This window comes from Bacillus sp. FSL R7-0672, from assembly GCF_038601465.1.
Lineage (GTDB): Bacteria > Bacillota > Bacilli > Bacillales > Bacillaceae > Bacillus > Bacillus pumilus.
In genome coordinates this window covers 576,384-634,054 of record NZ_CP152010.1, presented here as the reverse complement: position 1 = coordinate 634,054, position 57,671 = coordinate 576,384, and the positions used below count along the sequence as shown (strand labels likewise).

55 protein-coding genes, 4 tRNA genes, 3 rRNA genes, 1 pseudogene and 1 other annotated feature (1 of these 64 only partly in view) are annotated in these 57,671 nt (G+C 40.2%); of the genes and pseudogenes, 20 read left to right on the top strand and 43 right to left on the bottom strand.

Going from position 1 to position 57,671, the window contains the following annotated elements; all coding sequences use genetic code 11:
- Positions 1-3: 3 nt before the first annotated feature.
- Genes MKY18_RS03155 through MKY18_RS03145 form a run of 3 tightly spaced genes read left to right on the top strand, consistent with a single transcriptional unit; the run spans position 4 to position 998 of the window.
- On the top strand, positions 4-189 hold the full coding sequence (locus MKY18_RS03155) for a Fe3+ hydroxamate ABC transporter substrate-binding protein (RefSeq protein ID WP_342497722.1): 186 nt from the start codon (positions 4-6) through the stop codon (positions 187-189).
- 3 nt (positions 190-192) lie between these two features.
- Positions 193-753 (top strand): GNAT family N-acetyltransferase, encoded by a 561-nt coding sequence (locus MKY18_RS03150; RefSeq protein WP_340909228.1) that lies wholly within the window; start codon positions 193-195, stop codon positions 751-753.
- Between the two features lie 26 nt (positions 754-779).
- On the top strand, positions 780-998 hold the full coding sequence (locus MKY18_RS03145; RefSeq protein ID WP_260335835.1) for a hypothetical protein: 219 nt from the start codon (positions 780-782) through the stop codon (positions 996-998).
- 299 nt (positions 999-1,297) lie between these two features.
- Here MKY18_RS03145 and MKY18_RS03140 read toward each other — a convergent pair whose 3' ends face one another.
- From MKY18_RS03140 to MKY18_RS03130, 3 genes are read right to left on the bottom strand one after another with little or no spacing between them, the layout of a single operon-like run.
- Complete coding sequence (locus tag MKY18_RS03140; RefSeq protein ID WP_283924194.1) at positions 1,298-3,211, bottom strand: DUF3732 domain-containing protein; 1,914 nt, start codon at positions 3,209-3,211, stop codon at positions 1,298-1,300.
- On the bottom strand, positions 3,211-3,699 hold the full coding sequence (locus MKY18_RS03135) for a three component ABC system middle component (protein WP_228280397.1): 489 nt from the start codon (positions 3,697-3,699) through the stop codon (positions 3,211-3,213). The genes MKY18_RS03140 and MKY18_RS03135 overlap by 1 nt, the downstream gene beginning before the upstream one ends.
- Complete coding sequence (locus MKY18_RS03130; protein ID WP_260335832.1) at positions 3,696-4,895, bottom strand: ABC-three component system protein; 1,200 nt, start codon at positions 4,893-4,895, stop codon at positions 3,696-3,698. Before MKY18_RS03130 ends, MKY18_RS03135 begins: the two co-directional genes overlap by 4 nt.
- Before the next feature lie 374 nt (positions 4,896-5,269).
- Here MKY18_RS03130 and MKY18_RS03125 point away from each other — a divergent pair, with 374 nt between their 5' ends.
- The 4 genes from MKY18_RS03125 (at position 5,270) to MKY18_RS03110 (ending at position 9,966) form a co-directional block, all read left to right on the top strand.
- Positions 5,270-6,157, top strand: coding sequence for an AraC family transcriptional regulator (locus MKY18_RS03125; RefSeq protein ID WP_340909214.1), 888 nt, complete (start codon positions 5,270-5,272; stop codon positions 6,155-6,157).
- Positions 6,158-6,399: 242 nt separating this feature from the next.
- Positions 6,400-6,664, top strand: a binding site (T-box leader).
- A gap of 56 nt (positions 6,665-6,720) precedes the next feature.
- The gene (locus tag MKY18_RS03120; protein ID WP_342497721.1) at positions 6,721-8,382 is read left to right on the top strand and encodes a 2-isopropylmalate synthase; all 1,662 of its coding nucleotides are present in this window, start codon (positions 6,721-6,723) and stop codon (positions 8,380-8,382) included.
- On the top strand, positions 8,383-9,462 hold the full coding sequence (locus tag MKY18_RS03115; RefSeq protein ID WP_340909212.1) for an AraC family transcriptional regulator: 1,080 nt from the start codon (positions 8,383-8,385) through the stop codon (positions 9,460-9,462).
- 18 nt (positions 9,463-9,480) lie between these two features.
- A complete protein-coding gene (locus MKY18_RS03110) occupies positions 9,481-9,966 on the top strand; it encodes a YbaK/EbsC family protein (protein WP_065099129.1) in 486 nt (161 codons plus the stop codon).
- A 486-nt stretch (positions 9,967-10,452) separates the two neighbouring features.
- Here MKY18_RS03110 and MKY18_RS03105 read toward each other — a convergent pair whose 3' ends face one another.
- The 10 genes and pseudogenes from MKY18_RS03105 to MKY18_RS03060 form a co-directional block, all read right to left on the bottom strand.
- Entirely contained in the window at positions 10,453-11,910 is a 1,458-nt protein-coding gene (locus MKY18_RS03105; RefSeq protein ID WP_342497720.1) for a hypothetical protein, read from the bottom strand.
- Complete coding sequence (locus MKY18_RS03100) at positions 11,910-12,218, bottom strand: nucleotidyltransferase domain-containing protein (protein WP_342497719.1); 309 nt, start codon at positions 12,216-12,218, stop codon at positions 11,910-11,912. The genes MKY18_RS03105 and MKY18_RS03100 overlap by 1 nt, the downstream gene beginning before the upstream one ends.
- Positions 12,219-12,279: 61 nt before the next feature.
- A pseudogene (locus MKY18_RS03095) lies at positions 12,280-12,392 on the bottom strand (recombinase family protein); the annotation flags it as partial.
- A gap of 450 nt (positions 12,393-12,842) precedes the next feature.
- Complete coding sequence (locus MKY18_RS03090) at positions 12,843-13,310, bottom strand: hypothetical protein (RefSeq protein WP_342497718.1); 468 nt, start codon at positions 13,308-13,310, stop codon at positions 12,843-12,845.
- 556 nt (positions 13,311-13,866) lie between these two features.
- The gene (locus tag MKY18_RS03085) at positions 13,867-14,358 is read right to left on the bottom strand and encodes a hypothetical protein (RefSeq protein ID WP_340960406.1); all 492 of its coding nucleotides are present in this window, start codon (positions 14,356-14,358) and stop codon (positions 13,867-13,869) included.
- Between the two features lie 507 nt (positions 14,359-14,865).
- Positions 14,866-16,407 (bottom strand): glutamine-hydrolyzing GMP synthase, encoded by a 1,542-nt coding sequence (guaA, locus tag MKY18_RS03080; protein ID WP_012009093.1) that lies wholly within the window; start codon positions 16,405-16,407, stop codon positions 14,866-14,868.
- 185 nt (positions 16,408-16,592) lie between these two features.
- Positions 16,593-18,797 (bottom strand): transglutaminaseTgpA domain-containing protein, encoded by a 2,205-nt coding sequence (locus tag MKY18_RS03075; RefSeq protein ID WP_342497717.1) that lies wholly within the window; start codon positions 18,795-18,797, stop codon positions 16,593-16,595.
- A 9-nt stretch (positions 18,798-18,806) separates the two neighbouring features.
- Positions 18,807-19,997 carry a DUF58 domain-containing protein gene (locus tag MKY18_RS03070; protein WP_342497716.1) on the bottom strand — a complete coding sequence of 397 codons (1,191 nt, stop codon included), beginning with the start codon at positions 19,995-19,997 and terminating at the stop codon, positions 18,807-18,809.
- Positions 19,994-20,956, bottom strand: a complete 963-nt coding sequence (locus tag MKY18_RS03065) for a MoxR family ATPase (RefSeq protein WP_106029983.1) — start codon at positions 20,954-20,956, stop codon at positions 19,994-19,996. Before MKY18_RS03065 ends, MKY18_RS03070 begins: the two co-directional genes overlap by 4 nt.
- A gap of 103 nt (positions 20,957-21,059) precedes the next feature.
- Positions 21,060-21,959, bottom strand: coding sequence for a cation diffusion facilitator family transporter (locus MKY18_RS03060; protein WP_044141457.1), 900 nt, complete (start codon positions 21,957-21,959; stop codon positions 21,060-21,062).
- A gap of 481 nt (positions 21,960-22,440) precedes the next feature.
- Here MKY18_RS03060 and gabP point away from each other — a divergent pair, with 481 nt between their 5' ends.
- The 3 genes from gabP (at position 22,441) to MKY18_RS03045 (ending at position 26,119) form a co-directional block, all read left to right on the top strand.
- The gene (gene gabP / locus MKY18_RS03055; RefSeq protein ID WP_065099126.1) at positions 22,441-23,829 is read left to right on the top strand and encodes a GABA permease; all 1,389 of its coding nucleotides are present in this window, start codon (positions 22,441-22,443) and stop codon (positions 23,827-23,829) included.
- A gap of 97 nt (positions 23,830-23,926) precedes the next feature.
- The gene (locus tag MKY18_RS03050) at positions 23,927-25,456 is read left to right on the top strand and encodes a multicopper oxidase family protein (protein WP_065099125.1); all 1,530 of its coding nucleotides are present in this window, start codon (positions 23,927-23,929) and stop codon (positions 25,454-25,456) included.
- A 288-nt stretch (positions 25,457-25,744) separates the two neighbouring features.
- The gene (locus tag MKY18_RS03045) at positions 25,745-26,119 is read left to right on the top strand and encodes a carboxymuconolactone decarboxylase family protein (protein ID WP_065099124.1); all 375 of its coding nucleotides are present in this window, start codon (positions 25,745-25,747) and stop codon (positions 26,117-26,119) included.
- A gap of 216 nt (positions 26,120-26,335) precedes the next feature.
- Here MKY18_RS03045 and MKY18_RS03040 read toward each other — a convergent pair whose 3' ends face one another.
- Both MKY18_RS03040 and MKY18_RS03035 read right to left on the bottom strand, forming a co-directional pair.
- Entirely contained in the window at positions 26,336-27,385 is a 1,050-nt protein-coding gene (locus MKY18_RS03040) for a hypothetical protein (protein WP_065099123.1), read from the bottom strand.
- A gap of 73 nt (positions 27,386-27,458) precedes the next feature.
- Positions 27,459-27,827 (bottom strand): septal ring lytic transglycosylase RlpA family protein, encoded by a 369-nt coding sequence (locus MKY18_RS03035; protein WP_044141453.1) that lies wholly within the window; start codon positions 27,825-27,827, stop codon positions 27,459-27,461.
- A 212-nt stretch (positions 27,828-28,039) separates the two neighbouring features.
- Here MKY18_RS03035 and MKY18_RS03030 point away from each other — a divergent pair, with 212 nt between their 5' ends.
- Entirely contained in the window at positions 28,040-28,714 is a 675-nt protein-coding gene (locus tag MKY18_RS03030; RefSeq protein WP_065099122.1) for a hypothetical protein, read from the top strand.
- A 319-nt stretch (positions 28,715-29,033) separates the two neighbouring features.
- Positions 29,034-29,501, top strand: coding sequence for a hypothetical protein (locus MKY18_RS03025; RefSeq protein ID WP_065099121.1), 468 nt, complete (start codon positions 29,034-29,036; stop codon positions 29,499-29,501).
- Positions 29,502-29,565: 64 nt separating this feature from the next.
- Here the strand turns inward: MKY18_RS03025 and MKY18_RS03020 are convergent, their stop codons facing one another.
- From MKY18_RS03020 to groES, 7 genes are all read right to left on the bottom strand, one after another.
- Positions 29,566-29,982 (bottom strand): hypothetical protein, encoded by a 417-nt coding sequence (locus MKY18_RS03020; RefSeq protein ID WP_065099120.1) that lies wholly within the window; start codon positions 29,980-29,982, stop codon positions 29,566-29,568.
- 169 nt (positions 29,983-30,151) lie between these two features.
- Entirely contained in the window at positions 30,152-30,763 is a 612-nt protein-coding gene (locus MKY18_RS03015; protein ID WP_342497715.1) for an FMN-binding negative transcriptional regulator, read from the bottom strand.
- A 20-nt stretch (positions 30,764-30,783) separates the two neighbouring features.
- On the bottom strand, positions 30,784-31,305 hold the full coding sequence (locus MKY18_RS03010; RefSeq protein WP_268508303.1) for a GNAT family N-acetyltransferase: 522 nt from the start codon (positions 31,303-31,305) through the stop codon (positions 30,784-30,786).
- A 22-nt stretch (positions 31,306-31,327) separates the two neighbouring features.
- Positions 31,328-31,780 carry a MarR family transcriptional regulator gene (locus MKY18_RS03005; RefSeq protein WP_342497714.1) on the bottom strand — a complete coding sequence of 151 codons (453 nt, stop codon included), beginning with the start codon at positions 31,778-31,780 and terminating at the stop codon, positions 31,328-31,330.
- A gap of 118 nt (positions 31,781-31,898) precedes the next feature.
- Complete coding sequence (locus MKY18_RS03000; protein ID WP_258395145.1) at positions 31,899-32,030, bottom strand: hypothetical protein; 132 nt, start codon at positions 32,028-32,030, stop codon at positions 31,899-31,901.
- Positions 32,031-32,152: 122 nt separating this feature from the next.
- A complete protein-coding gene (gene groL, locus MKY18_RS02995) occupies positions 32,153-33,787 on the bottom strand; it encodes a chaperonin GroEL (RefSeq protein ID WP_065099117.1) in 1,635 nt (544 codons plus the stop codon).
- A gap of 55 nt (positions 33,788-33,842) precedes the next feature.
- Positions 33,843-34,127, bottom strand: a complete 285-nt coding sequence (gene groES, locus MKY18_RS02990) for a co-chaperone GroES (protein WP_003214120.1) — start codon at positions 34,125-34,127, stop codon at positions 33,843-33,845.
- 230 nt (positions 34,128-34,357) lie between these two features.
- On the opposite strand from groES, the gene MKY18_RS02985 reads away from it, so the two are divergent.
- The 3 genes from MKY18_RS02985 to MKY18_RS02975 are packed head-to-tail and all read left to right on the top strand — an operon-like array spanning position 34,358 to position 35,966.
- A complete protein-coding gene (locus MKY18_RS02985; RefSeq protein WP_065099116.1) occupies positions 34,358-35,092 on the top strand; it encodes a CPBP family intramembrane glutamic endopeptidase in 735 nt (244 codons plus the stop codon).
- Positions 35,089-35,283, top strand: coding sequence for a YdiK family protein (locus MKY18_RS02980; RefSeq protein WP_003213897.1), 195 nt, complete (start codon positions 35,089-35,091; stop codon positions 35,281-35,283). Before MKY18_RS02985 ends, MKY18_RS02980 begins: the two co-directional genes overlap by 4 nt.
- A 56-nt stretch (positions 35,284-35,339) precedes the next feature.
- Positions 35,340-35,966 carry an NUDIX domain-containing protein gene (locus tag MKY18_RS02975; RefSeq protein WP_065099115.1) on the top strand — a complete coding sequence of 209 codons (627 nt, stop codon included), beginning with the start codon at positions 35,340-35,342 and terminating at the stop codon, positions 35,964-35,966.
- Between the two features lie 41 nt (positions 35,967-36,007).
- Here the strand turns inward: MKY18_RS02975 and tatC are convergent, their stop codons facing one another.
- The 4 genes from tatC to moaC are packed head-to-tail and all read right to left on the bottom strand — an operon-like array spanning position 36,008 to position 38,140.
- Positions 36,008-36,766 (bottom strand): twin-arginine translocase subunit TatC, encoded by a 759-nt coding sequence (gene tatC, locus MKY18_RS02970; RefSeq protein WP_095117754.1) that lies wholly within the window; start codon positions 36,764-36,766, stop codon positions 36,008-36,010.
- A gap of 6 nt (positions 36,767-36,772) precedes the next feature.
- Positions 36,773-36,952 (bottom strand): twin-arginine translocase TatA/TatE family subunit, encoded by a 180-nt coding sequence (locus MKY18_RS02965; protein WP_003214302.1) that lies wholly within the window; start codon positions 36,950-36,952, stop codon positions 36,773-36,775.
- A gap of 27 nt (positions 36,953-36,979) precedes the next feature.
- Positions 36,980-37,633, bottom strand: coding sequence for a redox-sensing transcriptional repressor Rex (locus MKY18_RS02960; RefSeq protein ID WP_342497713.1), 654 nt, complete (start codon positions 37,631-37,633; stop codon positions 36,980-36,982).
- A 15-nt stretch (positions 37,634-37,648) separates the two neighbouring features.
- The gene (gene moaC, locus MKY18_RS02955; protein WP_003214058.1) at positions 37,649-38,140 is read right to left on the bottom strand and encodes a cyclic pyranopterin monophosphate synthase MoaC; all 492 of its coding nucleotides are present in this window, start codon (positions 38,138-38,140) and stop codon (positions 37,649-37,651) included.
- Between the two features lie 139 nt (positions 38,141-38,279).
- Here moaC and MKY18_RS02950 point away from each other — a divergent pair, with 139 nt between their 5' ends.
- The gene (locus MKY18_RS02950) at positions 38,280-40,202 is read left to right on the top strand and encodes an ABC-F family ATP-binding cassette domain-containing protein (RefSeq protein WP_342497712.1); all 1,923 of its coding nucleotides are present in this window, start codon (positions 38,280-38,282) and stop codon (positions 40,200-40,202) included.
- A 272-nt stretch (positions 40,203-40,474) separates the two neighbouring features.
- Here MKY18_RS02950 and tsaD read toward each other — a convergent pair whose 3' ends face one another.
- The 12 genes from tsaD to MKY18_RS02890 all read right to left on the bottom strand — a co-directional run bounded on the left by tsaD (position 40,475) and on the right by MKY18_RS02890 (position 49,722).
- Positions 40,475-41,503, bottom strand: a complete 1,029-nt coding sequence (gene tsaD / locus MKY18_RS02945) for a tRNA (adenosine(37)-N6)-threonylcarbamoyltransferase complex transferase subunit TsaD (protein ID WP_065099113.1) — start codon at positions 41,501-41,503, stop codon at positions 40,475-40,477.
- Positions 41,496-41,924 carry a ribosomal protein S18-alanine N-acetyltransferase gene (rimI, locus tag MKY18_RS02940; protein ID WP_003214231.1) on the bottom strand — a complete coding sequence of 143 codons (429 nt, stop codon included), beginning with the start codon at positions 41,922-41,924 and terminating at the stop codon, positions 41,496-41,498. Before rimI ends, tsaD begins: the two co-directional genes overlap by 8 nt.
- Before the next feature lie 25 nt (positions 41,925-41,949).
- Positions 41,950-42,639 (bottom strand): tRNA (adenosine(37)-N6)-threonylcarbamoyltransferase complex dimerization subunit type 1 TsaB, encoded by a 690-nt coding sequence (tsaB, locus tag MKY18_RS02935; RefSeq protein ID WP_065099112.1) that lies wholly within the window; start codon positions 42,637-42,639, stop codon positions 41,950-41,952.
- On the bottom strand, positions 42,620-43,096 hold the full coding sequence (gene tsaE / locus MKY18_RS02930) for a tRNA (adenosine(37)-N6)-threonylcarbamoyltransferase complex ATPase subunit type 1 TsaE (protein WP_081277219.1): 477 nt from the start codon (positions 43,094-43,096) through the stop codon (positions 42,620-42,622). The genes tsaB and tsaE overlap by 20 nt, the downstream gene beginning before the upstream one ends.
- A 13-nt stretch (positions 43,097-43,109) precedes the next feature.
- Complete coding sequence (thiL, locus tag MKY18_RS02925) at positions 43,110-44,087, bottom strand: thiamine-phosphate kinase (RefSeq protein WP_065099110.1); 978 nt, start codon at positions 44,085-44,087, stop codon at positions 43,110-43,112.
- Between the two features lie 278 nt (positions 44,088-44,365).
- A tRNA-Asp gene (locus MKY18_RS02920) sits at positions 44,366-44,442 on the bottom strand.
- Positions 44,443-44,490: 48 nt separating this feature from the next.
- Positions 44,491-44,567, bottom strand: a tRNA-Met gene (locus MKY18_RS02915).
- Positions 44,568-44,585: 18 nt separating this feature from the next.
- Positions 44,586-44,701: ribosomal RNA gene (gene rrf / locus MKY18_RS02910) — 5S ribosomal RNA — on the bottom strand.
- A gap of 61 nt (positions 44,702-44,762) precedes the next feature.
- Positions 44,763-47,693 (bottom strand): 23S ribosomal RNA (locus tag MKY18_RS02905).
- 182 nt (positions 47,694-47,875) lie between these two features.
- A 16S ribosomal RNA gene (locus MKY18_RS02900) occupies positions 47,876-49,424 on the bottom strand.
- Together the 16S, 23S and 5S rRNA genes with 4 tRNA genes alongside form the textbook arrangement of a ribosomal RNA operon.
- Positions 49,425-49,560: 136 nt before the next feature.
- A tRNA-Gly gene (locus tag MKY18_RS02895) sits at positions 49,561-49,634 on the bottom strand.
- Positions 49,635-49,645: 11 nt separating this feature from the next.
- Positions 49,646-49,722, bottom strand: a tRNA-Arg gene (locus MKY18_RS02890).
- Positions 49,723-50,091: 369 nt separating this feature from the next.
- Here MKY18_RS02890 and gltP point away from each other — a divergent pair.
- Positions 50,092-51,342, top strand: a complete 1,251-nt coding sequence (gene gltP / locus MKY18_RS02885; protein WP_268454478.1) for a glutamate-aspartate/proton symporter GltP — start codon at positions 50,092-50,094, stop codon at positions 51,340-51,342.
- A 192-nt stretch (positions 51,343-51,534) separates the two neighbouring features.
- Here the strand turns inward: gltP and MKY18_RS02880 are convergent, their stop codons facing one another.
- A complete protein-coding gene (locus tag MKY18_RS02880; protein ID WP_268454480.1) occupies positions 51,535-52,554 on the bottom strand; it encodes a S66 peptidase family protein in 1,020 nt (339 codons plus the stop codon).
- A gap of 74 nt (positions 52,555-52,628) precedes the next feature.
- The gene (locus tag MKY18_RS02875) at positions 52,629-53,504 is read right to left on the bottom strand and encodes a DMT family transporter (RefSeq protein ID WP_126742013.1); all 876 of its coding nucleotides are present in this window, start codon (positions 53,502-53,504) and stop codon (positions 52,629-52,631) included.
- 296 nt (positions 53,505-53,800) lie between these two features.
- On the opposite strand from MKY18_RS02875, the gene MKY18_RS02870 reads away from it, so the two are divergent.
- Both MKY18_RS02870 and MKY18_RS02865 read left to right on the top strand, forming a co-directional pair.
- Entirely contained in the window at positions 53,801-54,526 is a 726-nt protein-coding gene (locus MKY18_RS02870) for an AzlC family ABC transporter permease (RefSeq protein ID WP_268454482.1), read from the top strand.
- Complete coding sequence (locus tag MKY18_RS02865; protein ID WP_106030211.1) at positions 54,523-54,843, top strand: AzlD domain-containing protein; 321 nt, start codon at positions 54,523-54,525, stop codon at positions 54,841-54,843. Before MKY18_RS02870 ends, MKY18_RS02865 begins: the two co-directional genes overlap by 4 nt.
- 36 nt (positions 54,844-54,879) lie before the next feature.
- Here MKY18_RS02865 and MKY18_RS02860 read toward each other — a convergent pair whose 3' ends face one another.
- From MKY18_RS02860 to MKY18_RS02850, 3 genes are all read right to left on the bottom strand, one after another.
- Positions 54,880-55,542, bottom strand: coding sequence for an O-methyltransferase (locus tag MKY18_RS02860; RefSeq protein ID WP_106066398.1), 663 nt, complete (start codon positions 55,540-55,542; stop codon positions 54,880-54,882).
- Positions 55,543-55,690: 148 nt separating this feature from the next.
- Positions 55,691-55,876 carry a CsbD family protein gene (locus MKY18_RS02855; RefSeq protein WP_003213978.1) on the bottom strand — a complete coding sequence of 62 codons (186 nt, stop codon included), beginning with the start codon at positions 55,874-55,876 and terminating at the stop codon, positions 55,691-55,693.
- A 154-nt stretch (positions 55,877-56,030) separates the two neighbouring features.
- A complete protein-coding gene (locus MKY18_RS02850) occupies positions 56,031-57,020 on the bottom strand; it encodes an aldo/keto reductase family protein (protein ID WP_268454486.1) in 990 nt (329 codons plus the stop codon).
- 162 nt (positions 57,021-57,182) lie between these two features.
- Here MKY18_RS02850 and MKY18_RS02845 point away from each other — a divergent pair, with 162 nt between their 5' ends.
- Positions 57,183-57,671: the 5' portion of a LysR substrate-binding domain-containing protein gene (locus tag MKY18_RS02845; protein WP_034620209.1), read on the top strand. The gene runs 405 nt beyond the window's last position; 489 of the gene's 894 nt are visible here — the first part of the coding sequence; its start codon is at positions 57,183-57,185; the stop codon falls past the right edge of the window.

The following is a 57,671-nucleotide window of genomic DNA, read 5'->3' as shown; positions in this document are numbered from 1 at the left end:
CGATTGTTTCTATTTGAAGAACCTACGTGTGCTAGCTGTCAGAAAAAGATAGAAGGAAATGAAGAAGTGTACGTCAAGCTGGTCTATCCAAAGAGAAGAGGTATGACAGAAGTGAAGGCTTGGCTGAGGAATGAAGGGGTTTTTTATTGTAAGACATGTACAGAACAAAAGACATCACATGGAGGATAAAAAATGAACAAAATCACCTATCCAAAATCATTTCCAACAATACATACCGAAAGACTAATCTTAAAACAAGCAACAATCGCAGATGCTAAGGATATGCACATCTATTTATCCAATGAAACCGTGTGCCGATACATGGGAATCGATGCTCATGAAACCATCGAAGACACAAAAGAAGAAATCAAGTGGTATGACGATATCTTCAAAGAACAAACAGGCATCCGGTGGGGCATTTCTTTAAAAGATGATCCTGCGATCATCGGCAGCTGTGGATTTTTTCATTTGAAAAAACAGCACTGCCGCACGGAAATTGGCTATGAATTGCATCACGATCATTGGAGAAAAGGCATTATGAGCGAGGCGATTGCTGCGGTGTTACGATATGGGTTTCAGGAGATGAATCTGAACCGGATTGAAGCCATCATTGATCCAACAAACACGTCTTCTGTTCAATTATTGAAGAACTTTGATTTTTTACGTGAGGGTTTATTGAGAGAGTATGATCTTGGTCAGAATGGGTTTGATGATGTGTATATGTATTCGATTTTGAAGAGGGATTACGAATAAAATTCTATTAGACAGAGAAGAAACAAATGAAAACGGATATTCATTTCATCCAAAAATCGCAATCAGAGTATGTTTCTTTTCTTTATGAACTCAATCCGGCTATTGAAAAGCTTGCCAGCAAGTGGGACAGTCAGCACCCCTATTACTTAGCACAAGAACCCAATAAAGATGGGGTGTTTCTCATAAAAGAAAAGTTATTTAAACTTGAAAAAAGCTTGAAGCACATGATTATGTCAGGATTTTGAAATCAATGATTCTTAATATTGGTAATATTACCTCTATTTCTCCTAAAATGAGCGGCCTTCTCGATGCAATCCTGACAATGAGGTAAAAGTGATGATTCACGTTTTTATATTCAAGCATTGAAAGTTACAGAGAAAGTGAACAGGCTGAGAAGTTATATCATCAATCTTTTCATCACATTTTGTATGAACTTTACGGCGTTAGTGATGATTACTGTTTCACATTTGGATCAATGCCTAATAATTAGAAAAGACACCTCATTATAAAGTGTCTATTTAGAGATTCATAATTTTGTGAAAATTTATTTATACCAATATGTAGGAATTAGTTTTTCACCATGATGCCAATTTTCAATAATACACGATTCAAAGTTTTCATTCTCAACTAGATTGGCATGGTCAACAACAATTATCTGTAAATTCTTATTTAAAGTTTTAACTCGTTCATTAATAAAATCATATATTTTCCCCACCATATTCCAGTCAGTATCTTTTTCTTGTACTTTTGACGGGAAATAGACTTGAGATGGTTGATCTAAAAATAAAAAATGCGGTACTGGCCTTTTATTTTCAATAAAGAAACTTTGTAAAGCGAAGTAGGCAATTAAATGTACTCCCACCCAATTTGAACCACTACCCAATTGTTGTAATGGAACAACTCTATCTGGTTTATCAACTACAACAGTCACTTTATTCATATCCAATCTATATGGATTAGCTGAATGTTCCAAATCCAACTGCGTAGCCCATTCAGTCATTTTAGTAGATATTCTTGACAGAGAATATTGCTTTCTTTCTTCAAGAGTATCTCGATCTAATTGCTTATCAATTTTTTTAATTTGATCATTTAATGACATTATTCTTTCTTCGATATTGCTTAAATCTGATCTATCTTTAACACTCTCCAGCCAAAGACTTATTCTTCCTAAAATTTTAGCTTTTCGAGTATACAAGTCTCTTAGTGCAATAGCATCTTGATTTTGATTGTAAATTCCATCAATTTGAGCTTTAATATTCTGTATTTCTTCTACTAATTTTTGTCTAGTACTTTCTAAGTTATCAATATATTTTCTAATTTTCGGCTTTTCTCTGCTTACATTTTTTATATTATTATCTAAACTTGTGATAGCAGTTCGTATACTTTCTATTCCAGGTAGCGGATTATTAAGTATATTACTACAAAGGGGACAATGATTTGGTCGGAAGTCAATCTTTTCAAATAAGCCTATGGAACTTAATCTTAACTTTTGATGTTCCACTTCCTCAGAAAAGAATGAGGTCTCTCCATTGAAGGTTTTTGCAAACTGAACATCTTCATTTAATTCAAATAAACTCTGCTGTTTTTTATCTAACTCGGTTTGCAAGTAACTAATTTTATCCATACCAATTGTTTGAATATTATCTGGAGTCCAATCTTCTACAGATTTTAATAAATTATGAATCTCAGTGAAGTTCCCATAGTCAACTTTGTGCTCATCTTGAATTAGACCTACAGCTTTTGCTTCAGAAATTAGAGTAATGGCTTTCTGTAATCCTCCACCTTGTAACATTTCCAATTCCTCTAATTTTCGTTTTTCTATTGAAACTTTACGTTTAAGAAGAGAGCGCTCTCTTTCTAAAATGAGGAATTTTTCATTTACTATACCCATAAAATAAGGTAAAGTATCCTTGATTGATTGAGTAATAAAAGGTTCAGACTGCCTATGAAATAAAAAAGATTTTGCAGCAATCTCGTCTTGATTTTGAAAACAATAATATAGTGCATGTCGTATATTAGCCGATAAAGGTCTTCTTGTTTGAGTTTCATGCGGAATATTTAAATTTTCAGATATACCAATTCTATTCGATAAAAGTGTTTCAATACCTGATACAGTTTCATTTTGTTCAAAATTAAGCTCATTGGGAGAATTAATGTTTTCACCAATTTCAATGTAACAAACATTTGTTGTTTGTTGCCCTATTTCGGGATTTTTTCTAGCAACGAAAACCCTTTCTGTATCAAATTGTAATAATAAACCATACCATAGCGAATTTTCCCTTACAACACCATCAGCTATATTACAAGAATCTCCCCCTAAACAATAATCAATAATATCACCAATAGCTGATTTTCCAGTTTTCGACTTACCTGTGATAATATTAACTTTACCAAGTTCAAAAGAAACTTTTCTTACTTTTCCGTTTTCTCCATAAATAATAAGCTCTCGTATTTGCACTATGGACGCACCCCTAAACCAATAAAAATAGTCTCAACTTTTCCTGCATTTGCAAACCATCTACCTATATGCTCACTTTTTGTCAGACACTGTTTTATTTCTTCATCTACAAATTTTGTTTTACTCAAACCTTTTTGGGTACTATTTACTTCTAATTCAGCATTTTCATTTATGAGTAATATATTTGTTTGCAAAAGAAATTCAACAGATTCATTAGCTATCTCTACAAGCTCTTTTACACGTTCACTATATCCAATTAATAATTCTGGATGTTTTTGTGTCCAAATTAAAAACTTAGTTTTACTTGATATAGTGTCTCTAGTATTCTTGTGTAATACAAGAGGCAAGATAAGATATATCAATGGAAAAGGAAAAGCTCTATTAGATACTTTATTAAATTGTTTTATAACTGTATAAATTAATCTACCACAAAAAGCAGGGTTTAAAAGATATGCAACTTCTTTGGATCGTTCATTCCAGCTATTCACTTGATAACCACTTCTCTTCCAATCAAATAATCTAACCTTTCTTTAAAGTCATTATGCCACCCCACTTTTAAATCATCTGCAAGAATATGATAACTTCCACGCATGATAAATGGTTCAGAGCATCGTTCTCTTATTCTAATGTCTTTGTTTTCAATTTCTTTAAAAAGCGACTTCCCATGTTTCTTGCTAATATCGTCTGTGAGTTCACCATAATCCTGTAATTCATCTTCCATATCTGCAAAACAATGCTCCCATTCATCTATCAATCTGGATTCATATCTATCTAATTCATTTAAGTATAATAAATCGTTTCTTACCCAATTTGCTCTTTGCCTGAATGCTCTCTGATAATCTCGTAAAGCAACTTTCAATTTATTTTTATTTATTCCTATCAATTTTAATTGTTCATAGAAGAGCTGACCATCAAAAGAGGAACTATCAACATCATTGTAGAGATTGTCTATATCTATTGGTAAATTATCAGTAGAGTATTCTTGGCTTATATCAACAATATAAGAAGCTACTTGCCTAGCATTAACATATACTGGTTTTGTTGAACGAAGTGCATCAATTGCTTTGTTAGTCCACCAACCCTCTAAACGTTCAAATACAGAAGATATGTATTGAGGTTTACAACTATACCTCAATATTTTTTTAATATGTGAAGCGGTATCTACTATATTAGAAGACTTATCAACAACATAAACATTATATAGTAACTCCTTGGAAATTAATGAAATATTTTCTATGAAATTATCATAATAACTTTTATGAGCTTTATTATTCGATTTTTCAGCAATACTTTTTAAAATTGTAAATGCTTTTTCTGGGTTTCTTATATTCATTTCAGTAGTTAGAAAAAAACTTGCTGAGTTCTCTGGTGATTTTGCAGTAGTAATTATCAAAAATTTGGTTTTTTTTAGTAAATCACAATCCTTTTTCAGTTCATTTATCCACACATTCAATGTTCGCCAAATATCTGTACTTGAATCCGTTAAGTCCCCATACTTTTTGGTATGGTGTTTCAATTGGATAAATACATTTTCTGACCCATCTGGTTTGGTAAATGCGATATCATCAAATTTTTCTATACTTATATTGGATTCTTCGTCATCATTTTCAAGCAAGAGATATAAAGCATATCTTATTTGATAAATATAGCCTATCATTTGTTCCGAAGCTTGATGATTTGACATATAATACCTCCTTAAACAATATATGAATTTATTATACGTTCCTCACAACTAAACATCAATTGGGATAAAAATTGTTATTGGTTTTTTTAGTGAAAATTTTACTCATTTTTCAATTATCACTAATATTATTGTTAATCTAGATTATGTTAGTGTAGAGAATCGCATCAAATTCACAGACGATTTCTAGTTTCACCTAAATACACGGATACCTAGTCCTGAACCTGAGAATGACTGTCTCCACACGATGTCGGAATACTTAGCTTTGGAACCTATTACAGAAAGGTCCATTCTATAATTGCAACACAGCACAAAAAGTCAAGTTTCCTAAAGAGCATTTCCGCTATACTAAACTCGTAAAGCAAGGAGGTGCACGGTTGTCCTATCAAGAACATGAAAAAACGATTCAAGAAACATTAAATTATATTGAACAGCATCTGAAAGATGATTTACCGCTTCAAACTCTAGCGAAACACGCTGGTTATTCTAGGTTTCACTTTCACCGTATGTTCAAAAAAGTGATTAAGAAATCAGTGGTTGATTATATACGGGAACGACGGATGACCCAAGCGGCAAAGGATTTAATTCATACGGATCAACGGGCGATTGACATCGCATTGCAGTATCGATTTAGTTCACAGGAATCCTTCACTAGAGCCTTTAAGAAGATATATGACATGTCACCCGCACGTTATCGGAAATTATTAAGAAATGTGATTAATGAGGAGGAAACAAATATGGCTGATCATCAGAACACACCTACTGGCTGGATTATGACGGGGGATACCCCAACTGACTATGAAACAGGTTTGGATAACAGAATTGTACACAGTGGGACTAACTCCGCTTATTTAAAATCAAAAAATGAAAAAGCTGGAGGTTTCGCAACATTGATGCAACAAATTAAGTCTGATCGTTATCGAGGGGAACGTCTTCAATTTTCTGCTTTTGTCAAAAGCGAAGATGTGAAAGGCTCAGCTGGTTTATGGATGAGGATTGACCATTCTTCAGGTGAAGTTCTTGCGTTTGACAACATGATGAACCGTCCCATTACAGGAACAAATGGATGGAATCATTTTAGTGTAGTACTAGATGTTCCAGTAAAAAGTGAAGTCATTGCGTTTGGCATATTACTACAAGGTCCAGGTCAAATTTGGATGGACGAACTTAGTTTTAAAATTGTAGATGAAAGTGTGCCAGTGACAGAACAAAATACTGTGGATCATTTAGAGGATGAACCAGTGAATTTAAATTTTGAGGGCTAGCAGACTGAATTTAAGAGGAGGTTAATTGTCATGAAAAAAATTGGTGCAATTTTATTGTTCGCTTTGAATTCACTCACCTTTATTTGTGGCCTTGGATTTTTATTTGGTGACGAGGATAACACATTAAAACAGAAGTGAAATGAAGATAAGCACCCATAGGACAAAAAAAATCAATTGAAAAAGATATCCCTACCACTATCTCTTTTTTGTCATCTTGGTATAATAGAAAAAATCAGAAAAATTAGAATGCGATGATAAGGAATAGTACTTGCCGAAATGTTTTCAGAAAGTTGCTGGTTGATGAGAAGCAATAACAAAAAGGCAGGGAACTCACCTTAGAGTAGCCTTAGTGAAATGAAAAGGATTGATGTAGTTAAGGACGGCACCCCACCGTTATATGGGAAGGATATAAGATATAACAATCTGTATCCGAATAAGGGCATGATAATGTATGGTTATCATGAAACAGGGGTGGTACCGCGTAAGAAGAAGTCTTTCGTCTCCAAGTTAAATCTTGGAGATGATAGGCTTTTTTTATATTCCAATTACAGGAGGAATCGATAATGTTTAACCACAAAAAATACGAAAAGAAATACTTTTTGCCACCGAACCTTACTTATGATTGGGTGAAGAACGAAACATTAGAAAGTGCTCCGATATGGTGCAGCGTGGACTTACGGGATGGAAATCAAGCATTACCTATTCCTATGAACTTAGAAGAAAAATTGGAAATGTTTCAGTTACTAGTAGAGATAGGTTTTAAAGAAATTGAAATCGCATTTCCAGCTGCTTCCGATACGGAGTTTAGGCTATTACGGACACTGATTGATCATCATATGATTCCAGACGATGTAACGATTATGGTGATCACGCAAGCGAGAGAGCATATTATACGCCGAACCTTCGAAGCCATTAAGGGGGTACCGAAAGCGATTGTTCATTTATATAATTCGACTTCAGAAGCGCAGCGCAGACAAGTATTTAAGAAAACAAAAGATGAAATTAAACAAATGGCAATTGATGGAGCTATTTTAGTAAAAGAACTGGCCGAAAAAACAGAAAGCGATATTTATTTTCAATATAGTCCTGAAAGCTTTCCAGGAACAGAAGTGGATTATGCGTTAGATATTTGTAAGAGTGTTTTAGATATTTGGAAACCGACACCAAATCATAAAGCGATCATCAATATTCCGACAACAGTTGAATATTCAATGCCTCATATCTTTGCAAGTCAGATTGAGTATATACACAAAAATCTGTCTTACCGAGACAGTGTGACATTATCTGTTCATCCTCATAATGACCGTGGCTCTGGGGTGAGTGATGCAGAATTTGGTGTGCTAGCTGGCGCAGAAAGAGTCGAAGGTACATTATTTGGTATCGGTGAACGTACAGGGAACGTAGACTTGATTACCTTGGCGATGAATATGTATTCACAAGGTTATAATCCAAAATTGAATTTCAATAACCTAGAAGCTATTCGTAAAAAATATGAAAAACTAACCAAAATTACTGTTCATGAAAGACAGCCATATTCTGGCGAGATGGTTTTCACCGCATTCTCTGGGTCACATCAAGATGCTATATCTAAAGGTATGAAATATAGAAAGGAAAATCATGTTGATAAATGGGACGTTCCGTATATCCCAGTAGATCCAGTTGACTTGGGGAGGAATTATCAAACGGATGTGATTCGAATCAATAGCCAGTCTGGAAAAGGCGGCATAGGCTATATACTAGAAACAAATTATGGCATTCAACTTCCTTATCAAATGAATGAAGCCATGGGATATGAAGCGAAGAAAGTATCTGATCAGACAAATAGGGAATTGTCTGTCGAAGAAATATATCATGTATTTGAAAAGCAGTATGTTGATTTTCACCCTCATTTCCAGGTGCTTGATTATCAATTTCATAAAGGAGAGAAGCAGGAAGTCACCTTAACTTTGCTGAGAGATCATCAACAAATTGAAATACAAGGAACTGGCACTGGAAGTTTAGATGCAATCAGTCATGCGTTAAAAGCTTACTTTAATCTCGAGTATGTTTTGGAAGTCTATGAACAGAATTCTTTGGGCAAGGATTCTCAAGCAAAAGCCTGTGCACAGATTGGTATTTCATATCAAGGAAAAATGCATTGGGGTGCTGGAATAGATAAAGATATTATAGAAGCAACAGTGAAGGCCCTTGTGGTTGCAGTAAATAAGCTAGAGGTTTGGATGTAGATGGAAAAAGATAAACTTGAAAAACATGAAGCGATGCAATATTTAAGAGAATATAACGAGCAAGAAATCTTTTATCAACAATACCAACAGAAAAGGCATGACAATCAATCATTGCAATTATTTTTGAAGGATTATGATCAAAACAATTTAATGCATAAGCAAATATATATAGAAGAATTTTTGCTTAAAGGGCAGAACGAATTTGAAAAAGAGGATACCATGTGGTTAGGTCAGGAGAAAGATATCGAAGTGAGAAAGTATAGCCGTTTTATGCCTCCATTGTCGGCTATCCATGATTTCTTTGAGATGATCTATGTTCTGGAAAATGAGATGTATTTAGAAGTGGAAGATAAAAAAATGACTTTAAAATCAGGAGATATTGCCTTTATTCCACCTGATACAATACACAAGCCAATTGTCATGGAGAATACAATCGCAATCCAAATCATGATCCGTAAAAGTACTTTTCAAAAAGTGTTTTTTAAAATGTTAAAAGGCAATCATGTCATTTCAGAGTTCTTTTTGAATGCATTGTATATAAAAGAAAATAAAAATATTCTTATTTTCCATAGTCGCTTGGATAAAAATTTGCTAGACTGCTCTCTTCAACTATTTACAGAAAATCACAATCGGTTTCCTAGTTACCAATTGATTATGAATAATTTGTTTGAGATATTATTATGTCTCTTATTAAGATTCAAACCAAGTCATATGAACGTAAATCAGGTCAAACAATATAGTGATATACGTATGATTCAAATGCTCCAATATATTCAGCAATGTTGTGAGCATATCACAATCCAGGAGATGGCAGAGGAATTTAACCTTTCACAATCTTATCTGTCAAAATATATAGCTCGTAAACTTGGCAAATCATTTAGTGAGATTCGACAAGAAATAAGATTGGAAAAAGCCTGCAAAATGCTCACAGGTAGCAATTTACAAGTAGATGATATTGCGGCAGCCGTTGGTTATCAAAATGTAGAGCATTTCATTCGTTTATTTAAGAGAAAGAATCACCTAACACCACAACAATATCGTTTAAATAATAAAGTCGAGCAAACTTCAAATCAATACTAATAAAAAGGAGAAATCATCATGTCAATCAAAAAAGTAAAAGATTATTTTAAACAATATGATATGGATACTCGAATTCAAGAATTTTCAGTATCTAGTGCAACCGTAGACTTGGCTGCTTCTGCATTGGGCTGCGAACCTGAAAGAATCGCAAAAACACTCTCCTTTCTAGTAAATGGGCAAGCTATTTTAGTTGTGACCTCTGGCGATGCAAAAGTTGACAACAAAAAATTCAAGGAATATTTTAAAACAAAAGCTAAAATGCTTTCTCCTCATGAGGTCGTTGACTTGGTCGGTCATGAAATTGGCGGAGTATGTCCTTTTGCTATAAAGAATGGCATTTCTGTTTATTTAGATATTTCACTAAAACGTTTTGAGACAGTCTATCCAGCCTGCGGGAGCAGAAACAGTGCTATTGAACTAACAATCAAACAATTAGAAAAATACTCCGGTTATTCACAATGGATTGATGTGGGTAAGGGATGGAATGATTCATTAACGCATTAAAACGGAAGGAAAAATAAAGTGGGATTCAAAGATTTAATAATAAGCATAACGATAATCCAAGAGCTAGACGCAAATAACACAGAGCCAATCATTTGAGTTTGATATATCACTCATCTTATCAGCTCTTTTTTTAAATAAAGTTTATTCATTTTTTATAGTTTTCGCTTCTTTGATACCATTAGCTAAAGCTTCATAAGCAGTAGTAGCTCTGGATCATCTCCTTTAAGGAGACAAAGCAAAACTATGATACCTCCCACAAAAATCAATTTACCTGTGGACTATTTAGGAAAGCAGAAACAAAAAGTGCAATTAAAAATAAAAAAGAGCTAAAAACCTTGATACATAAAGGTTTCTAGCTCTATTACAACTATTCCCATTCAATCGCAGCAGATGAAAGGGTGTTTTTCAGCATTATTCACCTTTATTAATGAGTGCCTTTTTAATCTCTTTTTAAATTCTATTTTATTCATTCTTACTAAATCTATTTTAAATTTGGTTATTATACTTTAACAACTTAATCAAATTATCACCAATTAAAGTATGTGCTTCCCAATTTAAATTAGTCTTAGCTCTTTTTATTGCATTATAAAATGGCTCCGTTGCTTCTTTAACAGATACAAATACTACAATTGCCTTTTCACCAAAATAAGTAAACGGTCTAAAAACTTGATACGTAATGTCTTCTTTTACCTTACCCTTTATCTCTCTTCCTGACTTAAAAGGCATACATAAATAATAAGTGTCAAAACTTTCTTTTACCCTTATCGGTAATTCCATATCTGAAATTTCAAAAACACCATGTGGTTTAACACTTTCCTTATCAATTATAGACCTGTCAATGTTAATTATTGTATTGCCTATCTTGCTTCTAAGCTCATTATCATCCCAATTTTCAACTTTTATTCTATCATCTTCATTGATAATAACATTACTAATCTCTTTGTAACCATTGAAATAATTGGCCAATTCAAACCAGTGCTTTTCATTAAATTTCTCAAACACTGGGATACTTATGTCAGTTATGTAAGTGTCTTGTTCTAAAAATAGCCACTTTACACAGTTTCTTAATAATATAATTTGTTCTATTGGCCTCAATTTATCAAAATTGAATTCATACATTCTACTAAAATCATTTTTAAATTGTGCTTTAAAGTTTTTACTATCAATATTAGAAAAACTTAAAAATGCCCAATTTTTTTTACTAACATTATTATATTCTTTAAAATCTTCAATATTTATTCGATTATAATCATATTCTTTATTTTTCCAAATTTTATATCTCTTGACTTCATTTTCAAGAAATAACCCTAATTGATAATCGGATTCTAATCTGTCTTTTATTGATTGTTTTTTAAAAAATTTATTTATAATTTCATTAGCTTCTTCAATAATTTTCTCCGCTTCACTAAAGTATGTCTTATTATCACTTTCCAAATATTCCATTATTGCTTGATGATAATTTAGTAAAGTATAAAATGCAGGAATAAATAGTTCAGTTTCATCAATATCTTTTTGCACTAATTTCTGCATTGCTCTTAATAAACCACTTTTTCCCCTACTAAAAAAATATTCATCTTCAGAACTCCCCGTAACTTCATCATTTAAAATTTGTAATCTCATAATATTTATATCTAAATTCACCTTAAAAGTAGCTTTTGATATTTCTTCCGCATCTGATTTTTCAAATTTTTTCGGTAAATAATAAAAACTCGAATAGTAAAATATTCTCTCTCCTGTATACAGGATATTATTAAATTTGATAAAAAGTCTTTTTATTAATGCTTTTTCATAAGCTTTAAATTCAAAACTATTAATTATATCCAGTAATAAAAAGGAATATTCACTTAATATTTTGAGGTCATATGAGGATAAATTACTTTTATTTAACATTGATACATATTTGGTTAAAGTCTTTTGAAATGATTGTATAAAAAAACTTTTCATTATAACACCTCTATCATCATTTCTTTTAATAAAATCTCTCTCTTTTCATTTATTGCTTTATTATACTCTTCTTCCGTTAAACAAATACAGTCAATGACATTATCTATTTTATCTTGAAAAATTTTTTTAGCTATTTCTTTTCTTTTAATTATTGAAACACTAATAAAATCACTAGAAATAATCAAGAGGTCAATATCAGATTCTATCTGGTATTCCCCTCTTGCATAAGAACCTCTTAGGTATGCTTTTTGACATTGTATGTAATTATTATCCATTAAGATGCATTTTAAATTATATATTAATTCCAACCATTAGCCCTCTATCCTCTTTAATGTATAAGTCATCATTTTCTTTGTATGTATGGTTTTATACAATTATATCACGTTCAAACTCTCTGAACGCTAACGTAACACACAATATTTTAATCTTCCAGTTAGTGTATCTTCTACAATGCCCGTATTTAATACATGTACCTTTACACCTTATACTTGAAGAACAGTTGAAAACCTTGCGTACCCGTATTTCATTGTTATATCCTCGCTTTTCACTACTGATTAATTGCTCAATGTTTTTACGCCATATAAAACCTTATATCAAGATCATAAAATAGTACAATAACTAAAGAATTTGCACTTTAAGTCGTATTGTAACAATATCATTGAATTAGGGATATAATTTTTTAAGGCAGTTCTTATTAGGATATATTTATTATGTTAAGAAATTCACTTCGACAACGTGTCTCGAACAAAATCAGGGTTTCACTAACTCATTTAAATACAGCGATTAATTGAGGTTTCGGACATTTTGACTTGTATTGGACCTTCTCTAATATTTTCGTTACCACAACACAATAAAAAGCGTTCCTGCTTATTACAGAAACGCACCCGTCACTTTATGTATTTCTGTTAAATATGCAAGACGCATTATTTTACTTAACTTCGGTAAATCTTTATTTGCCCATTAACCAATCCACCAGCAATTAATACATCGATATTCCTTACTGGTGCATTACCAAGTAAATAACCGTGGGTTTCGTAACCAACGATATCTCCATTTGCTGCTGCAAATACACACAGTCCACTTCCAGTTATTCTTTGAGCGCCGGAATAATATCCGATTGTGTAATCTAAAGAAAATGTTCCATCGAGACCCCAAGCGCTACGACCCACGAAAAGCCCCTCATTTCCTCCCCAGTCCCCATCATTGCCATATCTAACAAAGCTTTTATAGCCACTATTAATCCCATTTATACGCAATAGTAATCTTCTGTCAGCTCCGTTAGACGCTATTTCACCAGTTACTAGAACTTTAATAAATCCACTTTGATCTTCATTGGCAAGGTCACAAACACAATTCACTACATCAGTTCTCGAGAATTGATTGTCAAATACAAGTTTCATTTATAACATATCCCTCCATATATTTTTTATGGTGCAGGATTTATTGTTTACATTAATTCTTTTTTTATGCTTGTATCAGTCTAAAACTGTCCTAGGCCAGAGAAAATGACAAGCTAAAAATCTTAAATCATTCTGAAAAAATTTGTATCAATCTATTCTCATATTCTAATAAAAAAGAAAAAGTAGTTATCTCTAGCAAAGGAGACGTTTGTGAAGCTTGTTTTCAAAGTAATTAGTGAAACTAAAAAAGAATAGCTGTTCAAAATCAAGAAATAGATTTAGCCCATCAAAGCTAACCAAAATTTTAGAAAGAGTTAATCAACTAAACAGCCCAAGTACCTTCTAACACAAACGAGAACTTTCCATAGGGGATTTAAGGAATATCACCATTGGTTATAAAATCACTTTGCATTTTATCAAATAAGTTACCTACCCTTGAAATTACTCAGAAGATGAGGTTTTTATCTTTAGTATTTATGACTGTCATGCGACTGCTCCCTTCAAGTATCAACTATTTCCATTCGAATAACTGATTTGATTTAAAAATGCTATTTATTTATAATTTATATCTGACACCAAATCTTTCATATGTTTCTATTTTGATTTTTTCTTTTATTTTAGATAGGACTGGTAGAATACATTGTTCTGAGCAATATTTATGGTTAGATTCATAATCTGGACCATAAATTCTCCACCAACTTTTATCACTTTTACTCGACATTTTTTTTCCACACTTAATACAAGTAAACCCCCAATCCTTTTTTAAATTCTTTCTAAAAAGTGTCTCTAATACTCTAGGTCCATATGACTGAGAATAATTCCACAGGTCATTTTCAGCATTATATTTTCTAATGTTATTAATTTCAACATCACTTAAATTTATATATGCCTTGGTCATGCCTTCGATTATCACTGTTGCAGATTCTGAACTAATTTCGTAACCATGGTTATCTAGGACTCGAATTTTCCCACTATCTTCTTCATACTCAAAAGAAAACGAAATATATTTTGTATCCTCTATAAATTTTTTTATTATATTTTTATCCATAATTCTCCTTCTCGTCATATTCAACAATTATACATATAGGTCAACGATTATTACAATAGATTATCACCTCTCAATAAGTTTGTCTTGCCTTTATAACTTCCTACGACTTACTTTATGCAAATAATTATGTTTGAATATTCGTTCAATTCAGGAGACTGTACAATCGCCCAATCTCCAATATGCTATCTTCTTAAAGTTTTAGTTGCATTTGAGTATCATGTGCCCTAACAATCTGCTTAAGCTGTACACATCAATTCCAATCCTAACTGTTGCTTAGAACCTTTCCCATGAATCAGAATTTTTTTCACTGATTCAGTTTAAAATCTTCAAGTAGTTCTACAATTTTTGTCATAGAAAAAGACCCTCTTTTTTTCACAAACAATGTAATAAAAGAGAGTCTCATTTTGAAATTTTGCGGGTGAACGGCTATCCTAACTAAATACAAGCTGTTCAACCCATTGATACAACTGGTTTTAAAGCATTTTTTATCATTCGTTTTTTGGAAGTCTATTCCCACTCAATCGTAGCAGGCGGCTTACTCGTAATATCATACACCACGCGGTTCACATGCTTCACTTCATTCACGATACGAGTTGAGATCTTTTCAAGTACATCCCAAGGGATTCTTGCCCAGTCACTCGTCATCCCATCAATCGAAGTAACAGCACGGATGCCGATTGTGTAGTCGTATGTTCTTGCGTCACCCATAACACCTACGCTGCGGATGTCTGGGAGAACCGTGAAGTATTGCCAGATGTCGCGCTCAAGGCCGAAGTTGGCAATTTCTTCGCGTAGAATCGCATCCGATTCACGGACGATTTCTAGTTTTTCTTCAGAAATTTCACCTAGTACACGGATACCTAGTCCTGGACCTGGGAAAGGCTGTCTCCAGACGATGTCGTCAGGAATGCCTAGCTCTGAACCTAGGGCACGGACTTCATCTTTGAATAGCGTATTCAAAGGCTCAATCAATTCGAACTGCATGTCTTCTGGAAGACCGCCTACGTTGTGGTGAGATTTGATTGTTTGTGCCGTTGCTGTTCCGCTCTCAATGATATCTGTGTAAAGTGTTCCTTGTGCTAAGTAGTCGATTCCTTTTAGCTTGTCCGATTCATCATCGAATACATAGATGAATTCGTTACCGATGATTTTACGTTTTTGCTCAGGATCAGACACACCTTTTAGCTTGTTTAAGAAACGATCTTTCGCATCTACTTTAATCACGTTCATGTTGAAACCTTCGCTAAATGTCTTCATAACCCCTTCTGCTTCGCCTTTGCGAAGAAGACCGTGGTCAACGAAAATACATGTCAGCTGATCGCCGATGGCTTTGTGGATCAATACCGCCACAACAGATGAATCTACACCGCCGCTTAGTGCGCACAATACTTGTTTGTCGCCTACTGTTTCACGGATTTTCTGCATTTCGATTTCAATGAAGTTCTCCATTGACCATTTGCCATCGCAGTCACACACGCCGAAGACAAAGTTTTTCAATAGGTCATTTCCGTACTCAGAGTGACGAACCTCTGGGTGGAACTGAACACCATAGAAATTCTTCTCAGCTAAGCTCATCGCTGAGTTTGGACAATGTGCACTTGTTGCATCAACTGTAAAGCCTTCTGGTACTTCAACAACAAGGTCACCATGGCTCATCCATACGACTTGATCAGTCGGAAGGTCTTTAAATAAAGCAGGCGTTCCATTAATGTGGATATCTGCTTTTCCGTATTCACGCTGGCTTGCCGCTTCTACTTTCCCGCCTAAATAATGAGTCATAAGCTGCATGCCATAGCAAATGCCTAGAACCGGAATATCTAGATCAAAAATCTTTTCATCACAGCGGAAAGATCCTTCATCATAAACACTGTTTGGTCCGCCAGAAAGGATGATTCCTTTAGGCGCCATTTCTTTAATTTCTTCAGCAGTTAAAGTGTGCGGATGAAGCTCACTGTACACACCAAATTCACGAATACGGCGTGTGATCAGCTGATTGTACTGACTGCCGAAATCTAGAACCAAAATCATTTCATTTACTAAATTTGTCATGGTGTCACCTCTATGTCCAATATAGTTTTTATAAACGCACAGAAAAAATGAGAGGAGAAAACCTGCTCTCAGTGTGAATCACGCTTTTGAAGCGCCCAGACTCACATCCGAACGCTTCAATTTCATGTATTTTAGAAGGTTTTAATATTCACCTATTCTAACAACAGGAAGGTACGCGGTCAAGACTATCTCCTGTTTATTAAATTTTCCCATAACTTTGCCGATTGCCGCCAAAGCACCGACGCATCCTCTCGTCGATAGAATGCCCGCTCATAGAGCTGCGTCAGATCTGACATGCGATGATCTCCTTCGTTGTCATCGATCAAAGAAGCAAATTCTCTTAGCGTCATGCCAGGTTTTTTCTCAATTCCCCTGCGCTTCAGCTGCTTTAATAGAGCAGCATACGCATAGAAGAATGCTTCCTCCTCTGGCAGACGTTTCACCTTTCTCACAATAAAGAATGGTAGCCATCTTTCTCTGAATCGATAAAGAAGCAAGCTTATCAATCCTAGAAGGACCATAGCTCCTATCGCGAAACCCAAGATTGAACCAACATGTACCATATTAGGCTTCGCTTGCGCTGTTTGTTTCTTTGGTTCAGCCGGCTGCGCTGTCTCCTGCTGCTGTGGCTGTTCTGCCTGCTGATCTTCGCTTGCATCGGAGCTAGACTGATCTTCTTCCTTTTGATCATCATCTGTCTGATCGCTAGAAACAGCTTCATTCGTAAATGTCTCTGGGTTCGTAAATCCTTTTGTCGGTTCGAAGGTCACCCAGCCTCTGTTTGGAAAATACACCTCTACCCATGAATGCGCATTGTTATTGGTCACTTCATACACATTGTTTCCATCCATCTGTGTTTCATATAATTGACCTGACGTGTACCCTTTCACCCATCTCGCCGGAATCCCGATCGAACGGAGCATCACAATCATAGAGGATGAAAAATTATCACAGTAGCCGATCATCGTATCAAACAAAAATTGATCCACATAATCTTCATTACGACTAGGCACAGCGACATTTTGCGTTTCATATGAAAACTTCGCTGACCCTAAGTAGTCCTCAATCGCTTTAGCCTTATCGTACATATTATCCTTCGTTTCCGTTAAGCTGTTTGCCAATGTTTTCACTCGCTCTGGCAATGAGGAAGGAAGCTGCAAGTATTCACGGCCAACCTCCTGATTGACCTTTTGCTTTGTCGGTACTTTAATGCTCTGCAAATCCTCAAGAATAAATGTAGGCGATAAGAAGCTGACTTGGTAGTTCCCTAAATTTTTCGGCGAATTTTGAATGGATGGGACAATTTTCTCCGTTTTCCCCATCATTTGCAGCGGAATGTTTTCCATTGGCATCAGCATGATCGTCCCAATCGGATAGACGGCATGATTAAATCGATAGTTTGATTCCATATCGACTCTCGTTTCGTGCACCTCTGTTTTTACACGCTCGGTAAACCAACGATTCCGCACACTGTTCTCTTTTAGCCGCGTAGGCTTCGTATCATTTGAGGCATCCTCCCAGCCCTTTCCGGTATAGATACTTTTTGTTTCAACACGAAAGTAAGACGGCTCCTTTCCGCTCCATTTAAAGACCGGTGTGCGGTCCTCACTAAACGGTCCGCCAAGCGACGAATCATCTGTACTATATCCCACCTTATTCTGTCCGGCAGAGCCATCTTGATTCGTCACCGCCTTAAAAAATGGGACAGGATCAGGCCATTTCGGATCAGACTTTGGTAAAGAAGCGCCAAGTGTCGCTGACAGAAGAACGAGCGCCAGCATGGGCAAAAACCACTTTAGGCGCGCCTTCTGCGTCACCCGAATGCCTTCAGCCGAACGCAGTCGATCGAAATACAGCAACCCAAGCAAACAAAAACCAAACACCATAATACGAACGATCGCAAAGGTCGCATCATATGGCGTAAACGTATCCAGAATGGTGACATACACAATCGTCATGAGTAAAAAGAAAAAGATACGCTGCTGATAGACCACCCAATAATGAAGCAAGTAGACAAGCAGCCATAACAAAATATAAAACAATAATGTGCGGAAGGAGGGGTACATGTCACTCCACATGCCTGTGCTCATCAAGGTGATATTATCTTTAATATCACCTAATAATGCAGCCGGATAGCTTGGCTCTGCTTGATAAAAGATCAAATATAAAGCGAGCAAAATCAAGCCAGTACAAATAGGAAACGTCACATACCATTTCAAACGAAAGAATGTAAACAAACAGGTAAGCCCTATAAAAATGATGAAATAAGACGTATGACTCGTCTCTGTAAAATCTTGAAGCGGTCGAAGCCACTCCCAAAGCAGCAGAAATGCTACAGCATAATAGATGAACAACTCAAAACGGCTTTGCCGCTGATGCGTATGCAGCATAAATGTTTGTCACCTCACAGTTCTGTCGTGCAGCCGGTCTTCAAATAAAACGGTCGTGCGTATTCCAGATGCCTTGAGCCGGTCTACAAGCTGTTTTTCTTTTGTCGTCAATCGATACACGGCTCTCTTCACTAAAAGAACAGTGATGTTCTTTCTGTTTCGATTTCCAAAGAGACTCGCAGCAAGCTCTTCCTGCAGCTGACCCGTGACGACATATTTTCCAGAATGCTGATACTCACTTGCTGCTAACGCCTTATACTCTTGTACGCGAGAAGGTTGATGCTGCACTCTTGTTAAATAATAAAGCATGTCCTGTAAATGAAGTTCTCCTTGATCCACTCGAAAGGTATGCTGATCTCCTAGAGGTACAAGACCTGAAGGCAACCCTTTTTTCACTGCCGATTGTAGAACAGACGCTGCAATAGACACGACGGTCTCAAAAACCGCTTCGTCGGTAAAATCAGCAAACACGACAAGATCCTTTGTTTGATTCTGTTCAAATTCCTTCGTCATCAGCTGACCCCTTCTAGCCGTCGTCTTCCAGTCCACCCAAGCAAAACGGTCGCCTTGCTGATATTCCCTTACGCCTGTTGTCACATGGGTCGGTTCATTTAACCACGAGTGAACCGCTTTGCCTCCATTTTCATTCAATGACTCAGCAGACTCCACCTGAAGATCGAGCATTTTCGGATAAACAAGCAGCTTTTTTTCTAACGGAATGATGACTTCTTTCTCCACAAAACCAAACATATCACCCGTTTTGATTCGAACTGCTGACAAATGATGTTCCCCGCGCATGACATCATTCAATTGATAGGAAAAACGCCACGTTTTCCGAAACCAAGGAAACAGCATTTGCTTCATCTCAATTTGTTCCTTTAAATGAAAGGTGTCTGGTGGATCATCCTCAATCAAGACGTAAACGTATGGAAATAGATTTGTCCGCTTAATTTCAAGGTCAACAGGCAGCACGTCTCTCGCCTTCAAGCGGGTTTGTTGTAAAGTCCTTTTCGCTGTCACTCTCAGCGGAACGAGCGCAAACAGCAAAGCATACAAAGCATATGGTAAAAATGCATAAAAAAGGAACCAGCTCACAAACCCTCCCTGAAACATGGCATAACAAAAGACTGCCGCAGTGAGGATGATGAGCATCATCACCCGTAACCATAATGAAAAAGCGAAACGATGACCTAATTTCATTGAGTCATCGACTTTTGAACTGGCACGCCAATTTGCTCAAGCATTTGTCGCAGCAGTGTCTCCGCCTTCTTCCCTTCATACGTCGCTTCTGAAGTCAAAATCATACGATGTGGTAATGTATATGGCGCTAAATACTGTACATCATCAGGAATCACATAATCTCGCCTGTTCAATAGTGCATACGCCTGAGCCGCTTTCATGAGGGCGATCGATCCCCTTGGACTCACACCTAAATAAACAGATGGATGCTGCCGCGTCGCTTGTGCAATTTCAACAATATATTCTTTAATGGATACATCCACATGAATGGTCTGAACCGCTTGCTGCAACGCATGGATATGATCCTTTGTCATGACTGCTTGGAGCGTATCAATCGGGGACTGCTTTTCCTGCAAGTTGAGTACCTCCAGCTCCTCCAGCATGGTCGGATACCCCATTTGCAGCTTGAATAAAAACCGGTCCATTTGTGCTTCTGGCAGTGGATAGGTCCCTTCATATTCAACTGGATTCTGCGTAGCCATGACGAAAAAAGGATCAGCAAGCAGCATTGTTTCTCCGTCCACTGTAACACTGCCTTCCTCCATCGCTTCAAGCAATGCCGACTGTGTTTTGGGAGAGGTCCGGTTGATCTCATCAGCCAAAATAATCTGCCCCATAATCGGTCCTTGTCTAAATTCAAATTCATTTGTCTTTTTATTATAAATCGACACGCCTGTTACATCTGAAGGCAAAAGGTCAGGAGTAAATTGGATTCGCTTAAACTCACAGCCAATGGATTTTGCCAAAGCACGAACCATCATCGTCTTCCCAACACCAGGCACATCCTCTAGCAGCACATGCCCCTTCGCCAAAATCGCAACAAGGCTTAATATCGCAATGTCTTTTTTCCCAACCATGACTTTATTGATGTTATCTACGATTTTTTGTAAATCTGAATGCATCGGTTCATCAAATGCCATCCTGATCCTCCTATCACGTTTCCGTTAAATTTCATATAGTCTAACTTTACCATACAACGTGCAATAGCATAAAACATCAACACGTAGAAAAAAAGAAGCCTTCTCACGATGGAAAAGACTTCTTCTCTTCTTTTGGCTCACCTGCTGGCTCCATATGAACATGAGAGTGTAAAATATCATGTTCCTTCTTCATTCTACGTTCGATCTCATCTGCAATATCATGGCTTTCTGCAATGTTCAAGTGCGGCTCGACCTCCACTACTACATCCACATGGACCGTACTTCCGAGATACCGTGCCTTAATATCTTTCAAATCGCCCACCCCAGGTGTTGCTTCAATGGTCTCTTTATATTTGGACATATCTTTTATATGAAAACCGTCCGTTAACGAATGAGAAGCATCTCTGAAAATCTCCCACGCCGTTTTACAAATAATGAGGCCAATCACAAACGCTGCAAGCGTATCAATCCATGCCAGTTGAAATTGAGAGGCGATAATCCCTACAAATGTTCCGATACTCACATACGCATCTGATTTATTATCAGCTGCTGCTGCATGAAGAGCTTGGCTATTGATCCGTTTGGACAGATTGCGGTTGTAAATATACACACCATACATCACCACAGCACTTCCTGCTGCCGTCCAAGCTGCGATCATATCAGGCGTTTGATGCTCAGATGAGAAGAGCGACTGGCCTGCACTCAGCAGAACCTGAAGTCCAACAAGCATCATAATAAAGGACGCCACAAGAGACGCAATATTCTCTGCTCTAAAATGACCGTATGGATGATCTTCATCAGGCGGCTTTTGAGAAATACGCAACCCAATCAACACTGCAAGGGATGCAATAATATCCGTCGTATTATTCAATCCATCTGCCGAAAGAGCCTCTGAATGAAACGTATACCCAATTAGAAGTTTCACCGCAGATAAGATCACATAGGCAATGATGCTGACCCAAGCACCTGTTTCACCTTGTCTTAATTCGTTATAGCGCTCCATGTCGAACCGCGCCTCCTCACACATCACTTTTCTATTATTTATCTTACAAAGCAAAGCCCGTGTGGGTCTACAGCAACATGATTCGCTTGTGTCAGCAAAATAGGATACATAGAAATGTGTTGACCTAAGTAAACTTATTTTTATAAGGTCAATTGACCTCAAGACCTACTCCCACCAACCTTTTTCCAATTCACTCTGTGATGATCGTATTGGCAATATCACTCTTTCTGGTAAATTATCAGAATAATTTTATTTTGAGACACAACTTCTCCCATCCGATCTTATGCTATTTTTAAGAATGAACAGAGGAAAAAGAGGGAACATAATCTCTCAAATCCTTTATACTTTTTAACATCATGTTAAGAGGTTTGAAATGTCAGTTTGATAACCTGTCCAATGCTGAATGACAATTCAGTATGATAAAATTTAAAATATTCTAAAAACAAATTCTCTATGAAGAGAAATGTTTGGAGGTAAAGACATGTCCAACATGACAAACGGTCTTCAAAAAAATCTTAAAACAAGACATATTTCAATGATCTCCATTGCTGGGGTTATTGGCGCAGGGCTATTTGTTGGTAGCGGCGCTGTCATTCATTCTGCAGGACCTGGATCCATTCTTTCCTATTCTTTTGCCGGACTTCTCGTGATCTTTATTATGAGAATGCTTGGAGAAATGGCATGCGCCTATCCGACAAGCGGTTCCTTCTCACAGTATGCGAGCGATGCCATCGGTCCATGGGCCGGTTTTACAATTGGCTGGCTTTATTGGTTCTTCTGGGTGATTGTCATCGCCATCGAAGCCATTGCTGGTGCTGCCATTATTCAGTATTGGTATGGAGATGCACCTGTTTGGCTCACAAGTCTTATCCTCACTATCCTCTTAACATTAACAAATATCTTTTCTGTTAAATCTTTTGGCGAATTTGAATATTGGTTCTCATTAATAAAAGTCGTCAGCATTATTCTCTTTCTACTCATCGGTTTTGCATTTATCTTTGGTTTTGGTGGTCATCATACTGTAGGTCTTGCCAATTTAACGGGGAACGGCGGTTTCCTTCCAAATGGATTCAGCTCTGTTTTACTCGGAATTGTCGTCGTCATCTTTTCCTTCATGGGAACCGAGATTGTGGCAATAGCTGCCGGAGAATCAGCAGACCCGGTCAAGTCTGTGACAACAGCTACACGTTCTGTTGTATGGCGTATTATCATATTCTACGTCGGTTCCATCGCTGTCGTTGTGACCTTGCTTCCATGGAATTCAGCGAATATTTTAACAAGCCCGTTCGTTGCGGTATTAGAATACATCGGCGTTCCATCAGCTGCTCAAGTGATGAACGTCATTGTTTTAACAGCCGTTCTATCTTGCTTAAACTCCGGATTGTACACAACGTCCAGAATGCTTTATTCATTGGCTGAAAGAGGTGAAGCACCGAAACGCTTTATGAAAATCAGCAAACGTGGTGTTCCTGTAGCGGCTACAGTCGCAGGCACCTTCTTTTCCTACATTGCCGTCATGATGAACTACTTTTATCCTGAAACCATCTTTTTGTTCTTAGTCAACGCATCCGGCGCCATTGCCCTTCTTGTCTATTTGGTCATTGCTGTTTCACAATTAAGAATGCGCCGTAAAATCGAAAAAGAAAATCCAGAACAGCTCAAAATCAAAATGTGGCTGTTCCCATATCTCACGTACTTTACCATTTTGATCATTTGCGCCATCTTGGTATCGATGCTGTTTATCGAATCAATGAGACCGCAGCTCATTTTGACGAGTATCATTACCTTCGGTGTGCTTGCCGCTTATTTCATCTTTAAACCGAATAAAAAAGTGCCTGCAAATGCAGCGCTTGAAAATAAACATCCGTAAAGTTCCCGCTGAAAAGCGGGTTTTTTATTTTATTCACCTATTTTGATGTCCGCACTTATACTGTATCAAATTGGATTTTAAGTGAGGATTAGATAACATGAACCTAGAAAAATTTGTTGACGAGCTGCCAATTCCAGAAATTGCGGAGCCCGTCAAAAAGAACCCAAAACAAACGTATTATGAAATCGCTATGGAGGAGGTATTTCTAAAAGTTCATAGAGACCTGCCCCCAACCAAGCTATGGACCTATAATGGCAGTTTGCCTGGTCCAACCATTCATGCGAATCGAAATGAAAAAGTCAAAGTGAAATGGATGAACAAATTGCCACTTAAGCATTTTCTACCGGTCGATCACACCATTCACGAAGGCCATCATGATGAACCAGAAGTCAAAACCGTCGTTCATTTACATGGCGGCGTCACACCAGCAAGCAGTGACGGCTATCCAGAGGCTTGGTTTTCACGAGACTTTGAAGCAACCGGCCCCTTCTTTGAACGAGAGGTGTACGAATACCCAAATCATCAGCAAGCCTGCACATTGTGGTATCACGATCATGCGATGGCATTGACACGATTAAATGTGTACGCCGGATTAGCTGGATTTTATTTGATTTCAGATGCGTTTGAAAAATCACTAGAATTACCGAAGGGTGAGTATGATATTCCGCTAATGATCATGGACCGTACGTTTCAGGAGGATGGCGCACTGTTTTATCCAAGCAGACCAAACAACACGCCAGAAGACAGTGACATACCAGATCCGTCCATCGTGCCCTTCTTTTGCGGAGAAACCATTTTGGTCAATGGAAAAGTATGGCCGTATTTAGAAGTAGAGCCGCGAAAATACCGTTTTCGTATTTTAAATGCGTCCAATACAAGAACTTACGAGCTGCATCTAGACAACGATGCGACGATTTTGCAAATTGGATCTGATGGCGGCTTTTTGCCAAGACCTGTTCACCATCAATCCTTTAGCATTGCTCCTGCTGAGCGATTTGATGTCATCATCGATTTTTCAGCTTACGAAAACAAAACGATCATCCTAAAAAATAAAGCTGGCTGCGGACAGGAAGTGAATCCTGAAACAGATGCCAACATCATGCAATTTAAAGTCACACGGCCGCTAAAAGGTAGAGCACCTAAAACATTACGGCCTATCTTCAAACCGCTCCCACCACTTCGACCTAGTCGAGCTGATAAAGAGCGTACGCTCACTCTTACCGGTACACAGGATAAATACGGTCGCCCCATTTTATTGCTCGATAACCATTTTTGGAATGACCCTGTCACGGAAAATCCTCGGCTTGGCAGTGTAGAGGTTTGGTCCATCGTCAATCCAACAAGGGTCACACATCCTATTCATTTACACCTTGTTCAATTCAGAGTGATAGACAGAAGACCATTTGATACAGAGGTCTATCAATCGACAGGGGACATTGTGTATACAGGACCAAACGAAGCACCTCCTTTACATGAACAAGGCTACAAGGACACCATTCAAGCGCATGCCGGTGAAGTCATTCGGATCATCGCTCGCTTTGTTCCATACAGCGGCAGGTATGTGTGGCATTGTCATATATTAGAGCACGAGGATTATGACATGATGCGGCCGATGGATATTATTTAGTAACATGAAACCGATCTCCCGTCACATGCGTAAACACATGTATTGAGTACATCATTGGGAAGGGCTAACAGACAGCGATATATTAGCCCTTTCCTTCCTTTTCATTGAATCATTCTAAAATAAAACAATGCATGACTTGAAATGACATTTATTTGTACATTCAACACTTAAAAATTTGGAGCAGCAAACCGATAATACTACTATATACCCATTGCATCTATCAAAAGGCACATAAGCCACAATGAACGAACAAATGGAAAATTGCGATAAAAAACGGAGGAGTTCAATTTGAATGAAGAAAAAGAGACTTGCCAGATCACACAAGAAACAGCGGCAGGTAACATAGAGAAGCTTTCAATTCAGGAAAACGAGAGCATTCTGTCAAATATTGAACAGCTAACAATTGAACTCGGTGAACAAAAAGAATTCAACCACTTCATTTTAGATGAAAAACAAAAGGCCATTAGCACATTATCTGCCCTCATCACAAAAGGCGATAATGATGAAGAATTAAAGACTCATTTTGAACAAGCATTACATATCGGACTTTCTGTCATAGAGATCATGGAGATTATTAAGCACTGTACAAAAGTTGCTGGATTCCCTCACTCCATTAATGCCCTGTTTATCTTTCAAAACTTATTAGACAATAACACCAAATAAATCAGAGAAAACGAGAAGCATCTGTCCTCTCGTTTTTTTATGTCCACTCATATTACTCTCTTTCTTTTCCTCTGTCACTTAAGCAAAATATGAAAATACCGCACGTTTCCCACCTTAAAAACTGATTCCCCTTACATAAATTCCTTAATTTCTGCAACATGTCAAACGGCAAAATAAAAAAACGTCCAGTTATATAAAAATAACTGAACGTACCCTTTATCGATTGACAGTGAAATTGTTAACAATCCCGCCATCCTTCTCCCAAACGGCTTCCACTGTTTTCTTCTTGATATTGTATTCAAATATCGTTCTTACCTTTGCTTTTCGTCCGGTGTCATCCTTTAATTCCTTTGCGTTTTTAGCAACACCTAAGAAATAAACAGAAGACCCATCCGTAGAAAATTGCGGCTGTGCGGCACTTAAAATATGCACATCCTTACTGTTCTTAACGAGTGTCGCCTGTTTTCCTGTTTCTACATCAAGCATTTTAATAGAGGCTACTTCTTTTTCGTTTCGCACCTTCACTTCTGTATAAATCAATGTCTTATGATCTGGTGAAAATGAAATATCATTAATCGTTTGCGAGATACGTGCAATTCGCTTCCCCTTCGTGCCTGTTTGAACGGTGATCTTCATGGTCGTTGGTTCAGGGTCTCTTCCCTTTTCATTCGCTTCATCGGTTTTCTTGTAATCTTCTTTTAAGGAATAATGCTGGATTGCCAGAAGGTTTGACGCCGGATCATATGCAAAAGAACTTACCGTGTCATCCTTACTTTTCTCTGGATACAATACCTTCACTTTGTGTGTATTTACATCAAACATAGCGACATAAAATTGTTCCCCAGAATCCTTATTATACCTAAGATATAACTGTTCCCCGTCTCCAGACAGCCTCATACTGTCGATGGAATCTTCACTCGTAAATAGCGTTTTTTCTTCATCCGTTTTTACATTCAGTTCTCGAATACTCACTTTTTGCGTGTCTTCATCCGTATACGTGTAATATAAAAGCTGTTTCGTAGAATCATAAGCAATCGAAGGATAGGCTGTCAGTTTCTCCGTATGAAGCGCCCGGTCATGCAAGTAATACGTATTGTTTAACTGTTGATCTGTAAATGAAACGAGTAATTCGTCTTTTGCATCCTGATTTGTTTTCACTTTTACCGCATGCTTCGGCTCTTGCCCCGGCTTCATCATAAAGAAAATGATGGCCGCAATCACTGCGACTCCGATGGCCGTGATGATCCACCATGTTGATTTTTTCATTGCCTTTCAGACCCTCTCTACAAGAAAAGAAGCCAGAAAATGAACTTTTCCCGCTTCTTTGCATGCCTATGTATTAATAAGTGTAATGTCCTTTTACGACACCTTTACTTGTTTTAAACCCTAGTGCTTTGAATGCTTTTGGGCTGACGTCTAATACAGCGTTTGGCATTCTACCTACATCATATTTATATACTGTAATCACTTTATGTGGTTTCGCTTTTGTTGTCACTCTTAGTTTTGTACCTTTTTTTGGTACGTCAAATCCCATTTTAGTTGCTGCATCCCAATGACCGAGTTTTTTTCCATCTGCGCCTTTTTTACCGACACCATTATACCAAGTAATATTGCCGCTTACTTTTTTTGCACTTGCTCCATGTGAGAAACTAAACGCCAAAAATAAACTAGCTACTGTTACGATTGTCGCGATAAGCTTTTTATTCATTAAAAAATCCTCCGTATTTGGTTTCTGCACTTATTATACATGAAGATGCCCCCAATTATTTTACAGTCACATTACAATTCGAATACAAGTTGACCACTTTTTTATGACCGATTTTGTTCACAAAAAATACCAAAATCAGCCAGAACAATGTAAGTAGCCCCTCTCTTTCATTGTATATAATAAAAGTGAATCCAATATAAGGAGGAATTTTTATGAAAAAGTGGTTCATTGTTTTGAGTGTGAGTTTGGCCTTCGTTTTGATGCTTTCAAGTCTACCTGCCTCAGCAGCTGGTCCCCGTCACGGTGCGATTGTGACACAAACGGATGAGGCCAAATGGTCAGGTATCTCTGCTGATATTGTGCTTCCGAAAACAGCGACGATTAAAAATGGATATGCTGACTGGTATCTCGGTCTTGGTTCTGCCGTTATAGAGAGCGGTATTTCAAAAACGTCTTCTGGCTATAAGGTCTTTCTTGGCAGTGGCTCACAAGGCGGCAGTCAATACTGGAACAGTGAATACGATACGAACATTAAGGATGGCGCACGTGTCAACTTAAAGCTCATCAACAATGGTGATGGCACGGTGTCACTATATGTCAATGGGAAATTGCGTTACAAACAGCCTGTTTTCAACCCTAGCCGTCTGAAAAACTTTGATGTTGTCAAAATGGTACACGGTGTTCAGGATAATGGAGCAAACAGCTACACACAAGCAAGCTTCTCGAATGTACAGCTTCGTGCAGATACATCAGGAAGCGTCTATAAAAAATGGGATGGGTCCATCAAATCATCGCTTTTACGTAAAAATTTAGAATCAGGTGCTGCGGCTCCTAAATTCACCGTCATTTCTTCTGTTCCATTAAGTACAAGCCTTTCAGCACAATAAGAAAAAAGCGCCCTTTTTGGGTGCTTCAGATTGTTGACAAAGGGCTAAAATGATCTTTATTTTAGCCCTTTGTCTTCTTTTCAGCGTGATAGAAAACCTTTGAAGTCTAGGAAGGACGAGCATCGGAGCGGAGCGAATTTGACATTCGTGAGCACCGGAGCGCAGACCTGACAACGAATGCGAAGGTTTGTCTACACGCTGAAGCGCCCTTTTTGGGTGCTTTTTATTGTTCACAGCTTATCAACACTTCTCTTTTAATCAAAACAAGGATTCGTGGTAACATAAACATACATACTTCGAAGAAAAAAGGAGAACGAACGTGAAAAAAAGTCTACTTGTTTTCATGAGCCTAGTTGCAAGTCTCTTCATGCTAGCAGCTTGCTCAAATACGACAAACGAACAAAAAACAGAAACGAAGGCACTTCCAACGATCAATGAACGCATTCAAAAAGAAACGAAAGAAGTCATGGAACAGTCTAAACTCATAAAAGACACAGCGATTACCGTTGATCAAAAGAAAAAAGTCATTTCATTAAACGTGATCGCTTCCTCTGACACCAATAGTGATTACGCTGAAGTCATCGGTTTAAACTTTGCCAAGACACTGGCCATTGGAGCTTCAACTGAAAAAGAAAACAACCTGCACAAACCGGAAAATGACAGCCTTGGTGCTCTGTATTCTTTTTACGACCTAAACATCACCGTGAAACAAGAAAACGGCAAAGTGCTGGCAAAGGGAACGAAAAAAACAAATGAAACAAAAATCACTTGGGAAAGAGCCCAGTAATTTATGATTTTTTACGATAAAAAAGCTTGTAGAGGATTGATCGCTCTACAAGCTTTTTTCAAGTTTATACAGACAAATCATCTCTCATCGCATCGACCAGTGTGTGAATATCTGAGTGAGCCCACGATGCTAATCGTACCAACAAATCATCGATACACTCATACAAATGGTGTTCCCTCAAAATATACTCCTTATAAAATGGAATGACAAAGAAATAGAGCAAATCAGCCAATTCAAGTGCAACGTTATCGTCATCCTCATCTTCTAACGCCTGTCCAACACTTTGAATCAGCCACTTCAAATCTGCTTTCTTTTCAATCGGAACATACATCAGTTGATGAATAATATCCGTATCCTTCGTTTGTAAAATCCGCTCAGCCGCTTCCTTTGACAGCGCCCCAATTTCTGTAGAAGATATATTCACAACAGCTAATTCACCCTCTGATCTCACTCGATTCATTTGCAGCAAGTTTTGGTCCATTTCGACTCACTCCCCATTCTCAGATACTTTTATTATAAGGAATTGATCTGATCTTTTATGGAAATAGTGGATTTTTTTATGTAATTTTAAAGAAAATGTGACATTATAAACCAAGGTATCTCATATCTCTCAAAACAAAAAAACACTCTTGATCATAAGAGTGCTTTTCTCATACGTCCTTTACCTTCTCTTTCATCGCCTTAGCCATTTCCACTTCTCCCTCTGCTTCCAACTTTTCAATAATGTGAGCATAATCCCTTTCATGGCGATTTTGGCTTAATTTAAAAGCAGCCTGAACTTCATCAATGATGATTTTAAAGCCTACAATGCCTTTCATTTGTTTCTCTAACAGTTCATCAGACAACGTATGCCATAACACTGGTTGTTCTCTATGGCTTTCGTATGTCTCCAGCATCGTTGTTAATTCTTTGACCAGTTCCGATTTTTCAAGCAGTTTAGCCTTTCCATAAACATGAACAGCTTGGTAATTCCATGTCGGTACTGCTTCTTTTTCATACCATGAAGAGGATATGTAGGCATGCGGCCCTTGAAAAATCACAAGCACCTGCTCATTCTCTTCAAACGTTTTCCACTGAGGATTCCCAATGGCCATATGCCCTGAGATCACATACGAATCTTCAATTTGAAGAAAACTCACTGGGATATGTGTCGCAATGGGCTTTCCATCCGTTGTGGTCACAACTGTTGCAAATGAATGTGATTGAATAAATGCTTTTATTTCCTCCATATCTTTCACTTGAAAAAATGATGGAATATGCATGTTCCCTTCCCCCTTTTTGATCAGCTAAGTGTTTTGGTCATAATGAGGTCCAATTGTTCTTCGTCTCCCAAAAGGAAGGCGTGCACCCCTGTTTGAACAAACCCAAGCTTTTGATAAAATGCGATGGCCGCTTTGTTGTGCTCCCACACCCCAAGCCAAACATCACGTTTATGATATTTCTTCGCGATCTCAAAGGCTTGATTGATTAAATATCGGCCTAATCCTTGTTTTTGAAAGGACTGCTTGATATAAATTCTTTCAATCTCTAACGCTTCACTTCCCATCTCTTCTGACTGCGCATCCTCCATATTGATCTTCAAATAACCAGCAACTTCGCCATTCACTTGAACAAAATAGAACTGTGAAAATGGATGATGTAATTCTTTTAACAGCTGGTTCGGATGAAAGGCTGTCTTTACGTAAGCATCGATATTTTCGGCTTCGTTTGGATCCTGAAAGGTTTCTTTAAACGTGTCGCTGCCGACTTTTTGCAGCTCTTTTACATGCTGATCATTACACGGAATAAAAGTAACGGTTGTCATTGAAGTCATCACTCCTTATCATTTAGTAGCGTCTCTTATTTCCTTTTTTCACATAATCCCAATCTTTTTCGATATTTTGTCTCACCCTGATGAGATACTCATTTATCTGTTCCACTTCCTCTTCAGAAAATCCATCCAGCGCTACTTGATTCGAGTAATCATGTTCTCGTTTGATCAGTGGATATATGGCTTTCCCTTTATCGGTTGGACACAGCTTTTTGATTTTTTTATTCACCGAGTCATCTTTCTTCTCAATAAAACCATGAAGCTCTAGTTTTTTGATAGCACGGGCAGCCGTTGTTCGATCCACCTTGATCATTTCCGCTAGCTTTTCCTGAATGATGCCCGGCTCCTCACAAATACGCACAAGATACAAATACTGCCCCTTCGTTAAATCGTACTCTTTAAATTCAATATTACTAATGGAATCAAGCGCCCGAGCAATCACGCCAATCTCCCGCAAAATTTCTTTCATATACCTCGACTCCTTTTGTTGCATTTGCAACAAACAACTATAGTTAGTATAATTGATCAATATTGTATTTGCAACAAAAAACCCACTCCCTATTTGGAAGTGGGTTTCAACTCTTTCTTTATTTATCACGCTTCTTCGATCCAAACAATCCAAACACGACGGCCAGTGCAACAATAATCGCCACCCAAGTCGTCAAGCCCATACGATCACCGCTTTTCTTTTTATAATCATATTTTAGGTAAAGATTCATAAAATCATTATCTCTTATGTTAACGAATGAGAGGCGGTGAAGGTTTCAGTTCATCAGAAATCGTGACCAAATTCATGAAGACAAAACAAAAACCCCTATATTTCAAGGGGTTTTCGAGGGTGTTACATCATGCCACCCATTCCGCCCATGCCGCCCATATCCGGCATTCCGCCGCCTGAGCCGCCTTCTTCTGGTTTGTCAGCAACGACTGCTTCAGTTGTTAGAAGCATTGCTGCAACAGAAGCTGCGTTTTGAAGTGCAGAGCGAGTTACTTTTGTTGGGTCAACGATTCCTTTTTCGATCATGTTTACCCATTCGTTTGTTGCTGCGTTGAAGCCTACGCCAATTTCTTCGTTTTTCAAGCGCTCAACGATGACTGATCCTTCAAGACCTGCGTTGTGAGCGATTTGGCGGATTGGCTCTTCAAGAGAACGTAGAACGATGTTTACACCTGTTTGAACGTCACCATCAGCTTTGATTGAAGCGACTTTTTTGTATACATTCACAAGTGCTGTACCACCACCGGATACGATACCTTCTTCAACTGCTGCACGAGTTGAGTTGAGTGCATCCTCGATGCGTAGTTTACGCTCTTTTAGTTCTGTTTCAGTTGCAGCACCAACTTTGATGACAGCGACGCCACCAGCTAGTTTTGCAAGACGTTCTTGTAATTTTTCTTTATCGAATTCAGAAGTTGTTTCTTCTACTTGTGCACGGATTTGGTTCACACGTGCTGAGATTTGAGCAGAATCTCCTGAACCTTCTACGATGGTTGTGTTTTCTTTTGTCACAACGACTTTAGAAGCGCGGCCAAGCTGACCGATTTCAGTTGATTTCAGGTCAAGTCCTAGATCTTCTGTGATTAACTCTCCGCCAGTTAGAACAGAGATATCTTCAAGCATTGCTTTACGACGATCACCGAATCCAGGTGCTTTTACTGCCACTGCGTTGAATGTTCCACGAAGTTTGTTCACAACAAGTGTTGCAAGTGCTTCGCCTTCTACATCTTCAGCAATGAGCAATAATGGTTTTCCTTGTTGTACAACTTGCTCAAGTACAGGAAGGATTTCTTGAATGTTTGTGATTTTTTTATCAGTGATTAAGATGTAAGGATTTTCAAGAACCGCTTCCATCTTATCAGAATCCGTCACCATGTATGGTGAAGCATATCCGCGGTCAAACTGCATTCCTTCAACCACTTCAAGCTCAGTTGTGAATCCTTTAGATTCTTCGATTGTGATCACGCCGTCGTTACCTACACGCTCCATTGCTTCAGCGATTAGGCTTCCAACTTCTTCATCTGCTGCAGAAATAGACGCAACTTGAGCAATTGATTCTTTGCCTTCGATTGGTTTAGAAATCTCGTGCAAGCCTTCAAGTGCTACTTTCACTGCTTCTTCGATCCCTTTACGAACGCCAACAGGGTTTGCACCAGCTGTTACGTTTTTAAGACCTTCACGGATCATCGCTTGAGCTAGAACTGTTGCAGTCGTTGTACCGTCACCAGCTACGTCGTTTGTTTTGCTTGCAACTTCAGCCACAAGTTTTGCACCCATGTTTTCAAATGCATCTTCTAATTCGATTTCTTTTGCGATCGTTACACCATCATTTGTGATAAGTGGAGAACCGAATTTTTTCTCAAGAACCACGTTACGTCCTTTAGGTCCTAAAGTTACTTTTACAGCATCTGCAAGTGCATCTACACCACGTAGCATCGCGCGACGTGCTTCTTCACTGAACTTAATATCTTTTGCCATAATAACGAAACCTCCTCAGTCTTTTTAAAAATGTATCTCAATGTTTTTTATGTGATTAACCAATAACAGCTAAAATGTCGCTCTCACGAAGGATTAAATATTCTTTGCCTTCATATTTCACTTCAGTGCCTGCATATTTTGAGAAGATAATGCGGTCGCCTGTGTTTACTTCTAACGCAACGCGCTCACCACTTTCAAGTACACGGCCTGAACCTGCTGCAACAATTTTACCTTCTTGCGGTTTTTCTTTTGCAGAATCCGGTAACACAATACCGCTAGCGGTTTTTTCCTCAGATTCAACGAGTTCAATGATTACGCGATCGCCTAATGGCTTTAACATAAGAAACAACCTCCTCAATTTTTATATGTAGTCTTTTTTTAGCACTCATCACCAGTGAGTGCTAACACATTTATTATAATAAAGAATGTCTTCTGTAATTTCAAGTAAAAACCTTTAAAAATTTTTACGCTTTCATGATCTTTTTTCAACTCAGATTCTTTCCTTTTCATCGAAAAAGAAGACTTGTGTTACAATAAATCTAGTTCTTTTAGTAAAGGGGTTTTCGTTACTTGAAAAAACAATATTGGTACATCATCTTAACGTATATATTGGTGCAGGTTTCTGCGTTTCCGTATGTGTTCATTATGAAGTGGTTAGGTTACATTCAGACACCGATGACACAAGCAGAGCTCTCTAAATTGTCAGGTACATGGACAATCATCAGCTTCTGTGTCGGATTAATCATTATTCTGCTCATCCTTCGGACTGTGCCAAGAGCTTCACTTCGAAATGAAGAACCGGCTTCAGTCGGCGCGGCAATCGCTTGGATCATTGTCGGTTTCTTTCTATCACTTCTAACTCAATCGATTGCAGGAATGATTGAACAATATGCATTCGGCATTGGACGTGAGTCAGAAAACACGCAAAATATCTTATCTATTATGGATGCTTTTCCTTTTCTGGTTGTTATTATTGCACTAATTGGACCGATACTTGAGGAGATTATTTTCCGAAAAATCGTTTTTGGTGTAATTTATGAAAGGTCGAATTTTTTTATTGCGGCACTTGTTAGTTCAGTATTTTTCGCTGCTGCACATTCTGATTTTGACCACTTCTTTCTTTATACCGCAATGGGCTTTACCTTTGCCTTTTTATATGCGAAAACAAAACGAATCATTGTTCCAATCGGTGCTCATATGCTGATGAATTCGCTCGTTATTCTTGTGCAGATTGAGCCAGTAAGAAAAATGATTGAAGAACAATCTCAAACAATGCAAATGATTATTGGAGGCTTTTTCTCATGAGAAACCCTGTTGTATGGGGCATCATTTATTTTGCCGTAGGTGTGGCTTTCACCTATATGGCCATTCAAAATCCAGGTGACATGTGGTCATTTTACAGCATTTTGCTGATGGTGTTTGCGGCCTATAATATCAATATCGCGCTTAAAATGTTTGCCTTCTCTGTCAAACTCAAAAAACAGCAGCAAAAATAAATCAAAAACCATTTTCCGCACTTGGAAAATGGTTTTTTTATGGAGGACAAGTTTTCATGGAACAAGAAAAACTGAACATCTTAAATAAGCAGCATGAAACGATTGGAGTTACAACCCGTTCAGATGTCCACACCCGAGGCCTTTGGCATGAAACCTTTCATTTCTGGCTTCTCAAAAAGGAACATGACACCGTATATCTCTATTTTCAGCTAAGAAGTCCCGCAAAAAAGGATTTTCCTTCTCTGTTTGATATCACCGCAGCAGGTCACCTTCTAGCAAATGAACAGCCTTCTGACGGTGTGAGAGAGGTAGAAGAAGAGCTTGGTCTTACTGTCCCTTTTGAAGATCTAGCCTTTGCAGGTGTTATACAGGATGAAATTCATCTACCCGATTTGACTGATCGTGAATGTTGCCATGCCTATCTTTACGTCCATCAAGAAGAGCAGATGAACATTCAATTACAAAAAGAAGAAGTCGCTGGACTTTACAGAGCAAAACTAATGGATGCACAGCAGCTTTTCACTAGAAAATGTGACAACATGCAGCTGGAGGGCTTTGAAGTTGATGAATTCGGAGAACGACGTGAGAAAAGCAGAGTAGTCTGTATACAAGATTTTGTCCCGCATGAGACTGCCTATTATCAGCATCTATTTCAAGCGATCAATCAATTCCTTTCACAATAGAAAAAGCATCGTGACCCTTATTCGGATCACGATGCTTTTTTTTATGTGACATCATAACTTTCTTTCTCCTCTGTTTGCTGCATTTTGCGATAGGTCACTCTCGAAATGACGATACTCACTTCGTATAAAACGAGCATCGGCAAGGTGACCATGAGGTGAGAAACAAGCTCTGGTGGTGTAATGAGTGCGGCAATGACAAGGAGGACAAAATAGGCATACTTCCGTATTTTTGATAAAAACATCGGTGTGATGATGCCAAGTCTTGTGAGAAACATCAACACAACGGGCATCTGAAACAAAAAGCCAAATGGAAGTGTTAACTGCATCAGAAATGTAAAATACTCATGAATCCCAATGACTTGCTCTACATTTAAATCATTCGACATTCGCATCATAAAATCAACGACAAACGGAAACAAAATAAAATAAGAGAAAGCCACACCGCTCAAAAATAAAAGCAGTGCAATCGGAATATAAGCAAGTGTCACCTTTCTTTCTTTTTCATATAAGCCGGGGCTCACAAACGCCCAAAGCTGATATAAAATCACGGGACACGTCAAAACCAAAGCAATGACAAATGCGAACTGCATAAACACGTACAGCGGATCTGTGAGCTTAAATGCATTCAGTGTCAGTGTGGCCGCTTCATCGGTATTTTGTAAATACACAATGACCGGCTTAGCAAGAAAAAAACCAGCCACCATAAAGGCGACAAAAAACATCGCAATGATCACTAAACGTTTTCGCAGTTCCACAATATGCTCCATAAGCGGCATATCTTTGACATTCATGAAGCTCATCCTATTCTACTGATCTTCTTTTTTCTTTTTTTCTTCCTGATCATCAGCTAAACCTTTTGTGGCATTTTTGAATTCACGTAATGTATCTCCTGCTGCTCTTCCTAATTCAGGAAGCTTTTTCGGCCCAAAAATAATGAGCGCAACAATCGCAATCAGAACCAAACTTCCAGGACCGATCGGACCCATTTGCTCCACCCCCTTTACCACTTTTCGTCAATCCTCCTGTGTAACAGAGTAATGCTTTAAGAAATACACAAGTGACTGAAGTTCAACCGCCAAATCTATATGATGAATTCGAATGTGTTCCGGCACATTCAATCGAGCCGGCGTAAAATTAAGGATCCCTTTGATGCCAAGGGCAATCAAACGATCTGTAATGGGTTGAGCTGCTCCGGCAGGTACTGTCAAAATAGCAACAGGTATATCCCCTACCTCTTGAACATGCTCTTCAAGCTTATCCAAATCATAGACAGGCACGCCGCCTATCTCACTTCCTATTTTACTCTCATTGACGTCAAAAGCCATCGAAATTTTTGTATTATTGTTTTTGATGAAATTATAGTGTAAAAATGCAGTCCCTAAATTCCCGACACCGATGAGCATGACATTGGTCATTTCATCTTGGTCAAGTGTCTTTCTGAAGAAGGTCAAAAGGTAATCGACATTATAGCCATACCCCTTCTTCCCAAGTGCACCAAAGTATGAAAAATCTCGGCGAATGGTAGCAGAATCCACTTTGACTGCATCACTAAGCTCTGCTGATGACACCCTTTGTTTTCCTGATGCATGCAGATTTTTTAAAAAACGGTAATATAGCGGCAAACGTTTGGCTGTCGCTTGTGGAATTTTTGACTGATCTATATTCATATAAGGTCCTCCAACTTAAATATCAGATGCTCTGTGAAAATCACCGTTTTTCCCACCTGTCTTTTCAATTAAATAGGTAGGACCGATGATCATGCCTTTATCAATCGCTTTGCACATGTCGTAAACGGTCAGTGCACATACTGAAGCAGAAGTGAGCGCTTCCATCTCAACACCCGTACTTCCTTTTGTTTTCACCTGTACTTGTATGTTCAGAATGTGCGCATTTCCGTCTTCCTCCCAATCAAAGGAGATATCCACGCCTTTTAGTGCAAGCGGATGACACATTGGAATGATGGTAGATGTTTGCTTTGCTGCCATGATGCCAGCAACCTGTGCAACAGACAGCACATCCCCTTTTCCAATTTCACGTTGCTCTATTTTATGAAACACTTCTTTTATCATACGAACACTTGAAGCAGCAACAGCGGTTCTCACAGTAGACGATTTGTCACTAATGTCGACCATCTTTGCTCTTCCCTGTTCGTTAAAGTGGCTAAATTGACTCATTTTTTCAACGCTCCCTCACTCAAATGATACACTATTTTTTCCTATCTGTCTTTCATTTGAATATGGCGATTGTATGTAACATTTGCCGGTTTACTGCTGATAAGCTACACTTAACATATTATAGCAGAGGTGAAGTTACATGATGATTCTACAAGTGAATCAGCTATCCAAATCGTTTGGTGCTGATACCGTTTTAACGAATATAAAATTGGAAGTCAAAGCAAGGGATCGGATTGCCATTGTAGGTCGTAACGGCGCAGGCAAATCCACCCTTTTGAAAATCATTGCCGGTCAATTGTCTTACGAGCAAGGTGAGATCATCAAACCAAAAGACCTATCGATCGGCTATTTAGCACAGCATACCGATGTGACGTCTACACGTACGTTAAAAGACGAATTATTATCGGTTTTTGATCATTTAAAAAAGATGGAACAAGAGATGAGAACCATCGAGGAGAAAATGGCTTCCTCCACAGGTTCTGAGCTGGATTCCCTCATGAAAACCTATGACAGGCTACAGCAGGAATTTAAAGATCAAGGCGGCTATCAATACGAAGCAGACGTCCGCTCCATTCTTCATGGGCTCGGCTTTAGTCACTTTGAAGATGGGACAACCGTTCAATCCTTAAGCGGCGGCCAGAAAACCCGTCTAGCGCTTGGAAAGCTCTTATTAATGAAACCAGAACTCTTAATTTTGGACGAGCCGACCAACCATTTAGATATTGATACCTTATCATGGCTGGAGCAGTATTTGCAAAATTATACAGGCGCCATTCTGATCGTGTCCCATGACCGCTACTTCTTAGACAAAGTGGTGAACCATGTATATGAAGTCTCAAGAACTGCTATAAAAAAATTTGCAGGCAACTATAGTAAGTATCTTGATCTGAAAGCTGAGCAGCTAGAGCGCGATATGAAGCTTTACGAAAAGCAGCAAGAGGAAATCTCAAAGCTCCAAGACTTCGTAGATCGCAACCTGGCAAGAGCCTCAACCACAAAGCGCGCTCAGAGCAGACGCAAGCAACTGGAACGGATGGATCGTATAGATAAGCCATTAGGTGATGAAAAATCCGCAAACTTTCATTTTGATATTACGAGACAAAGCGGCAATGATGTGCTGAAGGTACATGATCTCGACATTCGTTATGATGAAAAAACACCGCTTCTATCCTCTCTTTCTTTTCAGATCAAACGCGAGGATAGCGTGGCACTCATTGGTCCTAATGGGATCGGAAAATCAACCCTTTTAAAAACGTTAACGAACACATTAAAGCCTGTAAAAGGCGACATCACCTTTGGATCTCATGTCACAATCGGCTACTATGACCAAGAACAAGCCAAACTGACATCCTCCAAAAAAGTGCTCAATGAGCTTTGGGATGACTATCCTCATATGAATGAAAAAGAAATTCGGACATGTTTAGGGAACTTCCTCTTTTCCGGTGACGACGTCTTAAAGCCCGTTCATGCATTAAGCGGTGGAGAAAAAGCGCGCCTTGCCCTGGCAAAGCTGATGCTCCAAAAAGCCAATTTCCTGATACTTGATGAGCCTACAAACCATTTGGACTTAGATAGTAAGGAAATTTTAGAAAATGCACTGATTGATTATCCAGGAACCATCTTATTTGTCTCGCATGACCGTTATTTTATCAACCGTCTGGCAACGAAAGTATTCGAGCTGTCACCTTCAGAAACAAAAGAGTATCTCGGTGATTATGACTACTACCTTGAAAAGAAAAATGAACAATTAGAGCTTGAAGCGATTCAAGAAAATGAGGCGCTGAAAAAACAAGCAGCAAAGCCAGTTGAAACGGCAAAGCTTTCGTATGCGGAAGAAAAAGAACTGAAAAAGAAAGAAAGACAAAAGCAGCGCAGAATCGAGGAAATTGAAGAACGGATTGCTGTCATTGAAGCGAAGCTTGGTGAAAATGAAGAGCTTCTATGTGATCCTGCTATTTTTCAAGATCACGAGAAGGTCCAAAACATTCAAACAGAAAATGATACGCTTCATCAAGAGCTGGAATCCCTTTTCGCAGAGTGGGAAGAGCTATCCGAATCGTAAAGAGTGCCCTAATGGGTGCTCTTTTTTCTTTTTAGTGAAGATTTCTTATCCACATTAATATCCACAATAACTTCTTTATTATTCTTTTAAAAATCGGACTTATCCACTTTATCCACAGAGATTTAATCACATATCCACATAAAAGAACGTATTTGTGCACATCCACTTCATTTTAAAACGAAATTTTCTAACAATTGTGGATATATCATGTTTACTTGTGAATAAATCGCTTTCATTAAAAATGAAAAAAACCTGTGTATCCACAGGAGTTTTCATTCATATGAGACAAGTGGTAAGCCCGGCTGGCCATTCATCGCCATATCGCCTCTTATACCTTTTTCAAACGCAATGGTTCCAGCAGCAGCGATCATGGCTGCATTGTCTGTACAAAGAGATAATGGTGGAATAATGACCTTCACGTCAGGAAGCTTTGTGAATGCTGTCGTTAAGGCTTCTCTCAGTCCTTTATTGGCAGCGACTCCACCAGCTAGGACAACCTGCTTGACGCCATAGGCCTCTGCCGCTTTTAATGTTTTCCCAACAAGCACCTCAATGACACTTGCTTGAAAACTTGCTGCCAAATTCTCTGGAGCAATTGTTTCTCCTTTTTGAGATGCATTGTGTAGTGTGTTAATAACAGCTGATTTTAATCCACTAAAGCTAAAGTGATAGGAACCTTCTTCAAGCCATGCACGTGGAAGCTTAATCGTTGGCTCTCCTTCATGTGCTAACCGATCAATATGAGGTCCGCCTGGATACGGAAGACCCATCGTCCGGGCCACTTTATCGTAAGCTTCTCCAGCCGCATCATCTAATGTTTCTCCGATAACCTCAAAAGATCCGTGCTCTTTCATTAGTACAAGCTCAGTATGTCCACCAGAGACGACAAGAGCCAAACATGGAAACTCCAATTCATCTACAAGTTGGTTTGCATAAATATGCCCCGCAATATGATGTACACCAACAAGAGGAATTTGATGAGCAAAGCTCAGTGCCTTTGCTGCATTGACACCGATTAGAAGGGCACCGACTAAGCCTGGTCCTTCTGTGACAGCAATGGCATCTAAATCCTGAAAGCTCATATTAGCCTGTGCCATTACTTCTTCTAACACGATGGTGACTTGCTCCACGTGATGCCTTGAAGCGATTTCTGGGACAACTCCGCCAAATCGTTTATGGCTTTCTATTTGCGATGCGACAACATTCGCTACAATTTCTTTCCCATTTTTCACAATAGATGCAGCTGTTTCATCACAGCTTGTCTCTATACCTAATATGAATCGATCTGTTTGTTCATTCATTTATATTCACCCACATGACCAATGCATCTTCCCCATTATCCGTATAATAATTCTTTCGAATAGAAGCTGGTCTGAAACCAAGCTTTTCATAAAGGGATTGTGCGGGTGTATTTGAAACCCGCACCTCTAAAGAAAGATGATCTGTCTTTTTTTCTTTACAAAATTCCATGACATATCGCAGCAACGCTTCCCCGTAACCCTTTCCTCTATGCTCAGGGAGAATCGCAATGTTCGTAATTTGTGCATCGTCCATGACGATCCAGACCCCGCAATATCCAACAGGCTGCTCATCTTCTTCAATGAGAAAATAATGGCTGTACTGGTTATGAAGAATCTCATAGACAAATGATTCTTTTTTCCAAGGGGCAGTAAACGAATGCACTTCAATCGTATACACCTCTGGAATGTCCGCTACTGTCATTTTTCGAATCTCTGTTATGTTGAGATTATTTTTGTCCTTCAAGCCATTTCACTTCCGCTTCTGCCAAACGAATATAGTTAGGAACAAGCTGATGGACATCTTCAGCAGGACGATCTGCCGCTAAAAATGCAAGCATTGAAGGTCTTGGGTTATGAAAAGCTCCCTCCGCTATCACAGCCGTTTCTCCTAAAATGGAGCGAATGCTCTCCTCATGAAGATGCACATCCTGTCCAAGAAATAGGACAGGCTTTCCTGTTTGCTTCAGCTCATGAAGCCAATCCGTGAGCAAGATATTTTGGTCTGGTTTGATCTCTTTGATCTTTCCTTCTTCAAACGTATATAGCCCAGTATATACTTGTCCTCTTCTCGCATCGAATAGTGGCGAGACCCATCCGTCAAAGTATTGACCATTTGCCGCAAGTGTTTCTAAACTCGAAACAGCCGATATCGGGATAGATAGCGTCCATGCGAGTGTTTTTGCAATGGTCACACCGATTCGGACGCCAGTGTAGGAACCAGGTCCTTTTGCTACAACAATTTTACTTAGTTCACTTGGCGCTACACCACATTCTTTCAACAATGCCTCAACAGTCGGCATCGCTCGGACGGAATGGTTCTTTTTTAAATACGTGATGCTCTCACCAATCACTGTGGAATCTTTGACAAGGGCAATTCCTAGTGTATGGTTTGACGTATCAATTGCCAGTATGGTCAAATTCTTTCATCTCCTTACAAAGGGTCTCATAGCGTTCCCCTTTTGCACTAAACGTGAGATGACGTTCTTCTTCACGTTCTGTTCTCAGCATTTCTATTTTCAAATAGGAGGAAGGCAATTGAGGTCCAATGAGATGTGCCCACTCAACCAAGCATACACCTTCACCCTCAAAATATTCTTCGAGCCCGATATCTTCTTCCGCATCTTCCATGCGGTACACGTCCATATGATAAAGTGGCAGTCTGCCATCGGTATATTCTTTAATGATCGTAAAGGTAGGGCTGTTGACGATACGGGTAATCCCTAAGCCTTCTGCAAAACCTTTTGAAAAAGTCGTTTTGCCTGCGCCTAAATCCCCTTCTAATGTCAAAACATCGCCTGGCATCACAAGTTTGGCCAAAGCAGCGGCAATTCGTTTCGTCTCATCCGCACCTTTTGTCGTCCATGTTAATTTCACAGTTGATGTCACCTCATTTCTTAAAATGATTATATCCATTTTTCATTAACATTGTTTGCTGTTCATTGTCTTTTAATAGAACGCTTGCTGCTTGATTACCTTTGACTTGTCCAATGCGTTTGACTTGAATGTCTTTTTTTCTACATTGCATTTCAAAGCTTTCCCAATCATCCTCTGGAATCGCACCAGTTAATACAAAGTCTTCCCCGCCAAATAACACCCATTCCAGCCAGTCTTTACGCAGCACTTGTAAATCTGGATGTACGGGGAGCTTGTTTGTTTCTATCTCTATCGTCACATGACTCGCTTCGGCTATCTCATTCAGCTCACTCGCTATTCCATCACTCACATCATTCAAAGTGACCCGAGGGAAGCTTGAGCAAATGAGACCAGCAACAATGTGAGGCTTAGGCTTTTTATGACGCTCAAGAAAAAAGGCTGTGTCGACTGCCTTGGGAGGGACTATTTCGTTCATTAAAAGTGATAAGCCCGCAGCTGATGAACCAAGCTCACCTGTGACAAAGACGACGTCTCCTGTCTGAGCACTGTGACGATAACAAGCTTTCCCCTTTGGTACCTCGCCAATGACCGTCACTGTAATGACAAAGTCACTGCGAGTGGCAACCGTATCTCCACCAATCAAATCCATTTGATAAGTATCAGCCAATGCTTTCATTCCCTCGTAAAGGGCTGAAACGACCGTCTCATCACCATGAGGCGGGATTGCAATTGATACAAGATAATACTTTGGGGTTCCCCCCATTGCGGCGATATCACTGACATTGACCGCTAGTGCTTTAAAGCCAATCTCAAAAGGTGTGGAAAAATCAAAGCGAAAATGAACATGCTCCACCATTGTATCAACACAAACGACCTCTTCACAATGTGAATGAGGTTGATAAACACTTGCATCATCACCGATGCCCATAACCAAAGAACGCTGATGTGTTTCTTTTGGTGTAATTCGGCGAATAAGATCAAATTCATCCATAAAAAGACAGCCCCTTCATGCAATCAATTGATTGAATAGACACGATGTCAGACATAATTAGTATTAGTGTAAGCCAATATGAGTTTCAGTTTCAATTAAAAATGATATAAAGAAAGCCTGGTATGAAAAAAACCAGGCTGGGTTAAAGTGATCTATCTTTTCTTTTTACATAACATGTAGCCAAACACAAAGCCATTCAATGTATCTTGGATACGTATGAAAAGAAAAAGACATAAAAAAAAACGAAACTATACGTTTTCGTTTACAAGTCATAAAAATGGCGGTCCGGACGGGACTCGAACCCGCGACCTCCTGCGTGACAGGCAGGCATTCTAACCAACTGAACTACCGGACCATTTTGGTTGCACTCACTGAGCACTACCTATTGGTATATAAAATAATTTGGTTGCGGGGGCAGGATTTGAACCTGCGACCTTCGGGTTATGAGCCCGACGAGCTACCGAACTGCTCCACCCCGCGACGATATAAATATAACAAGCTTGGCGGCGTCCTACTCTCACAGGGGGAGACCCCCAACTACCATCGGCGCTGAAGAGCTTAACTTCCGTGTTCGGTATGGGAACGGGTGTGACCTCTTCGCTATCGCCACCAAACCTGATGGAGAGAATGTTCTCTCAAAACTAGATAACAATGTTCAAGCTTCACATTAGAATATAGGTTAAGTCCTCGATCTATTAGTATCTGTCAGCTCCACGTGTCACCACGCTTCCACCTCAGACCTATCAACCTGATCATCTTTCAGGGATCTTACTTCCTTGCGGAATGGGAAATCTCATCTTGAGGGGGGCTTCATGCTTAGATGCTTTCAGCACTTATCCCGTCCGCACATAGCTACCCAGCGATGCCCTTGGCAGAACAACTGGTACACCAGCGGTGCGTCCATCCCGGTCCTCTCGTACTAAGGACAGCTCCTCTCAAATTTCCTGCGCCCGCGACGGATAGGGACCGAACTGTCTCACGACGTTCTGAACCCAGCTCGCGTACCGCTTTAATGGGCGAACAGCCCAACCCTTGGGACCGACTACAGCCCCAGGATGCGATGAGCCGACATCGAGGTGCCAAACCTCCCCGTCGATGTGGACTCTTGGGGGAGATAAGCCTGTTATCCCCGGGGTAGCTTTTATCCGTTGAGCGATGGCCCTTCCATGCGGAACCACCGGATCACTAAGCCCGACTTTCGTCCCTGCTCGACTTGTAGGTCTCGCAGTCAAGCTCCCTTGTGCCTTTACACTCTGCGAATGATTTCCAACCATTCTGAGGGAACCTTTGGGCGCCTCCGTTACATTTTAGGAGGCGACCGCCCCAGTCAAACTGCCCACCTGACACTGTCTCCCTGCCCGATAAGGGCAGCGGGTTAGAAGGTCAATACAGCCAGGGTAGTATCCCACCGATGCCTCCACCGAAGCTAGCGCTCCGGTTTCCAAGGCTCCTACCTATCCTGTACAAGCTGTACCAACATTCAATATCAGGCTGCAGTAAAGCTCCACGGGGTCTTTCCGTCCTGTCGCGGGTAACCTGCATCTTCACAGGTACTATAATTTCACCGAGTCTCTCGTTGAGACAGTGCCCAGATCGTTGCGCCTTTCGTGCGGGTCGGAACTTACCCGACAAGGAATTTCGCTACCTTAGGACCGTTATAGTTACGGCCGCCGTTTACTGGGGCTTCAATTCGCACCTTCGCTTACGCTAAGCGCTCCTCTTAACCTTCCAGCACCGGGCAGGCGTCAGCCCCTATACTTCGCCTTACGGCTTCGCAGAGACCTGTGTTTTTGCTAAACAGTCGCCTGGGCCTATTCACTGCGGCTTCTCGGGGCTTTAACACCCTAAGAAGCACCCCTTCTCCCGAAGTTACGGGGTCATTTTGCCGAGTTCCTTAACGAGAGTTCTCTCGATCACCTTAGGATTCTCTCCTCGCCTACCTGTGTCGGTTTGCGGTACGGGCACCTCTCACCTCGCTAGAGGCTTTTCTTGGCAGTGTGGAATCAGGAACTTCGCTACTAAATTTCGCTCGCCATCACAGCTCAGCCTTCACGGGAAACGGATTTGCCTATTTCCCAGCCTAACTGCTTGGACGCGGATATCCAATACCGCGCTTACCCTATCCTCCTGCGTCCCCCCATTGCTCAAATGGTGAGGAGGTGGTACAGGAATATCAACCTGTTGTCCATCGCCTACGCCTTTCGGCCTCGGCTTAGGTCCCGACTAACCCTGAGCGGACGAGCCTTCCTCAGGAAACCTTAGGCATTCGGTGGACGGGATTCTCACCCGTCTTTCGCTACTCATACCGGCATTCTCACTTCTAAGCGCTCCACCAGTCCTTCCGGTCTGACTTCACAGCACTTAGAACGCTCTCCTACCACTGTTCGTAAGAACAGTCCGCAGCTTCGGTGATACGTTTAGCCCCGGTACATTTTCGGCGCAGAGTCACTCGACCAGTGAGCTATTACGCACTCTTTAAATGGTGGCTGCTTCTAAGCCAACATCCTGGTTGTCTAAGCAACTCCACATCCTTTTCCACTTAACGTATACTTTGGGACCTTAGCTGGCGGTCTGGGCTGTTTCCCTTTCGACTACGGATCTTATCACTCGCAGTCTGACTCCCAAGGATAAGTCATCGGCATTCGGAGTTTGACTGAATTCGGTAACCCGGTAGGGGCCCCTAGTCCAATCAGTGCTCTACCTCCGAGACTCTTACCTTGAGGCTAGCCCTAAAGCTATTTCGGAGAGAACCAGCTATCTCCAGGTTCGATTGGCATTTCACCCCTACCCACACCTCATCCCCGCACTTTTCAACGTGCGTGGGTTCGGGCCTCCATTCAGTGTTACCTGAACTTCACCCTGGACATGGGTAGATCACCTGGTTTCGGGTCTACGACCACGTACTCATGCGCCCTATTCAGACTCGCTTTCGCTGCGGCTCCGCATCTTCTGCTTAACCTTGCACGGGATCGTAACTCGCCGGTTCATTCTACAAAAGGCACGCCATCACCCTTTAACGGGCTCTGACTACTTGTAGGCACACGGTTTCAGGATCTATTTCACTCCCCTTCCGGGGTGCTTTTCACCTTTCCCTCACGGTACTGGTTCACTATCGGTCACTAGGGAGTATTTAGCCTTGGGAGATGGTCCTCCCGGATTCCGACGGAATTTCACGTGTTCCGCCGTACTCAGGATCCACTCTGGAGAGAACAACATTTCAGTTACAGGGCTGTTACCTTCTTTGGCGGGCCTTTCCAGACCTCTTCGCTTATATCGTTCCTTTGTAACTCCGTATAGAGTGTCCTACAACCCCAAGAGGCAAGCCTCTTGGTTTGGGCTGTTCCCGTTTCGCTCGCCGCTACTCAGGGAATCGCATTTGCTTTCTCTTCCTCCGGGTACTTAGATGTTTCAGTTCCCCGGGTATGCCTTCTCATACTCTATGTATTCAAGTATGGATACTACTCCATTACGAGCAGTGGGTTTCCCCATTCGGAAATCTCCGGATCAAAGCTTGCTTACAGCTCCCCGAAGCATATCGGTGTTCGTCCCGTCCTTCATCGGCTCCTAGTGCCAAGGCATCCACCGTGCGCCCTTTCTAACTTAACCATTTCTTACTTTAGAAAGAATCACTATGTGTGATGAACTTTGCATTGCATTCAATGTGAATGTATTACTTATTGTTATCTAGTTTTCAAAGAACAATCCTGTCTCGCTAGAGACATGTTTTGAAGGAATGATCCTTCAAAACTAAACAAGACGAAAACGCACGCTGCTCCATATATCCTTAGAAAGGAGGTGATCCAGCCGCACCTTCCGATACGGCTACCTTGTTACGACTTCACCCCAATCATCTGCCCCACCTTCGGCGGCTGGCTCCATAAAGGTTACCTCACCGACTTCGGGTGTTGCAAACTCTCGTGGTGTGACGGGCGGTGTGTACAAGGCCCGGGAACGTATTCACCGCGGCATGCTGATCCGCGATTACTAGCGATTCCAGCTTCACGCAGTCGAGTTGCAGACTGCGATCCGAACTGAGAACAGATTTATGGGATTGGCTAAACCTTGCGGTCTCGCAGCCCTTTGTTCTGTCCATTGTAGCACGTGTGTAGCCCAGGTCATAAGGGGCATGATGATTTGACGTCATCCCCACCTTCCTCCGGTTTGTCACCGGCAGTCACCTTAGAGTGCCCAACTAAATGCTGGCAACTAAGATCAAGGGTTGCGCTCGTTGCGGGACTTAACCCAACATCTCACGACACGAGCTGACGACAACCATGCACCACCTGTCACTCTGTCCCCGAAGGGAAAGCCCTATCTCTAGGGTTGTCAGAGGATGTCAAGACCTGGTAAGGTTCTTCGCGTTGCTTCGAATTAAACCACATGCTCCACCGCTTGTGCGGGCCCCCGTCAATTCCTTTGAGTTTCAGTCTTGCGACCGTACTCCCCAGGCGGAGTGCTTAATGCGTTAGCTGCAGCACTAAGGGGCGGAAACCCCCTAACACTTAGCACTCATCGTTTACGGCGTGGACTACCAGGGTATCTAATCCTGTTCGCTCCCCACGCTTTCGCTCCTCAGCGTCAGTTACAGACCAGAGAGTCGCCTTCGCCACTGGTGTTCCTCCACATCTCTACGCATTTCACCGCTACACGTGGAATTCCACTCTCCTCTTCTGCACTCAAGTTTCCCAGTTTCCAATGACCCTCCCCGGTTGAGCCGGGGGCTTTCACATCAGACTTAAGAAACCGCCTGCGAGCCCTTTACGCCCAATAATTCCGGACAACGCTTGCCACCTACGTATTACCGCGGCTGCTGGCACGTAGTTAGCCGTGGCTTTCTGGTTAGGTACCGTCAAGGTGCGAGCAGTTACTCTCGCACTTGTTCTTCCCTAACAACAGAGCTTTACGATCCGAAAACCTTCATCACTCACGCGGCGTTGCTCCGTCAGACTTTCGTCCATTGCGGAAGATTCCCTACTGCTGCCTCCCGTAGGAGTCTGGGCCGTGTCTCAGTCCCAGTGTGGCCGATCACCCTCTCAGGTCGGCTACGCATCGTCGCCTTGGTGAGCCATTACCCCACCAACTAGCTAATGCGCCGCGGGTCCATCTGTAAGTGACAGCCGAAACCGTCTTTCATCCTTGAACCATGCGGTTCAAGGAACTATCCGGTATTAGCTCCGGTTTCCCGGAGTTATCCCAGTCTTACAGGCAGGTTACCCACGTGTTACTCACCCGTCCGCCGCTAACATCCGGGAGCAAGCTCCCTTCTGTTCGCTCGACTTGCATGTATTAGGCACGCCGCCAGCGTTCGTCCTGAGCCAGGATCAAACTCTCCGAAAAAGTACAAAACCGAAGTTTTGTTTTTCGTCAGCGTTTGACTGACTACCTATGATGTTTCATAGGATTTTTTTATAAATACTCGAATTAACAGGTACGTTTTGTCTTGTTTAGTTTTCAAAGATCATATTTCAAAAAATGGAGCGGGTGATGAGAATCGAACTCACGACATCAGCTTGGAAGGCTGAGGTTTTACCACTAAACTACACCCGCGTGGTTTGTATTGGCGCGCCCGAGAGGAGTCGAACCCCTAACCTTTTGATCCGTAGTCAAACGCTCTATCCAATTGAGCTACGGGCGCTTAATCAGGCGACTTAATTATCTTAACATATCGTTTTTATCAAGTCAACATCTTTTTAAGATTTGTTTATCGCATATGTTTGAATGTCTTTGTTTCAAATACGTCATCAGCGACGATTAAAAATATACCATGGATCATATAAAAGGGTCAATACATTTTTCTAAAAAAGTTTCATATTTTTTAAGAGGTGGTTTTTTCTTAGATAAATAGAGATGCGATAGCCCTATTTTCTTCTCTTTCTTCATAATCCCAATGATTCTTAAATAAAATCTTTCTAAATCCAAAGGAGGACAAAACATGGTCACATAGAATTTTTATTTATTGGAAAATTCTTAAAATTTTCCAAGCATTTAAAGGGGGTAGGAGATGATGAAAAAGTTCGTCGCTTTTCAAATCATGATCGCTTTGGTGATAGGAGCTCTTATCGGCCATTTCTTTCCTGACTTCGGGATGGCTCTCAGGCCAATTGGAGATGGATTCATCAGGTTGATTAAAATGATCGTTGTTCCTATCGTTTTCTCTACCATTGTTATTGGTGCAGCTGGCAGTGGTGGTATGAAGAAAATGGGAAGCCTAGGATTAAAGACGATCATTTGGTTTGAGGTCATCACAACCATCGTTCTAGGAATTGGTCTATTGCTGGCTAATGTTCTAAAGCCTGGCATTGGCCTTGATTTCTCTAAATTAGCTAAGAAAGATATTGGTGAATTAGATGGCTATACGCAGAAAGTCGTCGACTTTAAACAAATGGTACTCGATATCATTCCAACGAATATCGTCGATGTCATGGCTCAAAATGATTTACTTGCTGTCATTTTCTTCGCCATATTATTTGGTGTAGCCGCAAGCGGCATCGGTAAGGCATCCGCTCCTGTTCTCACCTTCTTTGAATCAGTGGCACAAATTATGTTTAAGCTAACACAGATGGTCATGGTGACAGCACCTATTGGAGTGCTTGCATTAATGGCTGCTTCCGTTGGTCAATATGGCATTGTGTTATTAATCCCGATGATGAAACTTGTTGGGACTGTATTTTTAGGATTATTCATTATTCTCTTTGCTTTGTTCCCTCTAGTCGCACTGATCTTCCGTTTTAACTACTTCGAAGTTTTAAAAATGATTTGGGATTTGTTCTTGGTTGCCTTCTCTACTACAAGTACAGAAACTGTCCTTCCTCAGCTTATGTCACGAATGGAGAAATACGGCTGTCCGAAAAGAATTGTCTCCTTTGTCATTCCATCTGGTCTTTCTCTCAATTGTGATGGGTCCAGTTTATATTTATCGGTTTCCTGCGTGTTTCTTGCACAAGCGTTTGGTGTCGACATGAGTTTGTCACAGCAGCTTTTGATGATGCTTGTTCTTGTGTTAACGAGTAAAGGGATTGCAGCGGTGCCATCCGGTTCACTCGTCGTACTTTTGGCAACCGCCCATGCAGTAGGTCTTCCAGCAGAAGGCGTCGCCATTATCGCCGGTGTCGATCGAATTATGGATATGGCCCGAACAGGTGTGAATGTTCCAGGTCATGCCGTTGCATGTATTGTCGTATCGAAATGGGAAAAAGTATTCCGCGAGTCTGCTTGGGAAGTTCCAAAAGCAGGTGAAGAAACCAAAGGAATGTAGTGTTATATGAAGGAAAGGGCTTCCCCTTTCCTTCAGCGTGTAGACAAACCCTCGCATTCTTTGTCAGGTCTGTGTGCCGGTGCTCACGAATGTCAAATTCGCTCCACTCCGGTACTCGTCCTTCCTAGACTTCAAAGGTTTTCTATCACGCTGAAAAGAAGACAAAAGGAAAGGGCTTCCCCTTTCCTTTTCTTATGATAAAAATGCTTGCTTTAGGACTGCTTTGCCTTGAGGTTGCAGCTGCACTTCTGCATATGCGCCATTAATCAGCGTCATTTGCGGCGGGACATGCCCACAATCTATATCGTAAAAAATGGGGATTTGTAATTCCTTTTGTAATTCTTCATATACGTCCTGATATTGATACCCTTCCACTGGCACATCCACTGCACTTCGTCCAAACATAATACCTGAACAGTGATCAAACCATCCTGCTAGTTTTAATTGAACAAGCGATCTCTTCACGCTTGCAGCATTTAATTCGCAGTTTTCGAAGTACCAGAGAATTGGTTCATCTTTTAAGAATGTTTTTTGAAAAGCTTTGACGTCTCCAAAAAGCGTCCCCGCTAAGTGGCGAATGACATCAATACAGCCGCCCATCAGTCTCCCCTTTACCATCTTTTCTTGTCGATCAACCGTATGCCATGCGGTCGGTTCTGTTAAATGAAAAACATGTTCAATCGAATTGTCATACTGCCATTCCTTTTGATACATAGATGAAGAATATTGGCTGATGTCCATTTCCCCTTTTGTTGAAAGTACTTCTTCCCACATGACAGTCGTTTGATCAAGCTCTTCTCCATGAAGATCTACTAGGTTCGGCCCATGCGCAGTGGCAATGCCTGTTTTGAATGTCAACGCCAGCAGGAGTGCACTCGTATCTGAGTAACCAAGAATCCACTTTTTTTGCATCGATGAGAAATCAAGGTGCTCTAGCACTTCCATTAGAAGCTGCCCTCCCCATGGCGGGATGATGTGATCAATCTCATCACAAGTCATCATGTACTGAAGCTCCTTTGCTCGTTCTACGGCAGGAGCTGATTTTGCCTTTTCCTGGTGCCATACCGTATCTCCACATATGACATCATAGCCTCTTTTTTTCATTCGCTCGCATGAGAGCTGAAACATGTCATGCAAAGATGGCTGTACACCTGAGGAAGGTGCTGTGACGCCAATTGTTTGTCCTTTTTGTAATTGTGGAAATTGTATCATCCTATTTCCCTCCATCCTCTCTCAATCTCTCATTTATAAAGAAGATGCCCCCTATTACAAGGGACATCTTTCTTTTATTCCTTTTGACGCAGCACAGTATAGACACCTGCAAAGATACATAGAATGCCAATGAATGAGCGTAATCCCATTTCTTCTCCCAAAAGCAGCCAGCCAAGAACGGCACCTACGATCGGTTGAAAGAAAAAGAACAAACCACCGCTTGAGGCATCCATTAATTGAAGCCCTCTATTCCATAAAAAGAATGCTAGAGCTGTTGAGATGATGCCTAGATAAAGAATACCGCCCCAAATCTCCGGCCTTGCCATCTGTTCCACTTCTAGGTGAGGTAAACGAAATAATACAGGCGGTGTTAAAACAATGAATGCAATGATGATCGCATATGTGGTTGTCACCACCTGAGGGTACTTTCCTGGAACACGTTTGAGTAAAACAGACATCAGCGCCCATGTTAAAGCAGCGAAGACCAATGAAAGACCACCAACAAATTCATCTGTCTGTACTGCAACTGGTCCAATCATGAGCCATACACCTGCTGTAGCAAGCAGGATGGATACGCACTTTCGAACAGTCATGGCTTCTTTTAATAGAAAGAAAGCAAACAGCACCATAAACGCAGGAGTTGCAGATGTAATAACAGCCCCCATTTGTGCAGAGGTATACATCGTCCCAATTTCTTGGGTCACGATTGAAAGGAAATTTCCGATCAGCCCAATCAACACCATAAGTGGGATATCTTTTTTATCTAAGCGAAAGGAATAGCCCAAGCGCCAAATGGTGAACACCAACACGACTCCTGCTACAGCATATCTCATCCAGACGAGCTCAAGTGGCGGGACAACCGCTACTGTTACTTTGACAACAACGTACATACCGCCCCAAATACTTGCTGCGATTGCTAGGTAAAGGGCGCCTATATATTTTTCATTCATCATTTTCCCTCCGTTATTGGATATTTTGAGTACCATATCCACAAACGGAGATCACTCTCCGTTATGGACGGAGGGCATTTGGAACATCATGTTCAAACAAAGGTTTCCACAGCATTGTCGTCACTCCAATTTTTTTATTTTCTGATACTTTATAACAAATTCTGGTTGACTTCAATCCTTTTTTGTCACCTTTTTTTCTTCATATAATAGAAGATAAGCGGCTATTGACATGCTGAATTCGTTTTCATATAGTAAGTAAAACGATAGGTCGTCACGCAGAAAAGGAGTAGAGATCGTTGGATATTGAAGCTAGAAAACATATTCCCAGCACGGAACATGAACCATTTCTCGAGGGAATAAAAGATTGTGTGCCAACCCTGCTTGGTTATATGAGTATCGGGTTTGCCTTTGGAATTGTTGGAATTAGCGCACAGTTGAGCCTATGGGACATTGCGCTTCTATCAATCTTTATTTACGCAGGTGCTTCACAGTTTATTATCTGCGCACTGCTTGTCACGGGAAGTCCCCTTTCCGCTATTATTCTCACTACATTTATTGTGAATCTGCGTCATTTATTGCTAAGCCTGACGCTGGCTCCTCATTTTACACGCTACTCTTTGAAACAAAATATTGGATTCGGTCTATTGCTGACTGATGAATCCTTTGGCGTAGCCATGAATAAATTAGCTCAGCATGGAAAGCTCAATAACCGGTGGATGCACGGGCTGAACATAACGGCTTATTTGTGCTGGATTGCTGCCTGTATACTTGGCGGCATTTTTGGACACTGGATCTCAAATCCTGAAGCACTTGGTCTTGATTTTGCCCTTTCCGCTATGTTTGCTGCACTGCTGGTTCTTTCTTTGCAAACTGTGCCTAAAAGTAAATTAACCCATCGCCTGTCACTTGTTTTGTATATGGTCGTTGCAATGTTTGTTCTGCTTCATTTTGTTCCCTCACACGTGGCTGTTCTGTTAGCCACCATGATTGTCGCAACCATTGGGGTGGTGACAGATAAATGATCAGCAGTTTTATGATGTGGCTCATTCTCGGCTGTATGATTGTCACTGTGATTCCAAGGGTCGTTCCCTTTATATTTGTACGAAGTATCGAGCTGCCTGAAGTGGTGCTCAAGTGGTTATCGTTTATTCCCATTTGTATCTTTACGGCTTTGATTGCAGAGCATTTGTTCATTCATACCACAACAGGTGTCACCATTCACTGGATGTACCTTGCTGTCTTGGTTCCGACCGTCGTGATCGCTGTTTGGACAAAGAGCTTATCACTTACTGTTCTTGTAGGCGTCCTGCTGATGGGGACTGCCAGATGGTTTTTTTAAAAGAAAAAGCTTAACCGCATGTGGTTAAGCTTTGTTTCATTTTACGATTCCGTATACAAATCCATCGTAACCCTTTTCACCGACAGTTTGAATGGCTGTAGCCTCTATTCTTGACTCTTGTTTGAGTAAATTGAAAAATTCACGAGTTCCTTGCACTCGTTCATCCCCATCAGAGTCATGAAGGACTGCTCCATTTCTGACGACATTGTCTGCAATAATGACTGTTCCCTTTTTTGAGAAGTGTAACGCCCACTTTAGATATTTCGGGTTGTTTGGTTTGTCTGCATCAATGAAAATCAAATCGAATGGAAGCACATCCCTCTCTTTTAACTGAGATAGCGTATCCAATGCCTTTCCTTGCAAAATGCTCACCCGTTCCGATAAGCCCGCTCTACTAATGTTTTGCTGCGCAATCTGTACATGGTGGCTGACAGCCTCTAATGTGATGAGTTCTCCATCCTCTTCAAGAGCACGCGCCAACCAAATGGTACTGTATCCACCAAGTGTCCCGATCTCTAAAATGCGCTTTGCATTCTTGGTTTTTGCTAATAAATAAAGCATTTTCCCTTGAGCTGGTGACACATCAATTTCTGGCAGGCCTGCTTGCTTATTATGAGTAAGAGCTTGCTCCAAAACATCATCTTTAGGAATCAACTTGTCTGTGATATACTCGTCAACTTTCTCCCACACTTGCTTCATCTCAACCATCTCCCTTGATCATGTCTTCTGTCTCAAGTCTACATGATGATAGCGCGCGCGTATAATCAATTCTTTTCACACATCTATTCATTTTATTGATGAAAGACATGTCATGGTGGAGACATGAAGCAGTGCCGTGTTTTCGGATTTACTGGTTCAGGTGATTTTTCAAATCCCCTTTTTTATCTTGAAGCTTTCCTTTGGCTTGATCCTTTTTCCCTTCTGCTTTCAGGTTTTGATGATCTGTTGCTTCGCCAAGCTTCTCTTTCAATTGACCTTTGGCTTGATTTGTTTTTCCTTTCGCTTTATCCATATGTCCTTTTTCTTCACTCATTTGTTCCACCTCCACGTTTGATACTATTCATTTAGCCTTTTTCACAGATACAAAACATCTGAGTGTGCGATTCCAAGAAACTACAGCAACAAGAAAATCCAGCCAAGGTCGGCTGGATTAAAAAATAATGATCTATAAGATAGACTTAAAAACTTTAACCTGTTTTACTCTGATCGTACTCAACCAGATCACCTAGAATTTCGTCAATCTGATTCATCATCTCAGTTTCAATTTTCACCTCAGATGCTAAAGCATTCTCCCTCACCTGTTCTGGACTAGAAGCACCGATAATTGCTGCAGAAACGTTCTGGTTTTGCAGTACCCATGCTATCGCAAGCTGAGCGAGAGTAAGATCAACCTCTTGTGCGATAGGCTTAAGCTTTTGGATCGCCTCTAAGGTGTTATTATTCATCCAGCGTTGAGCAAGGTTTTTAAAAAAAGGTTTTCCAGCAGATGAGTTAGCACGCGAATTAGTCGGAAGTGATTTTCCTGGAAGATACTTTCCAGTAAGGATCCCCTGGGCCAAAGGCGACCATACTACCTGGCCAAGTCCTTCACGCTGGCAGGTCGGTATTACATCACTTTCAATGATTCTCCATAACATGGAGTATTGAGGTTGGCTGGCGATAAGGGGGACATTTAGCTCTCGTGCAAGCGCTGCCCCTCGAGTAATTTGTTCTGCTGTCCACTCACTTACACCAATATAGTTCACTTTCCCCTGTCTTACTAGATCTGCGAAAGCTAACATCGTTTCTTCCAGAGGTGTAGTTGGATCAAACCTGTGTGCATAGTAAATATCAATATAATCCGTTTGTAAACGTCGCAAAGAGGCATGACAGTTTTCCAAAATATGCTTGCGTGATAATCCTCTATCGTTTTTCCCGGTACCGGTTGGATGACATACTTTTGTACATAGTTCAATGCTCTCCCGCCGGATCCCTTTTAAAGACCTGCCTAGTATCTCTTCAGCCTTGGTGTCTGAATAAACATCAGCAGTATCAAACGTCGTAATACCAACATCAAGAGCAGCTTTCACACAATCATGGGCAGTTTCTTCATTTATCTTACCACCATGATTAATCCAGTTTCCGTATGCAAGTTTACTAATTGTTAATCCACTATTTCCAAGTTTACTATACTCCATAATAATGCCCTCCTTTTGAAAGAATACTTTCATTATAAAAAGAGGCCGTTAATATGTATAATATATATATTCAGATAAATATATATATATTTTATATAACTAAAAATATTTCCATTAAAAAAACACAATAAGCAATGTTGAAATTTATAGGGGGCATAAAAAATGGATCTGAGACAAATACGTTATTTTATCATGGTTGCTGAAGAACTAAATTTTAGCCGGGCAGCTGAACGTCTTAAAATGGCACAGCCTCCATTAAGTCAGGAAATTCGCAAATTAGAAGAAGAGTTAGGTGTTACGCTTTTTCATAGAACGAGAAGACAGGTTGAACTTTCAGATTCGGGGAGAGTATTTTTAGAAGAAGCCCGCCGTACGCTTCTTCAAGTAGATAGAACGATTAAAGCAACACAGCTTGCAGATGACGGAAGAATAGGTCATTTAACGATTGGTTTCGTTGATTCTACTGATATTGTGATTGATATTATTAAAAGGTTTCGAGAAAGTTTCCCTAACATCCATCTTGTCTTATGTGAAATGGCTACAGAACAGCAGTTAAAAGCACTATATAAGAAAGAAATTCAAATAGGATTTATTCGTTCTAACCAAAATAATAAGATACTTACCTCAGAAATTTGTTGTGAGGAATCATTA

What these genes read in the sequence shown, in the direction of transcription:
- MKY18_RS03130 (WP_260335832.1), bottom strand. Translation starts at nt 4,895, where the DNA reads ATGTCAAATCATCAAGCTTCGGAACAAATGATAGGCTATATTTATCAA.
- MKY18_RS02980 (WP_003213897.1), top strand. Translation starts at nt 35,089, where the DNA reads ATGAGAAACCCTGTTGTATGGGGCATCATTTATTTTGCCGTAGGTGTG.
- MKY18_RS03110 (WP_065099129.1), top strand. Translation starts at nt 9,481, where the DNA reads ATGTCAATCAAAAAAGTAAAAGATTATTTTAAACAATATGATATGGAT.
- MKY18_RS02880 (WP_268454480.1), bottom strand. Translation starts at nt 52,554, where the DNA reads ATGATACAATTTCCACAATTACAAAAAGGACAAACAATTGGCGTCACA.
- MKY18_RS03050 (WP_065099125.1), top strand. Translation starts at nt 23,927, where the DNA reads ATGAACCTAGAAAAATTTGTTGACGAGCTGCCAATTCCAGAAATTGCG.
- MKY18_RS02875 (WP_126742013.1), bottom strand. Translation starts at nt 53,504, where the DNA reads ATGAATGAAAAATATATAGGCGCCCTTTACCTAGCAATCGCAGCAAGT.
- groES (WP_003214120.1), bottom strand. Translation starts at nt 34,127, where the DNA reads ATGTTAAAGCCATTAGGCGATCGCGTAATCATTGAACTCGTTGAATCT.
- rimI (WP_003214231.1), bottom strand. Translation starts at nt 41,924, where the DNA reads ATGACAGTAGCGGACATTCCAGAGGTGTATACGATTGAAGTGCATTCG.
- MKY18_RS03105 (WP_342497720.1), bottom strand. Translation starts at nt 11,910, where the DNA reads ATGAAAAGTTTTTTTATACAATCATTTCAAAAGACTTTAACCAAATAT.
- MKY18_RS02855 (WP_003213978.1), bottom strand. Translation starts at nt 55,876, where the DNA reads ATGAGTGAAGAAAAAGGACATATGGATAAAGCGAAAGGAAAAACAAAT.
- MKY18_RS02950 (WP_342497712.1), top strand. Translation starts at nt 38,280, where the DNA reads ATGATGATTCTACAAGTGAATCAGCTATCCAAATCGTTTGGTGCTGAT.
- MKY18_RS03065 (WP_106029983.1), bottom strand. Translation starts at nt 20,956, where the DNA reads ATGGCATTTGATGAACCGATGCATTCAGATTTACAAAAAATCGTAGAT.
- MKY18_RS03000 (WP_258395145.1), bottom strand. Translation starts at nt 32,030, where the DNA reads ATGAATCTTTACCTAAAATATGATTATAAAAAGAAAAGCGGTGATCGT.
- MKY18_RS03085 (WP_340960406.1), bottom strand. Translation starts at nt 14,358, where the DNA reads ATGGATAAAAATATAATAAAAAAATTTATAGAGGATACAAAATATATT.
- MKY18_RS02975 (WP_065099115.1), top strand. Translation starts at nt 35,340, where the DNA reads ATGGAACAAGAAAAACTGAACATCTTAAATAAGCAGCATGAAACGATT.
- MKY18_RS03075 (WP_342497717.1), bottom strand. Translation starts at nt 18,797, where the DNA reads ATGCTGCATACGCATCAGCGGCAAAGCCGTTTTGAGTTGTTCATCTAT.
- MKY18_RS03090 (WP_342497718.1), bottom strand. Translation starts at nt 13,310, where the DNA reads ATGAAACTTGTATTTGACAATCAATTCTCGAGAACTGATGTAGTGAAT.
- MKY18_RS03040 (WP_065099123.1), bottom strand. Translation starts at nt 27,385, where the DNA reads ATGAAAAAATCAACATGGTGGATCATCACGGCCATCGGAGTCGCAGTG.
- MKY18_RS03145 (WP_260335835.1), top strand. Translation starts at nt 780, where the DNA reads ATGAAAACGGATATTCATTTCATCCAAAAATCGCAATCAGAGTATGTT.
- groL (WP_065099117.1), bottom strand. Translation starts at nt 33,787, where the DNA reads ATGGCAAAAGATATTAAGTTCAGTGAAGAAGCACGTCGCGCGATGCTA.
- MKY18_RS03060 (WP_044141457.1), bottom strand. Translation starts at nt 21,959, where the DNA reads ATGGAGCGCTATAACGAATTAAGACAAGGTGAAACAGGTGCTTGGGTC.
- MKY18_RS02960 (WP_342497713.1), bottom strand. Translation starts at nt 37,633, where the DNA reads ATGAATATAGATCAGTCAAAAATTCCACAAGCGACAGCCAAACGTTTG.
- MKY18_RS02965 (WP_003214302.1), bottom strand. Translation starts at nt 36,952, where the DNA reads ATGGGTCCGATCGGTCCTGGAAGTTTGGTTCTGATTGCGATTGTTGCG.
- tatC (WP_095117754.1), bottom strand. Translation starts at nt 36,766, where the DNA reads ATGAGCTTCATGAATGTCAAAGATATGCCGCTTATGGAGCATATTGTG.
- MKY18_RS03120 (WP_342497721.1), top strand. Translation starts at nt 6,721, where the DNA reads ATGTTTAACCACAAAAAATACGAAAAGAAATACTTTTTGCCACCGAAC.
- MKY18_RS03035 (WP_044141453.1), bottom strand. Translation starts at nt 27,827, where the DNA reads ATGAATAAAAAGCTTATCGCGACAATCGTAACAGTAGCTAGTTTATTT.
- MKY18_RS03150 (WP_340909228.1), top strand. Translation starts at nt 193, where the DNA reads ATGAACAAAATCACCTATCCAAAATCATTTCCAACAATACATACCGAA.
- MKY18_RS03005 (WP_342497714.1), bottom strand. Translation starts at nt 31,780, where the DNA reads ATGAAAGAAATTTTGCGGGAGATTGGCGTGATTGCTCGGGCGCTTGAT.
- MKY18_RS03010 (WP_268508303.1), bottom strand. Translation starts at nt 31,305, where the DNA reads ATGACAACCGTTACTTTTATTCCGTGTAATGATCAGCATGTAAAAGAG.
- MKY18_RS02865 (WP_106030211.1), top strand. Translation starts at nt 54,523, where the DNA reads ATGATCAGCAGTTTTATGATGTGGCTCATTCTCGGCTGTATGATTGTC.
- MKY18_RS03070 (WP_342497716.1), bottom strand. Translation starts at nt 19,997, where the DNA reads ATGAAATTAGGTCATCGTTTCGCTTTTTCATTATGGTTACGGGTGATG.
- MKY18_RS03020 (WP_065099120.1), bottom strand. Translation starts at nt 29,982, where the DNA reads ATGGACCAAAACTTGCTGCAAATGAATCGAGTGAGATCAGAGGGTGAA.
- thiL (WP_065099110.1), bottom strand. Translation starts at nt 44,087, where the DNA reads ATGGATGAATTTGATCTTATTCGCCGAATTACACCAAAAGAAACACAT.
- gabP (WP_065099126.1), top strand. Translation starts at nt 22,441, where the DNA reads ATGTCCAACATGACAAACGGTCTTCAAAAAAATCTTAAAACAAGACAT.
- tsaD (WP_065099113.1), bottom strand. Translation starts at nt 41,503, where the DNA reads ATGAATGAACAAACAGATCGATTCATATTAGGTATAGAGACAAGCTGT.
- MKY18_RS03015 (WP_342497715.1), bottom strand. Translation starts at nt 30,763, where the DNA reads ATGCATATTCCATCATTTTTTCAAGTGAAAGATATGGAGGAAATAAAA.
- gltP (WP_268454478.1), top strand. Translation starts at nt 50,092, where the DNA reads ATGAAAAAGTTCGTCGCTTTTCAAATCATGATCGCTTTGGTGATAGGA.
- moaC (WP_003214058.1), bottom strand. Translation starts at nt 38,140, where the DNA reads ATGAGTCAATTTAGCCACTTTAACGAACAGGGAAGAGCAAAGATGGTC.
- MKY18_RS02860 (WP_106066398.1), bottom strand. Translation starts at nt 55,542, where the DNA reads ATGAAGCAAGTGTGGGAGAAAGTTGACGAGTATATCACAGACAAGTTG.
- MKY18_RS03115 (WP_340909212.1), top strand. Translation starts at nt 8,383, where the DNA reads ATGGAAAAAGATAAACTTGAAAAACATGAAGCGATGCAATATTTAAGA.
- MKY18_RS03030 (WP_065099122.1), top strand. Translation starts at nt 28,040, where the DNA reads ATGAAAAAGTGGTTCATTGTTTTGAGTGTGAGTTTGGCCTTCGTTTTG.
- MKY18_RS02850 (WP_268454486.1), bottom strand. Translation starts at nt 57,020, where the DNA reads ATGGAGTATAGTAAACTTGGAAATAGTGGATTAACAATTAGTAAACTT.
- guaA (WP_012009093.1), bottom strand. Translation starts at nt 16,407, where the DNA reads ATGACAAATTTAGTAAATGAAATGATTTTGGTTCTAGATTTCGGCAGT.